Source organism: Bradyrhizobium centrolobii, from assembly GCF_001641635.1.
In the GTDB taxonomy this organism is placed as follows: domain Bacteria; phylum Pseudomonadota; class Alphaproteobacteria; order Rhizobiales; family Xanthobacteraceae; genus Bradyrhizobium; species Bradyrhizobium centrolobii.
On the sequence record NZ_LUUB01000002.1, the window covers coordinates 17,169 to 64,248 of the forward strand.

Sequence of the window (47,080 nt, forward strand, 5' to 3'; positions counted from 1 at the left end):
TCTCGAGCCGGCACACCGGCCCGTCGTGACGGCCCTGCCGCGGCGTCTCCAGCCGCGAGGTCCAGGGCGTACGGATGCGACCGATGAAGACGAGGCCGGCATCCTCCGTCGGCGGCAGCTCGATGGCCACCTCGCCCTCGCGGAGCTCATTTTCGCGAACCATTTTCAGTTCCTTGCTGTTCGCGAGCGTTTTAACCCAACCACCACTTTCCGACCAGCATGAAGACTTCGCCTGTGACGACGCCTGCAAAAATCGAGCGGCGGGTCAGCAGGAAAACGACGAGGCCGGCACCCACCGCGCCGTAACGCAAGCCGTCCGGCACGCTGGCCAGCGCCCCCGGAGGCTCGACCACGATCTGCGCGATGACGCCGGCCAAAATCGCGGTCGCGACCGCCCTCACCCAGACCAGGAGCTCGGAACCCTCGTCGATGCCACCACCGAACCACAGGCCCAGCATGCGCCATATTTGGTTGGGAATAACGCCAGCGACGAACAGCACGGCGAGTGCGTGCCAGTCGCCGATGAGCTGCGCGACACTCATGCACGCACCTCGCGCCACCAATGCACGCCATAGGCGATCGTGCCGGCGGCAACGCCGCTGACGAGGATGTCGAGACCAGAGTTCATCATCGCCGCCAAGGGATAGAGCACGATCCCAAGCGCCAGCGCGACGACATCGGCGACCTCGCGGCTGTTGCGCGCGGTCGAGAACAGGAAGGACAGCGGCGTCAGCAGCAGGATCGCACCGCCCAGCGTCTGCGTCAGATTGGCGGCGAGGAAATAGCCGACCGTGTTGGCGCAGAGGCACACCGAAACCAGGCCGAAGCCGAGCCCGTGGACGAAGGCGATCCGTCGCTCGCGCGGCACCTGCGGCAGGAAGCGGTGGCATTCGACCCACAACGTCACGGCGGTGAGATGCGCAGCGAAAATCAGCTCGCGCCGCTTCGTCTGCGGCGTGCGCATCAGCGGCAGCACCGAGACCACCATGGGAAACAGCCGGATCGCGCTGACCGTGACCGCGATGGCCGACTGGATGATGGTCGCGCCCGAGCCGAGCGTGGTGATCAGGATGATCTGCGCGGGTCCCGCCCAGACGAACAGCGTCGAGGCGAGCGCCCAGGCCAGGCTGAAATGGGTGTCATGGGCGAGCGCGCCGATGCCGAGATAGGTCACGAACAGGACGATGGTGAGGATCGTCTGCGTGATCGAGCGCAGTCCCCACGCAAAGGCGCGCCAGGGGCTTTGCCATTGAGGAGAATCGAGCGGAGGAAGCGCCACAGGAGTTTTGGCCGGGTGAGGAATCGTGCCCGCATAACGGGCAAAGCGGATGCTGACGTCAAGGAAGCGCGAGGCGGGGCTGGCATGCGCGCGGGCAAACCATCCCGTCATTCCGGAGCGCCGCGGAGCGGCGAGCCCGGAATCCATCGGGCCGCAGAGTTCGTTGAGGAATGGATTCCGGGCTCGCGCGAAGAGGCGCGTCCCGGAATGACGGCGGGGAGAGCCGCCCTACCCGCTCACGCCCCGGTTCTTCAGCACGAAACACGCGCCGCCGGCTTTGCGGATGCGATTGCAGAGATCGTCCGCCTCGCTGCGCGTATCGGCGCCGATGCGCACCTGGTAGAAGGCGTGTGTGCCGCGGCTGCGCATCACGGACGACAGCAGGCTCGGATCGCGGTCGCCGATCACGGCGCTGAGGTGCGTCACGGCGCGGGAATACATCGCCAACGCCCTGTTACGGTCGAAGCCGGCAGCGAGCTGCACGCCCCAGACTTTTGCGGCCGCAAGCTCCACATGCTGCTCGAGCTCGGCGACGAACGGGTTTGGCGCGCGCTTCAGGAGCGCCATCAGATCGCGGCAGCTTGTCGTCGGCGCATTCGGCGGCCCCTTGCCGGTCGCGCCGGCCTTGGCCCAGGCGTCGACCGTCGCGCCGGTGATGGCGTAAACGTAGTTGCGAGTCTGCTCCGGCATCGGACCAGTGCCGGCGAGCCATTCCTGCACCCGCCTCGGCCCGGCATTGTAGGCAGCAGCCGCGAGACCAAGATTGCCAAACTGGTTGCGCAGCTCGTTGAGGAATTCGGCCGATTTCGGCAGGGCCTGCACCGGATTGAAGGGATTGAGCAGCCCGCGCTCGCTGGCGGTGCCCGGCATGAACTGCGCGATTCCCTGCGCGCGCTCGCCGCTGCGCGTCACCGGCCCCACCGCATCGGCCTGGAAACGGCTCTCCTGCCAGATCACGCGGGCGAAGAATTCCAGCGGCAAATTGGCGTCGCGCGCGGCGGCCTCGATGATCAGGCAGATCGATTCCCGCGTGTCGCTCTCGCGTGCATCGGCCGGCTTATCCGGCGGCCTTGCGAGCTCCTCGACGCTTGGGACGGCGATATCGGTCCTTGCCGGTGATGCATCCCATGCCGCTGCCTGCGTTGCCGACAGGAGCAGTGCGGCGATGATGCGCAGGGGCCTGCGCGCGGCGGAGACAAGCTGCATGCGCGGTCCCGAAAGCTGCCGGCTGGAGCGAGCGACCAGGGAAGAATGCAGTCCGCCACGACGCGGCGCAAGTATTACGGTGGCATGCCCCGGCCCGGCGTGCCACAAGGTGCTGTGCCAAACTGTTGCATCGTGACATGGCTTAAAGACGTCGCCGATATGTTCCCTGGTCTGCTCCTCCCAATGCTTTTCCCCATCAAACGGATCCGCACCTTCCTCGCCCTCGCCGCCTGGGCCGCGCTCGTCCTGAGCGTCGCGCCGGCTGCCGCGCAAGTCACCTGGCGGATGACCACGGAATACCCGCAGAACAACATTTCCGGGATCGGGCTCACGACCTTCGCCAGCCGCATCGCTGAGCGCAGCCACGGTTTCGTAACCGTGACCAACGCTTTCGACAACGAGCTCAAGATCAACTCGGGCGAGATGCCCCGCGCCGCACTGGACGGCCGGATCGCAGGCGGCGATGCCTTTGCCGGCGCGCTCTCCGGGATCGACCCGGTGCTCGGACTTTCCACCCTGCCCTTCCTGGCGCAATCGGTTGACGTCGCCCGCGCCACCAACTTGCGGGCGCGCCCGCTCTATGAGAAGGCGCTCGCGGCACGCGGCCTCAAGCTGCTCTATCTGACGATCTGGCCAGCGACTGGCCTCTGGTCGGAGCGTTCGCTCGAAGGCGCCGACGACCTGCCGAAGCTGAACTTGCGCGCCTACGACGCCAACTCCAGCGAGGTCATGCGCGCGGCCGGCGCGAATGCGCAGTTCCTGCCGATGGACGCGGCGCTCGCCGGACTCAAAGAACATCGGCTGAATGCGTTCCTCACCTCCGGCGACGGCGGCGCAGGGCGCAAGCTGTGGGACTTCCTGCCCTACTTCACTGCCATCAACTACGCGATGCCGGTCTCGATCGCTTTTGTGCGCAGCGATGCGTTTGCCGAGCTTTCCGAGCCGATGCAGCGGGAGGTGCTGGCCGCAGCGGCCGAGACCGAGCAAAGCCAGTTCGCGCTACTGGCCCATCGCACATCCGAGAACTATGCGCGAATGCGCGACAATGGCGTCCGCATCGCCGAGCCGGCGTCGTCGTCCCTTGTCGCCGCGCTCCGGAAGGCGGCAACGAACGCGATCGCCGGCTGGGAAGTGCAGGCCGGCGCGGATGCCGCGGCGATCGTCGAATGGGCGCGGCAGCAATGACGCATCCGCTCTTGACTTGAAAGCCGATCCAACTAGCAACGGGTCGGTATCAACGCAGGCTCGGCCCGGATGCAAACCATCTATTTCGATCTCGACGGCACGCTGACCGATCCCAAGCCGGGGATCACCCGCTCGATCCAGTACGCGCTGGAACGGCTCGGCGCGTCTGTTCCGAGCGAGGATGAGCTGACCTGGTGCATCGGTCCGCCGCTGCATGCCAGCCTGAAGAAGCTTACCGGAACCGACGAACTCGCCGACCAGGCCCTGCTGCTCTATCGCGAGCGGTTCAGCGAAGTCGGCCTGTTCGAGAACGAGGCCTATGCCGGCATCAAGGACACGCTGGCGACGCTTGCAGCGGCACATCCGCGCATGTTCGTCGCGACCAGCAAGCCCGCGGTCTACGCCAATCGCATCATCGATCATTTCGGCTTGCGGCCCTATTTCGAGCGTGTGTTCGGCTCCGAGCTCGACGGCACGCGGGTCGACAAGCGCGACCTGCTCCGCTACGCGCTCGACGAGGCAAAGGTCGATCCTGGCAGCGCGATCATGATCGGCGACCGCAGCCACGACGTGGTCGGCGCCAGGACCAACGGCATGAGCGCGATCGGCGTGCTCTACGGTTACGGCAGCGAGGCCGAGCTCAGGGACGCCGGCGCGCATCACATCTGCGCCGCCCATCCCGAGCTGCTCGGTCACTGCGTGGCATAGAGCACTGCGGGCCGAGGAGCTTAATTCACCTCTCCCATAGGGAGAGGTCGGATCGCATCGACAGATACGATCCGGGTGAGGGGTTACTGTCTCACTGCGTGCCATGGCCCCTCACCCGGATTGCACTGGACGATGCTTCACATCGCCAGGCGCAATCTGACCTCTCCCCGCTGGGGAGAGGTAAACAGGACTCAGCAGCAGATGAGACTTGGCCTCAACTGCGCCAAGCTTCAAGCGGTGACGGTCTCGACCGCCGCCAGCATGCCCGTCTTGGGATGGCAGTTCAGGTATTCGAAGAACTGTTCATCTGCGGCCGCCACCGTGACCTCGTGATAGAGCCGCAGCTTCGCTGATGGCCCGAGTGTCGAGAGATATTTCATCGCCGCACCAAAAATCCTGACATGGGTCGGATGCGATTCCGCCCAGCGCTCCAGCGCGGCGAGGCTCCTCCACCAGCTTTGGCCGTAGGATTTTTCGCTTATGCTGCCGTCGGCGCCGAGCACGCGCATGTAGCGGTTGACATAGCAACCGATGGCGAGCCCGTCATCACGCAGGAAATCCATGCCCTCGCGCAACACCGGCTCGACGTCGTCGAGATAGAGTTTTCGCTCCGATGCCTCGGTATCGCTCCAGTCCTGCCCCGAACGGATCAGACAGAGATTGTCGTGCGCCACGACGCGCAGCCGCGCACCGTCACGGACGAGCTCGGGATTGCCGCCGGGCGCCATCGCGTCGGTTTGCGACAGCGGAATGCGGTCGCGCATGCCGCCCCAATAGGCGTGCTCCTGCACCTCGCCGCTCATACCATCGGCGATGACGGCGACACCCTCGGGCCGGCCGAGCGAGGAGAACAGCGTCTCGTGCCGCGCCACTGCTGGCCGCAGCACCTCGATGAAGGTGCCGATGCCCTCGCGCCTGGTGCCGGTCCACGCCTCGCGCGCCGGTTCAAACCAGGCGTCGAAGCGCGCAACGTCGTCCCAATAGGCGACCGAGACCTCGTTGGCATAGCCGGCCTGGTCGACATAATGCGCGCGATCCCGATGTGAGGGAGCATCGGCCGCGACCAGACGCCGGTCGATCTCGGCCAGCGCCTCGGTCGCGGCAAGCGGCACCGCGCCGCGATACTGCACGCCGAAATAGGCCATCACCACGCGATCGACGTTCGGCTTGTAGCGCGCCACGAACGACGGATATGGCGGCTGATAATCGTCCGGCACGCGCTTGTGGCGCGAGCGCGTCGTCTGAAGATGCGGAGGAATTGCGGATTCCATGCTCATGCCCTCCCCGTGGTGTCTTGCGCGCGGGCAGCGATCAGCTCGCCGCTGCGCCGATCTCCGTCGGCTCGACCGTGTCAACGGGAAGCGCGAACTGCTCGACACGGTTGTACCGTTTCGTGTTGAGCAGGAGCCGCGTCACGTCGGGCCGCGAATAATGCCCGGCGGGATCGGCGGCGTTCTTGGCAACGCCAATGGCGCCGAGATCGATCTCGGCGATCAGAAGCCCCTCCTGGTCGGGCGCGAGCTTGTCACCGATCTGGCTGCCGTCGGGGCCGTAGATCGCGGCAAAGCCGCCGCCGGCATGCAGCAGCGCATGCTTGTCGGGCCGGTCGCAAAGCTCGTCGATCATCGCCTGCGAGACGGTCGCGCAAGGCGCGAGCACGAAGCAGGAGCCCTCTACCGCATAGACGCGTGAAGCGGCATTGTTCACTTCGGCGCCGAGCGCCGGCGCGAAGGGATCGTAGAGCGAGAAGCTCGGCCACGCCGCGACATGCACCTGCTCGTTCTGGGCGTACATGGCGTATTTCGACAGCGGCTGGAGATGCTCCCAGCAGCAGAGCGCGCCCAAGCGCCCGATGTCGGGCCGGGCGTGGACCGCGAGGTCGCTGCCGTCGCCCTCGCCGTAGACGGTGCGCTCGGCATGGGTCGGCCGCAGCTTGCGGCGCTTTGCGAAGGTCTCGCCATCGGGTCCGATCAGCCATTGCGCGAGATAGAGGCTGCCGCCATCGCGCTCGGAGAGGCCGAGCACAGCCGTCACCTTGGCCTTGCGCACTGCCTCGCGCAGCCGCTCGGCCTGCGGACTGTCATAGGCGAGCGAATTGTCGAAATAGCGCTGCACGAAGCCGCGGCCGATCGCCCAGGCCGGCGAGTCCAGCCAGATGTACCAGGGGTAGCCGGGGATGAAGGCCTCCGGAAAGGCGATCAGCTTCGCGCCCTTCTCGGCCGCCTCCCGGATCAGCGCGATCGACTTGTCGATCGACGCGTCGAGATCGAGCCAGGCGGGTGCTGCCTGCACCACCGCAACCCTGTATTTCGGATGTTCGATGCCCATTCCCGCCTCCATCGTGTCCACTGGGACAGGACCGCTTTCCGGTTGATCGCGGCACAGGCCCGATGCAGTCTATTGGGCCACGGCCGGAGGGCGTCTGCTCGACCGCCACGGCACGAAAATTCGACCAAAACGGCGGTATGGAATTTGCCGCGTCCCCGGACAGGTCAGCGCCGGCATGCGGTTTTCGAGGTGTGAAAGGGAGGCCTGCTCATGCCCATCCAGTTCACGACGGACGGCAGCCCCGGCCACCGGCGCCTCGCCCTCTGGCAGGACATTGTCTGCGACGTCTTCGTCGGGCTCGACTGCAAGTCCGACCTCGGCAGCGCCTTTCACGGCTCGGTGACGCAGGCCGCGCTCGGCAAGGCCGTGTGCTCCGAGGTCTGCTCCGACCGCCAGCGCGTCTTCCGCACGCCCTCCCGCATCGCGCGCTCGGACCAGGACTTCGTCCTGATCGCGCTCGGCGATCGTGGCGCCGGCGGCGTGGTGCAGGACGGCCGCGAGACCGTGATCCATCCCGGCGAGTTCGCGCTCTACGACACCACGCGCCCCTATGAACTGAAGTTCAACGACGCGTTCAGTCAGACGATCTTCAAGGTGCCGCGGGAGATGCTGCAACGGCGGCTCGGCAGAACCGAGGCGCTGACCGCGATGTCGTTCGGCGGGAACGCGCCCCTCGAGCGGCTCGCCTACGATTTCATCTACAGACTGTGCCAGAGTGCGGACCGCATCGATCCAGGCAACGCCGCCGTCCTGTCCGAGCAGGCCGTCGACCTCCTGGCGATGGCGCTGAGCGAGCGGCTCGGCAAGACATCGCTGCCCTCCTCGACCCACCGCTCGGCCCTGCTCTACCGGTTGAAGGCGCACATCCGCTCGCGTCTCGCCGATCCCGACCTCTCGCTGTCAGAGACTGCCGCCGCGCTCGGTATCTCGCCGCGCTATGTCAACGATCTCCTCGCCGACGAGGATACCTCGTTCCAGCGCTACGTTCTGGCCGAGCGTCTCGCCCAATGCAGGCGCGACCTTGCCTCACCTGTGCTCGCTCATCGCCACGTCAGCGAGATCGCCTTCGCGTGGGGCTTCAACGACCTCTCGCATTTCGGCCGTGTCTTCCGCGAACATTTTGGCATGTCGCCGCGCGGCTTCCGGCAGAGCCAGTTGCGGCATTAGCCGCTCGTTGCGCGATCGCACTATCGCTTGGCCATCAGCGCAGGTTGGCGCGGAGCTCGCGCACGCCTCGCCCCAGGCGTTCACGCAGAAGCGTTCGCAACGTCGCTCCGTCGACGTAACCGACCTCTGCGGCGATGGCGTCGATGTCGAGGCCGCTGCCATGGAGCAGCGATTGGGCGCGTTCGACGCGAAGATCCTGGAAATAGGAAAGCGGCGATTTGCCGAGCACCGCCTCGCAGCGGCGTTGCAAGGTGCGCGCACTCGTCGCAAGCGCACTGGCAGCCTTTTGCAGCGAGAAACACATGCGCAATCGGCAAATCCGCCGACACCCACCACGAAAATCCTCGCGATCGGGACGCTGAACCCCGGTGTCGATCCCGCCGCCGCACGCGCTATTCTTCCGATCGAAGTCCGGGAGACGGTGAAGCTCTACCTGGATGGCAAGATCGACCAGTGGTACTCGCTTCAAGGACGGCCCGGCGTGGCGTTCATCTTGAACGTCACGGACGCGGCAGCCGCGCACGCAATGCTCGAAAAGCTGCCCTTGGGGCAGGCTCATCTCATGAGCTTCGAGCTAACGCCTCTCGCGCCGCTTAATCCGCTCCGGTAATTGCAGGGCATGACGCCGGGCCCACCATAGGGTGACGCGGCGCTTCGAGCATGGTCACAATCCCTAGCTATCGCGCTTAGCCTTCGTCGTGGCCGAAGGCAAGGCTCGGCAATTCCAGATTGTCTTGTTCAGGGGCGTGCCTCAAGCTGGCGCGCATGAAGACCGACTCCACGATAAGCGGATCGGAGATGCTGCTGACGGTGATCGCGATCCGACTCGCGGTGCTGGTCTTGGCAGGCTGGAGCCTGGTTCTGCTGCCGCGGCAGGCTCACGATGGCGCGCCCGCCTGCGCTCTCGCGTTGGCAACGACAATCGAGACGCAGGCTACATCGAACATCGCCAGTTTGCATGTCAGCGATCCCGCGTTCGACGACATGCTTCTGCATGACTAGGGCCATTCCCGAGCAAGCGCGAACGAGAGCAGCTTGCACGCTGCTCCCGCCGGTGAGCCTGCGAGGGCAATCCTGACCTATGCTCGCGGCGCCGGGAGGCCTGCCGCCGGGGCAGGAACTCACCGTGCCCTGCCGGGTTGCGATCGATCTGACGGTTTTCTAATCCGGGGATGAACCACGACCCAGATCAAGCTCATTCCCGCCATGTCGTCTGCCCCGATCGAGCATGCCGACGGCCTGCCGCAGCCGCAGCGCAACCAGGCGATCCTGACCATTGCGCTCGGCATCACCATGTCCGTGGTCGATGGCGCCATCGCCAATGTGGCGCTGCCGACGATCGCAGCCGACCTCAATGCGAGCCCGGCCTTCTCGATCTGGATCGTGAACGGCTACCAGCTCGCCATCACCATCTCGCTGCTGCCGCTGGCCTCCCTCGGCGAGATCGCCGGCTATCGCCGCGTCTATCTGGTCGGGCTGGCGCTGTTCACCCTCGCCTCCGCATTCTGCGCGCTGTCGCACACGCTTCCACTGCTGACGGTGGCGCGCATCGTCCAGGGCTTTGGCGCGGCCGGCATCATGAGCGTGAATGCGGCGCTGGTGCGCTTCACCTATCCGCGCAGCCTGCTCGGTCGCGGCATCGGGCTCAACGCGCTCGTGGTCGCCTTCTCCGCCGCAGCCGGGCCGACGCTCGCCGCTGGTATCCTCGCGGTGGGAAGCTGGCCCTGGCTGTTCGCCATTAACATCCCGCTCGGCGCGCTGACGCTGGCCTTGGGCCTGCGCAGCCTGCCCCATACCAGGCCGGCGAGCCGTTCCTTCGATTGGCCGAGCGCCGGGCTCAGCGCGATCACGTTCGGCGTCGGCATCGCCGCGATCGACAGCGTCGGCCATCGCGAGGCGCCCGTGATCTGGCTCATCCAGTTCGCCGTCGCCCTGGTAGCGGGCGCGCTGCTCGTCTACCGCGAGACCCATATGACCTCGCCGCTGCTGCCGGTCGATCTCTTGCGCATCCCGGTCTTCGCGCTGTCGATTGCGACCTCAATCGCCTCCTTCTGCGGACAGATGCTGGCCTTCGTCGCGATCCCCTTCTACCTCCAGAGCCGCTTCGGCTATTCAGCCGTGCATATCGGCCTGCTCATCACGCCCTGGCCGATCGCGGTGGCCTTTGCCGCGCCGCTCGCCGGCCGCCTCGTCGAGCACTACCCGGCCGGCCTGCTCGGCGGCATCGGGCTTGCGCTGTTCGCCTGCGGCCTCGGCGCGCTCGCCTTCTTGCCCGCTGCGCCTCCGCAGCTCGACGTGATCTGGCGGATGGCGCTCGCAGGCCTCGGCTTCGGCTTGTTCCAGACGCCCAACAACCGCACCATGATCGCAGCCGCTCCGCGCGAACGTTCGGGCGGCGCCAGCGGCATGCTCGGGACCGCGCGCCTCCTCGGCCAGACCACGGGCGCGGCTCTGGTCGCGCTGTTCCTCGGCCGCTACCCGCAGGAAGGCACGCGCATCGCGCTGCTCACCGCGGTCGGCTTCGCCCTCTGCGGCGCGCTGCTCAGCATGCTGAGGCTGTCGCCCGCCGGCGCCCGAGGCGCGGAGCACGTGCGGGTGCAGGACGGGCAACGGATGAAGGGCGATTAGCGTGTGCACTGATTGACGCGCGGCCACGGCCGTATTGATTTGGCCCGCTGCACTATCGTCATTGAAATCGAGACGCCGCGAGATCTAACCCAGAGAAGATGTCAGAGCCCTGAGAACGAAAATGCTGCAAGCCTGCCTGAACGGTGGATTGTTAAAGTCTGCGCATCGCGGAGTACCTACGTCGGAGATGGCGGCAGCGTTTGGCCTTGCGTTCGCGAGGCTTGGCGCCTCAATCTTTCGACCAGAATTGGCTTCGAGGACGGAATTCACCTGCCGAACGATACTGTAGCCCCAGACAATGCCGAGCTGGTCCGTGCGGCAATTCAGCTTCGCGGATGACCCGCCACTCGGCGTGGAAGCCGGGGCAGCCGCCGGCGCCCGGCGCGGGCATACAAGGCTCGACGGCTACCTAGATGCCGCAACGAAAAGGCCGGCTTCTTAGGCCGGCCTTTTCAATTCATGTGGCTTTCGGTCAGACCTTGACCAGCGGCCCCTTGGAGGTCGGCCCCTTGGAGCCGCCGGGGCCGCCCGGCTTGGACTTGCCTGGCGGACGCTTGCGGGTGCCGGGCAGCTTCTCCTGCTTCGGCGTGACCGGGCCCTCGACGAATTCGAAGCCGATCTTGTCCTTGGTCTCGTCGGCCTCGTCCTTGACGAGGACGACGCGGACGTGGCCACCGCCCTTCAGCTTGCCGAACAGCACCTCGTCGGCCAGCGGCTTCTTGATGTGCTCCTGGATCACGCGGGCCATCGGCCGCGCGCCCATCTGCTCGTCATACCCGTGCTTGATCAGCCAGGCCTTGGCCTCCTCGGACAGCTCGATCGTGACATCGCGGTCGCCGAGCTGCGCTTCGAGCTGGAGCACGAACTTCTCCACGACCATGCCGATCACCTCGACCGGGAGATGGCCGAAGGAGATGATCGCATCCAGGCGGTTGCGGAATTCCGGCGCGAACTGCCGGTTGATCGCCTCGTGGTCGTCGCCTTCCCGCTTGGAGCGGGTGAAGCCGAACGCCTGCTTGGCGAGATCTGACGCACCCGCATTCGTGGTCATGATCAGGATCACGTTGCGGAAGTTGACCTGCTTGCCGTTGTGATCGGTGAGCCGGCCGTGGTCCATGATCTGGAGCAGCACGTTGTAGAGATCGGGATGCGCTTTCTCGATTTCGTCGAGCAGCACCACGCAATGCGGGTGCTGGTCGACGCCGTCGGTCAGCAGGCCGCCCTGGTCGAAGCCGACATAGCCGGGAGGCGCGCCGATCAGGCGCGACACGGTGTGTCGCTCCATGTATTCGGACATGTCGAAGCGCAGGAGCTCAACGCCGAGGCTGGAGGCAAGCTGCTTTGCCACCTCGGTCTTGCCGACACCGGTCGGACCCGAGAACAGGTAGCAGCCGATCGGCTTCTCCGGCTCGCGCAGGCCGGCACGCGCCAGCTTGATCGAAGCGGAGAGCGACTCGATCGCCTTGTCCTGGCCGAACACCACGCGCTTCAGGGTCTGCTCGAGATGCTTGAGCACCTCGGCGTCGTCCTTCGACACGCTCTTCGGCGGGATCCGCGCCATCGAGGCGATCGTGGTCTCAATCTCCTTGATGCCGATGGTCTTCTTGCGCTTGTTCTCGGCGACCAGCATCTGCGCCGCGCCGGATTCGTCGATCACGTCGATCGCCTTGTCCGGCAACTTGCGGTCGTGGATGTAGCGTGAAGAGAGCTGAACGGCGGCCTCGATCGCCTCATTGGTGTACTTCAGCCGGTGGTAATCCTCGAAATAGGGCTTGAGACCCTTGAGGATCGCGATCGCGTCCTCGACCGTCGGCTCGTTGATGTCGATCTTCTGGAAGCGCCGCACCAGCGCGCGGTCCTTCTCGAAGTGCTGGCGGTATTCCTTGTAGGTCGTCGAGCCCATGCAGCGGATGGTGCCCGAGGCAAGCGCAGGCTTGAGCAGGTTCGACGCGTCCATCGCGCCGCCCGACGTCGCACCCGCACCGATCACCGTGTGGATCTCGTCGATGAACAGGATGGCGTTGGGATGCGCCTCGAGCTCCTTGAGCACCTGCTTCAGGCGCTCTTCGAAGTCGCCGCGATAGCGCGTGCCCGCGAGCAGCGTACCCATGTCGAGCGAAAACACGGTGGCGGCCGCCAGGACTTCCGGCACCTCGCTGTCGACGATGCGCTTGGCGAGACCTTCCGCGATCGCGGTCTTGCCGACACCGGCCTCGCCGACGAACAGCGGGTTGTTCTTCTGCCGGCGGCACAGCACCTGGATCGCGCGGTTGATCTCGGAATTGCGTCCGATCACCGGATCGATCTTGCCGTCACGCGCCTTCTTGTTGAGGTTGACGCAATAGGTCTCGAGCGCCTCGCCCTTCTTCTTGGAGTCCTCGTTGCCCTTGGTCTCGGTCTCCTCGTCGACGCCGCGAACGGGGCGCGCCTCCGAGACGCCCGGCCGCTTGGCGATGCCGTGGCTGATGTAATTGACCGCGTCGTAGCGCGTCATGTCCTGCTCCTGCAGGAAATACGCAGCATGGCTCTCGCGCTCGGCGAAGATCGCGATCAGCACGTTGGCGCCGGTCACCTCTTCACGGCCGGAGGATTGAACATGGATCACCGCACGCTGAATCACGCGCTGGAAACCGGCGGTCGGCTTGGCGTCGTCGGCACCATCCGTCACCAGGTTTTCGAATTCGGTCTCAAGATAATTGACGAGGCTCGTGCGCAGCTTGTCGAGGTCGACGCTGCACGCGCGCATAACGGCAGCCGCATCCGAGTCATCGATCAGCGACAGCAGCAGATGTTCGAGCGTCGCGTATTGGTGATGACGTTCGTTTGCGATCGCCAGTGCACGATGCAGGGATTGTTCAAGGCTTTGGGAAAAAGTCGGCATTCGCGTCCTCTATGGCCCCCACCATCATGATCGCCATCGCCCGCTCAGGCAACAACAACCTTTGTCACATATAGTTATACAAGATCGCGGCAAAAGACCGGTTCCGCGGCTCTGGGCTCATGCACCCACGGCATTCTCGATGCAAAACCCGTTCCGATTTGGGCGGGATTGGTACCGACGTATGTTTCCGTAGTTTCGCCGGCCAGGAGCAAGACGCGCGCACAGCGACCACACCGCCGCGGAAGAAGAACCCGGCTTCGAGCGCGCGATTACTTCTTTTCCATCACGCATTGCAGCGGATGCTGGTGCTTGCGGGCGAAATCCATCACCTGCGTGACCTTGGTCTCGGCAATCTCGTAGGTGAACACGCCACACTCCCCGATCCCGTGATGGTGGACGTGCAGCATGATCTTCGTCGCGGCCTCGACGTCCTTGTTGAAGAACTTCTCCAGCACATGGACGACGAATTCCATCGGCGTGTAGTCGTCGTTCAGGATCAGCACACGGTACAGGTTCGGCCGTTTGGTCTTGGGCTTGACCTTGGTGATGACGGAGGTGCTCGGGCCGGACTGACCGCCGGAGCGGTTCTCGTCATTGCCCATGCGGGGAGCGTGGACGGTGGCTGGCGCGGACAGGTCGAGTCTGGAAGCTAGTTGCGGCATGGCACAGGCGTTCAAATTCCCCACGGAAGCGGATGACGGTCCGCCGCGAACCCCGCCCTTCGGAGCCTCGCACAGGCGCGCCGCCCTTTGGATCGCCGCTCCCGACCGGTCCGATCCAGGCCGGATCAGTCACGACGGAATATGGGCCTACCCCCGGCCTGCCGCAAGCGTGCAAGGCCGGCCAATGCGGCCGCGACGGTCCCGATTCCCGGTCCGGCGATCCCGACCAAGGTTAATCAATCCCGATCGATTTGACAAAAATTTCCGGCAAGCCCGTTCAGAACGTGTTGACCAGGAACACTGACGCGTGTGCCCTGCGACAGTTTCGCGCGGTGATATCTCCGGCTTTCTACGGTCCTATTTACCTGCCGTTCAATGGGCTGGCGCGAAATCGGGCAAAACCACAGATTTCAGGGATCATCATGTTTCGCCTGCCCGTTGTGAGCCGTATTGGTCGGCAGCTCGCCCGTTTCGCGGTTGCCGAGCAAGGCAATATCGCAGTGATCTTCGCCATCGCACTGCTCCCCGTCCTGAGCTTCGTAGGCGCCGCGGTGGATTACAGCCGTGCGGTCCAGGCCCGCTCATCGATGCAGGCCGCGCTCGACTCCACCGCCCTGATGCTGTCCAAGGACCTGTCGGCCGGCACGATCACGACGGCGGACATCAACACCAAGGCGCAGTCCTATTTCAACGCGCTGTTCACCGATACCAACACCCTGCCGAAGGTTACCGTCGCCGCCAACTATACCGCGAGTTCGTCCATGGGCTCGACCATCCAGGTCACGGGAAGCGGCACGTACACGACGACCTTCATGAAGGTCGCCGGCTTCCCGACGCTCGACATAGGGACCAGCTCGACGAGCGCCTGGGGCATGACGCGCATGCGCGTCGCCATGGTGCTCGACAACACCGGATCAATGGCCGACAACGGCAAGATGGCGGCCATGCAGACGGCGGCCAAGAACCTGATCGATCAGCTCAGCGCGCTCGCCAAAAATACTGGCGACGTCTACATCTCGATCATTCCGTTCGCCAAGGACGTCAATGTTGGCGCCAGCAATTACAGCAAGTACTGGATCGACTTCACCGATTGGGGAGCTGCGAACGGGACCTGCAGCAACTCCAGGTATACGTCCCAGTCGCAGTGCGTGAACGCCGGCAAGACCTGGACGGCGGCAAACCACAATACCTGGACCGGTTGCGTGGTCGACCGCGACCAGGATTATGACATCAAGAACACCACGCCGACGAGCGGCAATACGTCGACGCTCTTCCCGGCCGACCAGTACTCCTACTGTCGGTCGGGCAGCTCGGCCTATCTGCAGCCGATCATGCCCCTGAGCTACGACTGGTCCTCACTCAAGACCGTGATCGACAACATGAAGCCGACCGGTAACACGAACCAGGGCATCGGTCTCGCCTGGGGCTGGCTGACGCTGTCGACCGGCGATCCCATGAACGCGCCGGCCAAGGACACGAACTACACCTACAAGGACGCGATCGTTCTGCTCTCCGACGGTCTCAACACGCAGAACCGCTGGTACACCAATGCGTCGCAGATCGACGACCGGCAGAAGAAGCTGTGCGGCAACGCCAAGGCCTCGCCCTATAACATCACCATCTATACGGTGCAGGTGAACACCAGCGGTGATCCGACCTCGGGCGTGCTGCAATATTGCGCGAGCAGCGCCGACAAGTTCTATCTGGTGAAGTCGGCAACCGACACCATCTCGGTGTTCAAGGACATCGGCACCTCGCTGTCGAAGCTGCGCGTGGCGCGCTGAGGCGGATCGCTCACCTCAAACGAAAAAGCCCGGCTGGTTCAGCCGGGCTTTTTGATTCCAGGAACTTGTTAAGCGCGTCAGTTCGCAGCCGGGGTGAACTTCGAAACGATCGTCTCGACCGGTTTGAACGCCTGCTTGGCGAGATCGCTGTAGAGGCCGGCGATCTTCTGCGATTCCGCGACGAAGGTCTCGTAGCTGGACCGGGCGAAATCGGTCTGCGCTTCGAGGGCCTTGTCCAGCGACTTCACGCCGGAAAGCTTCTCAACGAAGGACTTGGTATCCTCGAACGACTTCTTGGTGTAGTCGCCGTAAGCGCTGGCGATCGCCTGGAGGCCGTGCTGCACCGAGGTCGCGGAGGCGACGCACTGCTCGAACTGCTCTTTCCCGTAGTTCTGAAAGTCTTCAACCTTGAACATCTCGGAATCCTTTTTCCCTGGCATTTGTCGGGAAGCCCCGGCTCCCTGACTCTGCCCACAATTAGTGCAATGCACAAAAAAGTCAAGAATCTTGTGCGACGCACAAAAATATATAGAAATTGAGATGATTCCCGGAGTTTCCCGCAAGGGTTCCTTAAGCTTTTGGAAACCGTGCGCCCCTACCCTGATTCCCTGGACGTGTTCACCTTCCGCAAGCGGTCAAAAGCCGTTTGAGAACATCACCTTAAGCCAGAACAGCGGCTCAGGCCCGCCGCCCTCGCATCGAGCACCAGCGAAGGGACGGCTTGAGCAGGTCATGATCCGGGTCCGCAGGGCACAATTTTGCCTCACGAGCCGGTGATCAAGTCAGAAACGGGGACGGGGTCTCATGCTTCGTAAAAGCTTGTCTTCCTCGCGCTTGGCGCGGGTTGGGGTTTTCGGGCTTCTTACAGTCACCACAGCGGTCATCGTCACCACCGATGCGGCCGAGGCGCGGCGCTATCGGCATCACGCGCACCACCGGGTGCAGCGCGATGCGTCCGAGAGCTCCAGCTCGCGGTTCGCATCGATCATCGTCGACGGCAATTCCGGCGCGGTACTCCAGTCGACGAGCCCCGACGGGCTTCGCCATCCCGCCTCGCTGACCAAGATCATGACGCTCTACCTGCTGTTCGAGCGTCTTGAGTCCGGCAAGATGAAGCTCGACACCGAAATGCCGGTGTCGCAGCACGCCGCCGACCAAGATCCGACCAAGCTCAACCTGCGTCCGGGCCAGACCATCCGCGTCGAGGATGCGATCAAAGGTCTCGTCACACGTTCCGCCAACGACGCGGCCGTGGTGATCGCCGAAGCGATCGGCGGCGACGAAGACGATTTCGCCCAGATGATGACGCGCAAGGCGCGTGCACTCGGCATGTCCAGGACGGTCTACCGCAACGCCTCGGGCCTGCCGAACGATGAGCAGGTCACGACGGCCCGCGACCAGGCCACGCTCGGCCGCGCCATCCAGGACCGCTTCCCCCGCTACTATCGCTACTTCTCGACCGCCTCGTTCAATTTCCGGGGACAGTCGATCCGCAACCACAATCACCTGCTCGGCAGTGTCGAGGGCATCGACGGCATCAAGACCGGCTACACCCGCGCCTCCGGCTTCAACCTCGTGAGCTCACTGCACCGCGGCAACCGCTTCCTGGTTGGCGTGGTCCTGGGCGGCCGCAGCGGCGGCTCGCGCGACGCCATCATGCGTAACCTGCTCGCGGAGAACCTCGAGAAGGGCGCAAGCACCCGCACCGTCGCCGCCATCAGCGAGCGCAACGGCTCCGAGGCCAACACCGACGTCGCCGACGCCTCCGAGACCCCGGCCCGTCCCGCTCCGCAGGTGCAGGCCGCCGCGGCTCCCGAAACACCGGCGGCGCGCCCGGCCTCGCGCCTCTCGGCGCTTGCCGCCGCCACCGCCGCGATGCCGCCGGCCCAGCCCAAGTCGGAAGCCAAGCCGGCCGAAGCCAAGATCGAGCCCGCGCCGCTCACCAATGGCGTGATCGCGAGCCAGCCGCTTTCGATCATCCCGGGATCGTCCGAGCCGATGAAACCGGTTCGCGTGAAGACCGTTCAGGTCAAGGCCGGTCCGGTGAAGGTCGCTTCCGCTGCCCCGGCGCAGGCCGCGCCGCCTGTCACCAGCACCATTCCGCCGCGCGCAGACCTCGCCGAAACCTCCGGCGCGGTCGTCGCCCGCGCCGACCTCGTCAACAAGCCTGGGATCATCAACAAGCCGGAGGCCCCGAGGGCCGAGGCCGCCCGCACCGAGCTGCCGGCGCAGCCGCCGGGCTTCGGAACGGGCAACGGCATCCTCGGCGTGCTGCCGGCGACAACCGCCGCCGCGCCCGCGCCGGCCGCCAAGCTCGCTTCCGTCGATCCGGCGCCGCAGTCGATCCAGATGAGCACCACCAAGCCGGTCGTCACCCATAGCGGCTGGATCGTCCAGGTCGGCGCGCTCGAGAGCGAGAGCGAGGCCCAGCAGCGCATCGAGGCCGCGCGCAGCTCGGCCCGCGGCCTGCTCAGCAGGGCCGATCCGTTCACCGAGGTCGTCGCCAAGGACAATCGCAAGCTCTACCGCGCCCGCTTCGCCGGGCTCGAGCGGGACCAGGCCGAAGCCGTCTGCCGCACCCTGAAGCGCGCCGACATTTCCTGCATCACCGTCCGCAACTGATCGTCCGCTTCGCTCCGATCCGAATGCCCGCGCTCCCGACGCGGGCATTTTCGTTTGGGGGATGCGGTGATGCGAAAGCTGTTCCGCGACAACTTCTCGTCAAGAATTTACGGTTAAAATTTAGCTCAAGGGATCGACCACGCCGACAATGGCGGGCATCTGGGCGACGGCAAACAGAGCAAGCGGAGCTGACGCGGTACGGGCGTTTGTGGCGTGTTGCCGGAGTTAGCCGTTATGCGTGCGAAGCAGAGTATCCTTGGCCTCGTTTACACGGGCAGCGAGATACGTCGAGCCCCCCTGGTCGGGATGCAGTTTCTTCATCAGGGACTTGTGGGCTCGGCTGATGTCGTCACGCCCCGCCCCCGGCTGCAAGCCAAGGATCTGATAGGCTTCCTCCGCCGTCATTTTGCCGCCCGCCGCCGTGCGGCGCTGCCCCCCTGCCGCATCGCCCTGCGCGTTCTGACGCCAAGCGGGAAACCGGCGGTCCAGATAGCTTTCAAGTAAGGCCACGCTCTCGGCATCGAAAGCCGGAGCCATCGCGAGCAGCGCAGCGAGATCGAACTCGTCGAGATTGCGTCCGGCGTACGGCCCGGCGACGATCTGGCCTCCGAGCCGGCCGCTGTCGTGATCGAGCTGCATGTCCAGGAATTGCGAGCGCACGCGCGAGCTCTGCCCGGTCGCCTTGGCCGCGCCGCCGCCGAACAGCCCGCCGACATTGCCGAAGGTGGAGTTCGCAAGCGGCGTCCAGCCAAGCAGGCCTGCGCCGAAGATCCCGAGCGGGATCGCCACTGCCAGTTCGCCTCGCAGGCCGGTGAAGGCCGCAACCGCCAGCGCCACCACGCCGCCGCCCACCTTGATGGCACGCGCAAGCACCGCCGGATTGGCGGCACGGAACATCTGGAGCAGCAGATAAAGAGTGACAACGGCGACAACGCCGGCGATCAGGGTCGGCATGACCGGAATATAATCGTCCCGCCAGAAAAATGCATGGCGGTCTTTCGATGCGCCGGCAACGGCGATGATACAAGAAGTTCGTTTGCCGGAACGTCCGCACCGCCCGATAGTCCAGCCCGACACGGCCAGGAACGGAGCTGGGATATGAGTGCAGATGGATTGGTGACGCATGCGAGCCCGTACGGCCCTCGCGAGACCATGGACCGGCTGGAAGCCGAGGTGACGGCGAAGGGCCTGCAGGTCTTCGCTCGCATCGACCATGCCGCCGGCGCGGCCGAGGTCGGCCTGTCGCTGCGGCCGACCGAAGTCCTGATCTTCGGCAGTGCTAAGGCCGGAACGCCGCTGATGCAGTCCGTCCAGTTCATCGGGATCGACCTGCCGCTGAGGGCCCTGGTCTGGCAGGATGCGTCCGGCGCCGCCTGGCTGTCGTACAACGATCCGGCATGGCTCGCGGCACGCCATGGCGTGCCGGGTGACATGGCCGTGCTTGGCAACATGTCGGCGCTGCCGGCGGCGGTGACGAAGGCCGCGACGGCGCCGTCGTCCTAACCAGCGGGCGCGAAGATTTGGGGGCGACAATGAGCAAGGGTTTCGAGCCGCCGATCGTGCCGGCTGCATTCTTCGGCATCGTGCTTGGACTTGCAGGTCTCGGCAATGCCTGGCGCGCTGCGCCCGAGGCTCGGCATCCAGCTCGCACCACCGGCAGTCGGCGCGGTTGCGTATCTCGCGATCAATGGCGGCATGCCTGATATGGTCGCGCATATCCTCGTCGGAAACGGGCTGATGATGGCGCTGTTGCTGCTTCGCCTCCTTCCATGGATCATGGAGCAGCCCTTCTCGGTGTCCTATTGGGGCTTCACCTTCGGAGCGACCGCATTTGCCATCGCGCCGATCCGCATGACCGGACATGGCGATACCGGGGCGATCGCGCTGCTCGCGCCCTGGCCGTTCGCGGCGACCAACCTCGTGGTCGGATTGATCGCGCTCGGCACGCTGCGCCTGATCCTGCAAGGGCGCCTGCTGCCGCCACCAGTGGCGGCAGCGTCGTCGCAGGCCGCACCGGCCTGACCGACTACTTCATCTGGCCGATCAGCATGGCCGCGCCGCTCGTGGTCTTCGACAATCTCAACAGCGCGTCGCGGCCGCCGGCGGCATAGGCTGCGGCGGCGCGCAGCAGGTCGCGCAACTGCGCCGCCGCGCCCGGATCGAACCGGCACCAGGCGCCGCCGGTCAGGCGCGCGATCTCGCGGAACGCCTGCTCGGCCACGGCGTCATGGCCCTCCTGAAACAGGAAGACAGGTACCTTCAGCATTCCGAGTTCGCCCGCCTTGGCGCAGAGTTCGTCGACCTTCTCCTCCATGGCGTCGCCGACGAAGACCACGGCGCGCACACCGGAGGCCACCGCCTCGCGCCGGGCTTCGCTCAGCACCTTGCCGATCTGGGTGTCGCCGCCGCGGCAATCGATCTTGCTCATCAGCGTCGCAAGCTTGGTGCTGTCGGAGATCCAGCCCGTCGCGCGGCATTCGTTGAAGCCCCGATAGTAGACGAGCCGGATGTCGAGGCTGCCCAGCGCCGCTGCCTCGCGGAACATGTCCGCCTGAAGCGCACAGGCCATATCCCAGGTTGGCTGGCGGCTCATCGTCGCGTCCAGCGCGAAGATCAGCCGGCCCTTCGCGCCGGGCGCATGCGGTGACGTGGCGCGGGCCTTGGAGACGAAGGCCGCGATGTCCTCCGAGGTCGACGTTTTCGCCTGCGGCAGCGCGCCGTCTCCTTGCGCCGAGACGGCATCGCGGCTGCGCGGTTTGCTCGGTTCGCCGGACATTCCTGCTCGCATCTTGTGTGAGAGCCTAATGTGGAGAGCGCTCCCTGCCCGGTCAATGCGCAAAGCCTCCGCAGGCGGTCGCCGGCAGAGGCTTTGAAAGTCGGTTGGCTAAATGAGAGACGCAATCAGCTTTTGGCGGGCGCCATCAAGGCAACCGGACCAGGCTCGAGGATCTTGGGCGGCGCCGAGCGGGTATCGACGGGCGCGATGTCGCTGTCGGTGGCGCTCAGGAACTTGTCGAGCATGCCCTGGATCGAGTTCTTCGCGTCGTCCGGTCCGGTGTCGCGCATGTCGTTGTGCTGGAATTCGGTCTTCACGACCTGGATCCCCGCCTTCTCGCATTCCTCGTCGGTGGGGATCACGCCCGGATCGGTCTTGAACTGCGGATCCTTGGAGCGGAACGACAGGATCTTGAACTTGCCGGCGGTGACGAAGGGCACGCGCAGATTGTCCAGCGTGACGACCTTCTTGACCTCGTCCGGATACTGCTTGGCGAAATACATCGTGATGTCGCCGCCCATGGAGTGGCCCACCATCGTCACCTTGGCGTAGTCGGCGTTGGGCTGCACCTTCTTCATTTCCTGCATCGCCAGATGGATGTTGGCGACACCGCGCAGGATCTGCGGCAGCCGGCCGACATAGAGCTCGCCGGGCTTGGTCACCATCGGAGGATCGGTCGGCAGATCATGCTGCGGACTGACGACGAGATAGCCGCGCGCCGCGAAGATGTTGGCGAGGAAGCCGTACTCGGTGTTCTTGACCGTATTGCCGTGATTGATCACGGCGACCGGCAGCGTGATCATGCCGGCGTTGGCCTGCAATTCCTTGTCGCGACGGATCGCGACGTCGACGGGCACCGGACGGTTGTCGCGTGAAGCGTCGTAGAAGGTGATGGTCTCGTGCTTGATAGCCCACTTGCTCGCCGTGAAATAGGCGACGCCGCAGAGGGCACCGACGGAAACTAGAACGGCAATTCCACGCTTCATTTTCGTCCTCAGCCCCAGACCTTCTGGCCTGATCCCTGTTGAAAATCGTTGGTAGAGGGCTCTCGTCGGCCCCTTGTCGCCTATTCCCTAATATATGTCACAGCCACGTGACAGGAAGGCCAAATATTGTGATCCGGCAGCCCTTTCATTGTGCGCCGCACACGTTTCTTGGGCACCTTATTCCAGCACCACTACGTGAGGGTGTAGGTGCAGTTCGGACGCAACCTCACTCTATCAACTTCAATTTCAGGGCAAATGCGACATGAAAACGGCGTTGCTCCCGCTCGGTTCCCTGGGAACCGCCGGTTCCAGCCTGGAAATCCCTCTATCGGAAGTAGCGCCGTACCGCCCAATTCAGGCGCCGAGGATGTCGTGAACCTCGAGCGGCTTGTCGACCTGGCTGAACCACTCGGCGCGATTGGCGGCGCGGCGGCGGCCGCGCTCGTCGAGCGGCAGCTTGAGCTGGCGGAGCAGGCTCGTCACCTCTTCCCGCGCGGTGAGATGGCCGAGATTGGGCCGCATGCCGAGCGTTGCTTCATCGATCTCGTCGAGGGCGGTCAGGCCGCGCGGAAAGAACTCGCGGTAGACGACGCGCTCGGCAAAGCCATCCACGTAGCGGAAGCCGAGCCGCAGCGACAATTCCTTCAAGCCGTCGGCGACGAGCTGCTTGTTGCGGGAGCCCAGCATGGACAGGCGGTTGCGCACGACGATCCAATCCGTGGTCGAGCCGTCGAGCTGGCGGCGCTTGCGCCTCGTGTCCCGCACCATCTCTGCATAGTGACTCTCGCCGGTCACCGCATAGTTGGTGGGGTCGACGGTGCCGAGCACATCGAAATCGAGGAAGCTGTCGTTGATCGGCGTCACCAGCGTGTCGGCCATCGAATGGGCGAGCCGCATCAGATAGCTGTCGGTGCCGGGCGTATCGATGACGATGAAGTCAAAATTGCTCTCGACCGCCGAGACCGCCTCCATGAATTGCAGGAACTCGGAATTCTCGTTGTCGGCGATCTGCATGGTCTCGCCGAGCTTGATGCAACGATGCACCGGCAACTCGAGGTCGAGCTTGGTACGGCGCGCCCAGGCGGAACGGTTGTTGATGTAGCGGGTGAAGCTCTGCTGACGGCAGTCGAGGTCGATGGTGGCGACGCGCTGGCCGGCCTTGAGAAGCGCGACGGCGATGTGCAGGGCGGTCGTCGACTTGCCGGAGCCGCCTTTCTCGTTGCCCAGCACGACGACATGCGCCGAGCCGGATTGGCTTTGGCTAGCCTGCACAAGCATAACGAACCTCGAACCCCCTGCTGAATATCTTCGAGTTGGCCGCGTCTGCGGTCAAGTGAAATGCGTGACAGGATATCGAAATAGCACTGCATCGCTCTTCATCGTGAACCGCAGCGCAGTCTTGCGTCTGTGTTCCCGTCCACAATGCAGCGACATCCATTGCGGCGCTGCGCGGGATGCTCTGCCGCATGCGACTGCATGGCGTCCACGACCGCCGCTTGTTAAGGTTAGCCGGTCGCGCGGCAGACCGTGCGGCCCACCCGAGTCACAACCATCCCAGAGTCCTGATGTCACCCAGCCCCTTGATCGTCCGCACGGTCCCCACCCTGCGGCGCGCCGTCGACAATCTTCGCAAGCGAAAAGCCACGGTCGCGCTGGTACCGACCATGGGGGCACTCCATGACGGGCATGTGTCGCTGGTGCGCTTGGCCAAGAGACGCGCGAGCCGAGTCGTGGTCTCGATCTTCGTGAACCCGACCCAGTTCGCCCCGACCGAGGATTTCGGCGCCTATCCGCGAACCTGGAAGGCCGATATCGCCAAGCTTGCTGCCGAAGACGTCGACATCGTCTGGCACCCTGGCGTCGAGGCCATGTATCCGGAGGGCTTCGCCACCCGCATCGTGCCGGAGGGGCCGGCGCTGGCCGGACTCGAGGACCGCTTCCGGCCGCACTTCTTCGGCGGCGTCGCCACCGTGGTCGGCAAGCTGTTCACGCAATGCCGGCCGGACGTCGCAATCTTCGGCGAGAAGGACTTTCAACAGTTGCGAGTGGTGACGCGGATGGCACGGGATCTCGATCTCGGCATCAAGATCATCGGCTCCCGTACCGTGCGCGAGCGCGACGGGCTCGCGATGTCCTCGCGCAACGTCTACCTCTCGCCGGAGGAGCGGCAGATCGCGACCACCCTTTACCGTGCGATGAAGGAGAGCGCGGGCCGTATCCGCGCTGGCGAGGCGATCGCACCCGCCATGGCTGGGGGCGCCGAGATGATCAAGGCGGCCGGCTTTGCGCTCGACTATTTCGAGGTCCGTCACGCTGAGACGCTTGCGCCGGCCAACTCGCGCAAGGACGGACCCTTGCGGATCCTGGTCGCAGCCAAGCTCGGCTCGACCCGGCTGATCGACAACATCGCGGTCTAAAGCGCGATGAGACCCGGATCTAACGCGGCCCTTCGGGTCCGGATCATGCTCAGAGCAGCCCGAGGTCGCGCAGCTCGCGACGCATCGGCTCGGGCATCGCAGCGATGGTCCCCGCGGCGGCCTTGCCGAGATCGGGTGGCACGGCGTCTTCGGTGAGATAGCGCCAGCCCTGGAACGGGCGCATCGGCCGCGGCGAGACCGAGATCACCTTGGGCTGCATCACGATCCGGCAGCGCCCGATGCCGTCCTTGTCGCGGAACGGCTCGATGCCGATGATTTTCTCGCGCGCGGCAATCTCGCCCTTGATCACCCAGTAGAGTGACCCGCCCGAGAGAATCTCATCTCCGCGCTTGGGCACCATGCGGGTGATGTGGACGTGGTGTTGCGGCAGCCCCTTCTTCTTGGCGGCCTGCATCCGTTCGGCGACCCACTCCTTCAATTCCTTGACGGAGTCGCAGCCGACGGCGAGCTTGATCAGATGTAGTGGCATGCCCAAACATTTAGCGGGCCGGCCGCGGATTTGAAATGCCGATCTAGTCTTTATCCGCAGCCGCGGGGGCTGGCGCGGCGGGCGGCGGCGCGAGCGGAACCGGCGCGGCGGCCGGAGCGCGCGCGGCCTTCGGCGCCGGCGGCTTCTTCGCAGCCGGTGCGGGTGCCGAAGCCTGTGCCGAGGCCGGGGCACGTGGAGCAGGCGGCGGCGCGGCGTTCGCGGCAGGCGCCTGGCGGGCCCCGCCCGTCGACGGCTCCGGCGCCATGATGCTCACCGCCGGCGTTGACGAGGCGCTCGGGAACTCCGCATTGGTCGGCTTGCCCGTCGGCACCGACGGTGGCAGCGCGGCGAGCGCGGCTGAGGCCGGCATCCCCGGCGCCGCGGGCGTGTTCCAGGTCGGCGCATAGCGCGCGACCAGCGTATCGTAGAGATGGGAATCCATGTTCGCGGCGATCTGCTGCTGATCGGTCAGAGAGCGGAAGGCCGCGCAATCGAACTGCGTGCATCCATTGCGCGCGACCAGCACATGCGCGACGACCCCGTAGCGGTCATGCTCCAGCGCTTTGCGCAGCGCCTTCAGTTCCAGCGTCATGCTGCTTTCGGCAGTCGCGGCATCGCCGAGCGCCGTCAGCCGATCGATCCGCGCTGCGGTGTAGGAGACGGCCGCGGCGGCCGCGTCGGGCGAGCCGAACAGCGCCTTCTCGCAACCCGTAAGCACGGCGTCGCCGGCAAGATCGTCGAGACAGGACAGCGCGGGCAGGCTCGCGGTCACCATGGCCGGCGCGCCGGCTGCGCTCGCACCGCCTCGTCCCGCCGGTTCATAGACGCGCATCGTGGCGGCCGCCGCGATGCCGATGGCAAGCAGCGTGATCACCGTCAACGCGCCGTTGGCGACCGACTTTTCGGCGCGCACGAGCGTGAACAGGAGGATCAAGCCGAAAAAAGCGGCGGCGGCCAGCGTCAGCCACATCGGGAAGGCCGGTGAGCGCCAGCTTTGGTCGAGCGAAGTGGCCCATGCCCAGTTCATGCGCGATGTCCCCTCACGCGAGCAAAGAGCGAATTGTCAAGGCAAGCACCGCGAGTCGGCAACCGCCCCCGCCTCCTTTTCGAGCTGAAGCGGGCCTTTTTGACGGCGGCACGAAACAAACTCGCCGCCAGAGCCGATACGCTGTGCCATCAGCCCAGTGCGAGCTGGCTTTCCTTGGCGACGCGCTCGAAGGCTTCGGTCGAGCTTTTGATCCGGTACTGGCAGTCGTCACCATCCGTCGGCAGCAGGCGGATAACTTCATAGGTGCCGCTGGCAGCCGGGCGCGCGATATTGCTGGCTGTGAAGAATACGCGCGTGCCCACGGGGAATTTGTGCTTCAACACCCTCTCCTACTCAAACAGCGCCTGCCTCGCCCATGGTCCCACTGCGATGGCCGGCCGGAAACCCGGTCCGCTCTATAGCATGCGGCCGGCCTTTTTGGCCAGCGGCGTACCCGCATGGCAAACGTATCATTTTTGCAATGTTTTCAGAGCGATACCGGAAAAGCCGGCTCGCCGATAATACCGGGGAAGCCAGGGCCTCAGGCGGTGTGGGGCAACCTGCCGTCGGGGCTCGCATGATCCACGGCCTTGGGCAGCTCCTGGGCCAGTATCTGGCTGAGCTGGTCGACCGGGATGTTGTAGCGCGCGGCAAGCTGGCGGACGGCGTCGCTGCCGAGCACGGCGCGGAGCTGGTCGGCGCTGATCGGCAGGTTCTGGCCGTTGCCGAGCCAGGACTTCACTTGGTTGCCGAAGCCGGCCTGCTCGAGCTTTGCAACGATCGCGCTGAGGCGGCCCTGGTTGTTGTTGCCAAACACCTCGCCCAGCACGGCCGGCAGCACCGCCGCGCCGAGCTGGCTCAGCGCGCTGCGGAATGCGGGGTTGTTTTCCAGCGAGTCCAGGATTCCCATGGCCGTCCCCTTTCCTTCGACGATCGTCACTCTGCGATTGAGCGCCGCTGGCCGGCAGGCCGTCAAGCGGCACCCAAATCACAATCTTGATTAGTCAGTCTCGAACTTTTCGATGACGAGCGTTTCGGTGAGGCCGTCGCGGGTCCATTCCTGGAACGCCGGCAGCGCCATCATCGTCTCCATGTAGGCTTTCGTGTCCGGCGCGACGTCGATGGCGTAGGTGCGGAAGCGGTGCACGACCGGGGCATACATCGCATCCGCTGCGCCGAAGCGGCCGAACAGGAACGGTCCCTTGGCGCCGTAGCGGTTGCGGCATTCGCGCCAGATCTCCTGGATGCGCGCGATGTTGGCCTTTGCATCCGCCGACAGTGTCACGGGGCGCACCGGCCGATGCAGGTTCATGCCGCATTCGCTGCGCAAGGGCACGAAGCCCGAATGCATCTCGGCGCACACCGAACGGGCATGCGCGCGGGCCGCGACGTCGTCGGGCCACAGCTTCACTTCCGGGTAGCGCTCGGCGATGTATTCGATGATCGCGAGCGAATCCCCCACCGTGATGTCGCCGTCGACCAGCACCGGCACCTTGCCGGCGCGGCTGAAGGAAAGGATGCGCTCCTTGTCCGCGGGATTATCGGTGTAGAGGGGGATGACGGTCTCCACGAACGGGATGTCGTTGGCGCGCAACGCGAGCCAGGGCCGCATCGACCATGACGAGTAGTTCTTGTTGCCGATCGCAAGTTTCAGCGCAGCCATGTGACCAGTCCTTACCTAGAGGCTTCATCGTGCGGGCTGCTTGTAGCGCTTTCGCCTACCGCCAATCAATCGTTGCCGCTTGCGAACATGCATGGCAATCCTCAGGCAAAGAGGGGATCACGATGCACGGATACTGGGTCGACATCACGGCCGTCGGCTTCTTCATCATTGAATGGCTAACATACGCCCTCACGCTGGAGCATTCGGCCTACGGCCGCAACAGCCTGTCGGCGCGCATGAATCGCTACCGCGAGGTCTGGGTCCGCCGCCTGCTCGACCGTGAGACGCGGATGGTCGACATGCAGATCATGGCCTCGCTCCAGAACGGCACCGCCTTCTTCGCCTCCACCAGCCTGTTCGCGCTCGGCGGCGCGCTGGCGCTGCTGCACGCCACCAGCGATGCGATCACCATTTTGAGCAAGCTGCCGATCGACCTCAGCCCCTCGCCCGCGCTGTGGGAATTGAAGTGCGTCGGCCTCGTGCTGATCTGCGTCTACGCCTTCTTCAAGTTCGCCTGGGCCTATCGCCTGTTCAACTATGTCGCGATCCTGTTCGGCGGCATGCCGCCGTCCTCCCAGCGCGACACGGCGGAGGCCGAAGCCCACGTCATCCGCACCTCGCGCGTGTTCGAATCCGCCGGCCGCCACTTCAACCGCGGCCAACGCGCCTTCTTCTTCGCGCTCGGCTATCTCGGCTGGTTCGTCAGCCCCTGGGTGCTGTTCGTGAGCACGGCGGCGGTGGTCATCGTGACATGGCGAAGACAGTTCGCCTCGAGCGCCTGGGCGGCGATGGCGCCGGAGGCGTTGGCGGTGGATGATGAGGCACGGTCTCGAGCATTGATCTAAACTCTCGTGTCCCGGACGCGCTGCAATGCCATCAGCGTTAGGGCGGAGAGCCCGAACCCATTCCGAAAATTTTAAGCAGCTTCAACTCAACGATGAAACCGTGCATTGTATGTTTCTGTTTATGCACCTAGATGCGACTGACGTTCAAAGCTCGTCAAGTCGATCGGCCAGTCAATGTCTGCACTCGTTGATCTCTCGCAATCCCTGTATTCTCTGTTTCCCGATATCGTTCCAGCGGAGCTGCGACCGCCAGGCCAGTCGTAGCTCGTAGGATGGGTAGAGCGGAGCGAAACCCATCGAAATTCTGTCCGACGATGAAGCATGATGGGTTTCGCTCCGCTCTACCCATCCTACGCACTATTCCACGCCAGTGTATTAGAAGGAATCTGATGAAGGACTTCAGTAATTTCCTGACCAGGCTTGGCAACCTCCACGATTGCACAATCACTCTTTTTGAGTGGCGACCAGAGCAGAATTCGATCAGCTTTGAAATTGAAGACCTTTACTTCAATTTTGAGGGCCTGCCCGAATATCCGGGGGCTCAATCGGGGCGGCTTGTGTTGGAAGAGGTCCAACTCGTCAGCATCGATGTGCGCGATCTAGAGCGACCGCTACGAATTGATGATTTCACTGTCGAGGCGAACACGCCATCTGCGGCGGCCGTGTCCGTAACCCTACAGCCAAGAGGAAGGATAAGTATCCGCTGTCAGCGCGCGACCTTCCCCGACGTCGGCTTGCCATAATTCTGCTTCGTTCCACAGCAACGGCATTTTTGGAAGATCATAGGCACTTTCCATTGCAACCTAAGACGACTGGATGGCAGGAGCAGTTATGGAAAGAGACATCGCGATTTGAATCGACGGAATGCTGATCGGTGTGCAAGGCAACCTAGATGGCATTGCTCACTACATGAAAAACAACTTGTCGGACGAGGGGTATTCAAAGCTCGTCAAGTCAATCGGGCAGTCAATATCCGCACTCGTCGATCTCTCGGCGCGCCTGCATTCTTTGTTTCCCGATATCTTCCCAGCGGAGCTGCGACCGCCCGGCCAGCCGTAGAGGCGGAGTTTGATCTTCGTCAGGGCGGCCGCGTCGCGGAGCCGCAGGCTACGACCCGCCAAAATCCCGCGGCGTGAACGGAAGGTCCATCACCTTCCACTCCTGGTACTTGTCGGCCGGCAGCATCTTGTAGGGCTGGCAGGCCTGGAGCGCGCTCATCGCGGACTTCACCAGCAGCGGTCCCTTCGCGGATGGCGGGGCCTCGATCAGGATCGGCGCCCGCGCCAGCGTGCCGTCGGTGGCCATCACCGTGCGCAGCTTGATGCGCACGCTGTCGGTCGGTGCCACCCCGGCCGGCAGCTTGGCGCAGCTCCGCAAGTGCCGGCGAAACTCCGCGATGACTTCAGGTGCAAGCTTGGCCGAATCTGAATCCTTGGCATCGCCGCCGTCGTCCTTGGGGGCGTCCTTCGGCGGCGGCAATTCGGGAGGCAGACCCAGCATGACGCCGTATTTGACGGTGACGTCGGGCTCCGGAGGCAGATAGGCCGGCGTCTCGGCTTGCGGCTGCGGCGGCACGGGTGGCGGTTGCTGCGCCGGTTGGGGTTGCTGTGTCGCTTGCGGTTGCGGCGTCGCCTGCGGTTGCGGCTGCGCGTTGGTCTCGCGCTGCTTCGGCTCCGATGAGGGCTGCGCCTGCGATTGTTGCTGCTGCGGGGGCTGTTGCGGCTCGGGCGAGGCCTGCTGCGCGGGTGACGCTGCCGGCGCCGCCGGCTTGGCCGGTGGCGCGGCCGCCTCGACCTTGTCCTTGAAATCCAGCTTGGGCAGTTGCAGCTCGGGAAGCGGCTCCGGCGTCTTGTCCTTCGCCTCCTCCTTCGCTTCCTGCTCCTTCACCTGCTCCGGTGTGACGATGTCGACGGAGACCGTCTCGGGCGGCGCGGCATGGAACGGATGGACTTCGCTGATCAGGATGATCAGCCCCACCAGCGTCAGATGCGCGATCGCCGACGCTGCAATGTCCGTCCGTATGATCCGCCGCAGTTCCATCGCCCGATCTTGGGTTGCCGCGTTGGTCCTAGCATAACGGAAGCCCCCCTCAATCCCATTTCGGCGCGAAGCCGAAATCGGTCAGGCGGCCCCTGGGATGGGCGAGCCCGGCGATCCGGCTCATCTCGTCGTCCGACAACTCGAAATCGAAGATCTCGATGTTCTCCGACAGGCGCTCGACGCGCGATGTGCGCGGGATCGCAGCGACATTCTGCTGCACCAGCCAGCGCAGGCACACCTGCGCCGGGCTCTTGCGGTGCGCGCGCCCGATCGCGGCGAGCGTCTGGTCCGTCTTGATGCGGCCCTTGGCGATCGGGCTGTAGGCAACGAGCGCAAGGGAGTGCCGGTCGCAGGCCGCCCTCACCTTGGTCTGGTCCAGATAAGGGTGATATTCGACCTGGTTGCACGCGAGCGGCTCGGGCGAGAGCGCAACCGCCTGCTCGACCAGGGCCACCGTGAAGTTGGAGACGCCGATATGCCGCGTCAGGCCCATTTGCTTGGCATGCGACAGCGCCCCCAGCGTCTCCGCCAGCGGCACGTGCGAATTGGGCCAGTGCAGCAGCACGAGGTCCACGGAGGGAAGCCTTAAGCGCGCCAGGCTCTCCTTGACCGAGCGCTCGAGGTCATGGGGCGCGAAATGGTTGGTCCAGACCTTCGTGGTCACGAACACGTCGTCGCGGCGCACGCCGGAGGCGCGTAAGCCATCGCCGACCTCGCGCTCATTCTCGTAGACCTGCGCCGTGTCGATGTGGCGATAGCCGAGCCGCAGCGCCTGCTCGACCACGCGCGCGCAGGTGCGGCCGCTCAACTCCCAGGTCCCGAGCCCGAGCGCCGGGATCTTTGCGCCATTGGCCTCGACGAACAGCATGAGGAATCCTCTCTCACGTTCGCGCCGGCCGCCATTATGGACCCCACCCATGGCACTGCCAACCGACGCGGCGGCAGGCGGACGGGATATCCAGATCAGACTTGATGAGGTCTTGCCGTCAGACCTTGGCAAGCGCCTGGAACACCATGTCCGGCGCATGCGCGATCACCGCAAGCAGTGCCCGGGCAGGTCCGCGCGGGGCGCGCTTGCCCTGCTCCCAGTTGCGGATGGTCTCGACGGGAACGCCGAGCTTGGCGGCGAACTCCATCTGGGTGAGACAGGCGCGGCGGCGCAGGTCACGCACCGCGAGCGGGCCGGCCTCACCCTGCGCAGCCTGGACCGCGGGCTGCACCGGAAACTCCTGCCCGTCCCGCAACTCGACGATCCGTCCGTCCGCCTTCAGCCGCAACCGCATGTTTATCCCCTTAGCGGGGGCATGATGCGCGAGGCCGCTTAAGTTCGGATTAACGATAGCGGCGCGTTTGGCTATTTCAGGCCGAACCAAAGCGTCGCGATGCCGAGGAAGGAGAAGAAGCCGACGACGTCGGTCACGGTTGTGACGAACGTGCCGGACGCCACCGCCGGGTCGGCCCGCACCCGTTCGAGCCCCATAGGGATCAAGATGCCGCCGAGCGCACCGGCGACGAGGTTGCAGATGATCGCAAGCCCGATCACCATGCCGAGGCCCGGGATCTTGAACCAGGCCACCGCCGCGATGCCCGTGATCACGGCGAAGGCGAGACCGTTGACGAGGCCGACCAGACTCTCGCGCATCACCACGCGCCAGGCGTTGGAGGAGCCGAGTTCGCGGGTGGCGAGCGCCCGCACCGCCACCGTCATGGTCTGGGTCGCGGCGTTGCCGCCCTGGCTCGCGACGATCGGCGCGAGCACGGCGAGCGCCACCATCTTCTCGAGCTGGCCCTCGAACAGGCCGAGCACGGAGGATGCAAGGAACGCGGTGGCAAGATTGACCAGGAGCCAGTTGAAGCGGCCGCGCGCGATCGTCAGCACGCTGTCGGACAATTCCTCATCGCTGGTCACGCCGCCGAGCGCCTTGAGGTCCTCGTCCGCCTCCTCCTCGATGACGTCGACGACGTCGTCGACGGTGATGACGCCGACCAGGCGATCCTGGGTGTCGAGCACGGGGGCTGCGACGAGATTGTACTTGCCGAATATGCGCGCCACCTCCTCCTGGTCCTCCAGGACGGAGACGCGGCGGCGATCCTCGTCACAAAGGTCGGCGAGCGGAACGGGGCGGCGCGAGCGCAGCAGCACGTCGAGCGGCACCGCGCCCTGCCAGTGCTGCTCCTTGTCGACCACGTAGATCTCGTAGAAGCGACCGGGCAGATCCGGCGTCTCGCGCATGTAGTCGATCGCCTGTCCGACGGTGAAATCCTGGGGCACGGCGATGAACTCGGTCTGCATCCGCCGTCCGGCGGAATTTTCCGGATAAAGCAGGCTGCGCTCGAGCGCGACGCGCTCGGGCAGTGGCAGCTTCTCCAGGATCTCCTCCTGGTCCGCCTGATCGAGGGTTTCCAGAAGCTCGACCGCGTCGTCGGATTCGAGCTCTCGGACACCCTCGGCGACCGTCTCCGGCGGCAGCTCCTCGAGGATCTCCTCGCGCACGGTCTCGTCGACTTCGTTCAGCGCCGAGAAATCGAAATCGCGCCCCGTGAGTTCGACCAGGCGGACGCGGTTGTCGGGCTCGAGCGCTCCGATCAAATCGCCGAGATCGGCCTCGTGCAGCTCGCCGACGATGGCCCTGAGCAGCGTGCTGTCAGCAGCTTCGATCGCGCGCGCAATCTCCTCGACGAATTCGTGCCGAATTTCGCCGTCTTCATTGCGCATCGGCACGTGGTCGAGTACCGAGGCCGCGGCGGATGGGGCAACGTCCATTTGTTCATCCATGGCGCGCCTCGCCGTTTGACAGGTTGGATCAGCTGGTTTGAGCTATCGGCTCAGGCAATACCCAAAACGCAACTGCAAGCGCAATGACAAAGATGCATCGGCCGAAATGGATCCTGATGTCGGTGGGCGCGATCCTCGCCGCCCTCGTCGGCACCGCCTCGGCCGAGGCCGCCGACTGTCCGCGCAAGGATACGCTCGGCACCTCGCGCGTGCTGAGCGTCGATGCCAGGACCACCCCGCGCGTGGGGCTGAAGAGCTTTCCGCAGACGCTTGCCCTCGCCGATCATGAGGTCGTGCTGACCTTCGATGACGGTCCATATCCGCCGACAACGTCGAAGGTGCTGGCGGCGCTGGCGCAGGAATGCGTGCGCGCCACCTTCTTCCTCATCGGCCTGCACGCCTCCGAACATCCCGAGATGGTGAAGCGGATCGCACGCGAGGGCCACACCATCGGCCACCACACCTGGTCGCATCCGTTCGTGGCGCGGATCCCGTTCGAGAAGGCCAAGTCCGAGATCGACCGCGGGATCGCGGCCGATGAGATGGCGCTGCACCGCACCTCGACGACAACGCCCTCGACGCCGTTCTTCCGCTTCCCCTATTTCGAGTCGACGCCAGCGACGCTCGACCTGCTCCAGGCCCGCGGCATCGTCGTGTTCGGGGCCGATCTCTGGGCCAGCGACTGGAACAAGATAACCCCGGAGCAGGAGCTGAAGCTCGTGACCGAGCGGCTTGCCGCCGCCGGCAAGGGTATCATCCTCTTCCACGACCCGAAGGCGCGCACCGCCGCCATCATGCCGGCCTTCCTGGCGTATCTGCGGGAGAACGGCTACCGTGTCGTTCACGTGGTCCCGGCCAATCCCGCGCAGAAGAGCGCCGATGCGCATTGATGCCGGAATGTCACGCCGGCGCAAAATGGGGTGATGCCGGGCTTATTAAGTCCCTGTTCATGCTAGGCCATGCAATGATGACAGGGGACCCGCGCCTGAACCCTTTCGGGCCGTCTCCGACCAACGTTGGACATGGCGCTCAGGAATTTGGCCGCCAACGGATATGAGGACAGACGGGATTGATGATCGGCAGTAGCGTTGCGTTTCGGACGCGATCGTGGATCGTCCTGTTCTTCGGCGTGCTGACCTGCGCATCGCCGGCGGCCTTCGCGGCCGACTGCCCCGGCCATCCGGACGCGCTCGGCACCTCCCGCACCCTCGTCGTCGATCCGCGCGAGCATCCGCGCATCGGCACCATGCAGTATCGCGAGACGCTGCCCCTGAAGGATCACGAGGTTGTCCTGACCTTCGACGACGGTCCGGTGCCGAAATACTCGAACCAGGTGCTCCAGATCCTGGCCGATGAATGCATCAAGGCAACGTTCTTCACCATCGGCAGCCAGGCCAAGGCAAATCCCGACGGCGTCCGCAAGCTGGTGGCAGCCGGGCACACCGTCGGCACCCACAGCATGAACCATCCGCTGACTTTCGAGAAAATGCCGATCGAGAAGGCCGAGGCCGAGATCAATGGCGGCATCGAGTGGACCTCGGCCGCGATGACCGATCCGACCGTGCTCGCGCCGTTCTTCCGCATTCCCGGCCTGCTGCGCGCCGAGGGCGTCGAGAACTATCTCATCTCCCGCGGCATCCAGGTCTGGAGCGCCGATTTCCCGGCCGACGACTGGCGGCACGTGTCGCCCGATCGCGTCTATCAGCTTGCGATCCAGCGGCTGGAGGCCAAGGGCAAGGGCATCCTGCTCCTGCACGATATCCAGGCCCGCACCGTCGCGGCGCTGCCCAAGATCATCCGCGACCTGAAGGCGCGCGGCTATCGCATAGTGCATGTGGTGCCGGCGACCGCCGACCGGCCGGCAACGCCGACCGAGCCGGTGGAATGGCTGCTGCATCCACCGACCGAGACGACGCCGATCGCGCGCTGGCCGGGCGTTCCGAACTTCGTTTACACGCAGACCCAAACACTGCCGGCACCAAACCTCGCCGATCTCAACGCGCAGGCTGGGCACCAGCCGCTATTGCCGGGCCGGACCAAGGCGCAGGCGAGTGTCGCCGCCACCCTGCCCGTGCCCGGCCGCGATCTGTTCGCAATCCCGGAAGGTTCGCTCGAAGTCTTGCTGTCGACGACGCTGTCCCGGCGCGCTGCAACGCGGATGGCTGCGGCCGAGGCCATCGGGGGCCACAAGGGCAAGACCGCCACAGCATCGTACAAGCGTCAGACCGCGCATGCCGCGCCCGCCACGAAGCGCGCGCCGCAAGCCGCCAAGGGCGCCGCGCCGCATCCGACGCGCCTCGCCAGTCTGAAGAAGCGGCCGCAGTAGACCTACTGCCGAACGATGTTGGCGACGCAGAGCAGCACGATCAGCGCCAGGAAGAACAGGTCCATATAGGACTTCAGCTCGCCATCGCGGCGCAGCCGCGCAACGTCAGCCACGATCTGCTTGCGCGCCGTCGTTCCGCCCGAGCCGTCATTGATCGGCGCTTGCAGGCGCTTGGTCTCGGCCTCCAGCTTCTCGATCTTCTGGAAGAAGTAGAAGGCGCGCAGCGTCGAGGCCGCCCGCATGGCGGTATAGACCAGCACCAGGATCGCCAGGATCGCCCGGTTCGGATACTTCTCCATGAAGTTCAGGCTGAAATAGACCACTGCCAGGAACGCGAAGTTGGTGACGAAGCGGTAGACGAAGCTGAGAAAGACCATGTGGCTCCGGCCTTGAGACGGCGCAAACGGGAAGATTGCGGATTGCGGGATTGCGGTCGCAAGCCGGAACGCCCGGCCTGAATGTTGCCCCGCTGCTTTACGCCAACTTTGTTGCAGGAAGGATAAGATTGCCTGCCCGCAAGTACCCCTTGTCGGAACCAAACGGGCGACGCACGCGAGCCGTGCGCCTTTTGGCCACGCGCGTCATAATGCAAGTGATCGCGGGCCGGCGTTTTGCGCTGCGGGCACGCAACGGCTCAATGGAGATTCGCCGCAAGCCACGATAGACTGCCGCCGCCACCGCACGTGGGGTCTGCCGATGCCGAAGAAGGGAATCACGGGCCACGACGAATGGGTCCTCACCGAGGCGCTCGCGACCGCGCTGGTCGCGCTGGAGCAGCTCGCCCCCAAGCACCAGCCGCGCGCGCATATGGAAGACATCCGGAAAATGCTTTCGAATGGCAAGGAGCCGGCCACGGTGAGCCTGCACCTCGCCCAGGCCAAGTGCCGCCTGTTCCCCGACCTCGATCCGCTGGAGATCTACCGGGAATACGGCATCGGCGAGGAATACGGCTAAGCGCGCCGCCACCCCCGGCGAGCTCCCCCTGCAAACTCCGGCATGTCGTCAGCTCCTGACCAACGCGTCGGGAGCCGACGTCAACCATCTGAAATTTCGACCAAACTCTAAGTGGGACGCAAAGCGCCTTGACAGATGGGCCCCGCAAAGAATGTAATGTTATAACATTACATCTCGGTCCACGTGCCCAATCCCCCGCGTCGCCACCCTATCCCCTTGAAAAGGCTCTTCGATCTTCATGCCAAAACTCCCCGTCACCGTCTTGTCCGGCTTCCTCGGGGCTGGAAAGACCACTTTGCTGAACCACGTCCTGAACAACCGGCACGGCCTGAAGGTGGCGGTGATCGTCAACGACATGAGCGAGGTGAATATCGATGCGGATCTCGTCCGCGATGGCGGCGCGAACCTGTCCCGGACTGATGAGAAGCTCGTCGAAATGACCAACGGCTGCATCTGCTGCACGCTGCGCGACGATCTGTTGAAGGAGGTGCGTGCCCTCGCCGAGAATGGCCGCTTCGAATACCTGCTGATCGAATCCACCGGCATCTCCGAGCCGCTGCCGGTCGCAGCGACCTTCGATTTCCGCTCTGAAGATGGCCATAGCCTGTCCGACGTGGCACGCCTCGACACCATGGTCACCGTGGTCGACGCAGTGAATCTGCTCAAGGACTACTCGTCGACCGATTTTCTGGAGCAACGCGGCGAAGCGCTGGAGAACGACCACCGCACGCTGGTCGACCTGATCGTCGAGCAGATCGAGTTCGCCGATGTGATTGTCCTCAACAAGGTCGACGACGCCTCGCCGGAGCAGCGAGAGGCGGCGCGAAAGATCGTGCGCGCGCTCAACCCGGAAGCGGATCTGATCGAAGCCAACCACAGCCGCGTCGATTTCGATCGCATTCTCGACACCGGCCGCTTCGACTTCGAAAAGGCCCAGCAGCATCCGCTCTGGTACAAGGAGCTTTACGGCTTTGCGGATCATGTGCCGGAAACCGAAGAATATGGCGTGACGAATTTCGTCTATCGCGCGCGCCGGCCGTTCGATCCGGCCAGGTTCGACAAGTTCATCAAGAAGTCCTGGCCCGGCGTCATTCGCGCCAAGGGACATTTCTGGCTGGCGACTGCCCGCAATGGCTCGGCGAGATCAGCCAGGCGGGCTCAATCACGCGCACCCAGGCCCTCGGTTTGTGGTGGGCGAGCGTGCCGGCGGAGCGATGGCCGGACGATCCGTCATGGCGGAAGCGGCTGCGCGCGAGCTGGAACGATATCTATGGCGATCGCCGCCAGGAAATCGTGTTCATCGGCACCGGCATGGATGAGGCTTCGATCCGCGCCCGCCTGGATGCATGCCTCGTCCCGGGAAAACCCGCCATGAATGTCGCGGAATGGGCGAAGCTCGCAGACCCGTTCCCGATCTGGCGGCGCGCGGATGAAGCGACCTAGCGGAGAGCGCGCATGACCAACATCATTCAATTCGTGCCGAAATCAGAGCTCGAGCGCGAGCGCCTGATCCGCGAGGCGCGCGCGATCTACGACAGCATTTTCCCTCCGGTGACCGTGGGCGGCGGGCAAGCGGACGGTGGTCCCGAACAAAGGACGCCGCGCACGGCGGTCACAGAAATCCAGCCAAAACAACAATAGGGCACGTTCGACGTGATGTATCTCTGGGCTTACCCCACTGCCCTCTCGTGGCCAAACAACAGTTTTCCTTGGCGACGAGAGCAACGCTTGGACACGCGATCAAACATGCAGATTAGCGGAACGGCATTCGCTGCGGGTAACAATGCGGGGACAGGAATCGCGATAACAAACGGCAACGCGCACCGACACAGAGGGTCTCAAAAACGGTAAACTCTATATTCGACCATTCCGGCACCAACCCGCCCCTCCGCTGCAAATAGTGTTTGATTCAGCCATGCATAACGCTGGTCGCCAGTCTCGAAGCGTGGCGTGACCCGAAAATATTGATCGCCGTAATCCGTCTGCCCGCCGCTGGCCAAAGCTTGACCGACTTTCTGGTTCAATTCGAGTAGGCCAGGATAGTAGGCGTAGATCGCAGCACCATCCTCGGTCAGAAACTGAACGCGAACGTCGAGCCGCGCAAATCCGTCCCCTCCGACAAGTAGCCAGTCTCCTCCGCCGGTCAGCACTTTGCCCTTAATCCTCTTGCCCTCAATGCTTCCCCCGGCGACCTCGTAGTACCTTCGGACGCCAAATGGTCCCGCTCCAATGTCCAACGGTGCCTTGAGGTTGCCAACGACTGCAAATTCATATTCGAAATGCATTGTAATTTCTCCCTCGCGCAAATCGTCAGAGCCCTCTTGCCATGAGACCGCAGAAAAAAGCTTGCAGGTGACGCTCGCTTATCGACCGCGGCATCACTCCGAGACTTACAACCGCTTTGTTGCAAACGTGTTTCGGCCTCAACGTAATTGGTTACAAATGGAAAAAGCTCGCAATCTAACGCTTGCGACAATGCATTTCCTGATTCCGCAAGGAGCGCGAAATGTCCAATAGCGTAAGCAAAGCCGGTGCCACAACGCGCGGCGAACGGCGGATGTGGCCGACGGCTAGGCTCCGCGTCTGCCCGCTATTGTCCACGCGGCTGCGGTGCGGATGACAGTTCATCGAGCAGGGCTTTCGCGTCGGCCAAGTCCGCCGCATCACACCCTGAGTCAAAGAACCGATAGATGTTCAGCAGGCGGTCATGTGCCTCCGCGTGCCCTCCCTGCTCGGACAAGACACGAGCTAGGCTTGTTGTCGCGCGCAGTTCGAACGATCGCGACCCCTGCTCGCGGGCGACGGCGATCGCCTGCTCGTAATTGGCGACGCCCTCGGCACTTGGTCCGCCGCGGGTAAGGAGATCACCGAACAGCCGATGGATTTCAGGTTCAGCCCATCGCTCACCGGTTTCGCGCGCAATCCGAAGCGCCTCCTCGAACGTGCGATGGGCTAGGTCCGGCTTGTCGTCGGCCGCATAGGCATCGGCGAGGAACGCCAGGCAAATCGGACGGAATATCCGTGAGCCCGTTTGCGCCCAAAGCCGCAGCCCCTCTTGCAGCAGCCCGACCGCATCTGCCGCTCGGCCTGCGCGCGCGGCGCACCAGCCACACAAAAAGTCACCGAGTGCCTGCCAATACGGAAGCTGGCGATCATTGGCGAACTCCGTCAGCTTACCTCCGATCTCTGCCACCTTGTCCACATTGCCCAGCAGCACGTAGGTCATCCCGGCATGCCACAGTGCATAGAGCCTCGACTGATCGTCGTGTTCCAATGCGTGACCTCGTTTCAGCTCACTTTCAGCAGCCTTCTCTGCATCCGCAGGCTGGCCGGACAGCCACAGCGCCCATGATCGATAGGAGTACATCGTCACGCCCACGTCATGGCCGAAGCGCGCGCGCAGGCTCCGCCCGACCGGCGAGGCGGCGCCGTGCTCGTCGGGATCGTAGCGCACAAGCGCCTGATGCAGTGCGTCGCTTGCGTCTGCGATGTACCCGTTGATCAGACGCGACGTTCCGACCAGGCGATACCCGACCATGATCGGGCCCGCTTCGTCTTCGCGCTGGGCAAGCGCCAGGAATTCGTTGGCCTGCTCAAGCATCGCGGCGGGTTGGCCACTGAGGTAGTTATACGCCCACAGCCCATAGAGCGCCGCGAGATGCATCGCCGCATCGCCCACGCGTTTCGAGAACTCGCGCGCCTTGGCGTAGGCCTCACCTACCTGCTGGTCCCCGTAGCCCTTCTGTTCTTGCAGCGTTCGGGCGAGCGCAGTCTGCAGCTTCAGCTCCTCGCGCCGTCGGATGTCATCGTCGGGCAATGCGGAAATCAGCTGCAAAGCCTGGGTGATATGCTCGTACGCCTCCTTCAGCGCGGAGTGCGACAGCGCGCGGTCTCCGGCGGCGGACAAATAGGCGACCGCCTTTGCGACATCGTCCGCCTCGCGGTAATGACGCGCAATCAGCTCGGGCTGGTTCTCGGAGATATCGGCGAAATGACTTTCGAGGGTCTCTGCGATCCTGGCATGAAGCGCACGTCTCGGCTCGCGCAGCAGCGTGCTGTAAGCCGCGTCCCGTACCAGCACATGCTTGAAACAGTAGGTCGGGTACGGCGCGCCACCGCGCTGGAGTAGCAAACCAGCCGAAATGAGACGGTCAAGCGCCGCTTGCAGTTCCGCCTCCGGCTTGCGCACGACTGCCGCCAGCAGGGGATGAGAGAACTCGCGTCCGATCGCCGCCCCGATTTGCGCCAACTCCTTAGCGGGGCCGAGCCGGTCGAGGCGCGCCATCAAGGATGCGTGCAGGCTTGCGGGCACCGCCAGCGCCGGCGAAGGAACCAAGGCGGCGGCCCGCCGTGCTTCGCTTTCGCTCTCTGCCTCCAACACCGCCTTCGTCATCTCTTCCACGAACAGGGGAATGCCGTCCGTACGCTCGATGATATCCTGCCGTATGTCCGCCGGCATCGGCTTGTTTTCAACGATGTGGTCGATGATGGCGCCGACCTCGCGGCGCGCCAGCCGATTGAGACTGAGGGAGGTCACGTGCGGCTTACCTACCCAGCCCGGCTCGAATTCCGGCCGGAAGGTTACGATCAGCAACACGGCTAGTGTTCGAATCCGGTCTACCACCCGCCCCAGCAGTTCCAGGCTGGTGGGGTCGGACCAATGCGCATCCTCGAAGACCATCAGCACCGGACAGGAGCGGGCCAGAGCCTCGATCTGGAGCACAATTGCTTGCAGCGTTCTTTGCCGGCGCTGCTGCGGAGTAAGCTCGGCCTCAGGATAGCGGCGGTCGTTCGGCAGCGACAGCATCGCGGCAAAGAGCGCGGCGTCCTGCGCAGATGTCGAGGTCTGTTGGAGCAACGCATCGAGTTTGTCGAGTTTCGCGCGCGGCGTGTCCTCGCGCGCCAGTCCGGCCGCACGTTCGATCTGGTCGATGATCGGGTAAAGCGCGCTGTCAACGTGTTGTGGGGAACAGGAGTAGCGCAAGCGTATGTGGGGCTCGCCAACAAGAAGTCCCACGAACGCGCTCGTGAGCCGTGATTTCCCAATACCGGCCTCGCCGGAAAGCAGGACGACTTGGCCTTCACCGTCCGCTGCCCTGAAATGGCACCGTCGCAGGAATTCAATTTCTTGTTCGCGCCCGACAAGGGCGGTCAAGCCGGTCGCATGCAGGGCCTCGAAGCGGCTTGCCACGGAACTTGCCCGCAGCACCGCCCACGCCCGCACCGGTCCGGCGATACCCTTGAGGCTCCTCATCCCGAGGTCATCGAACTGGAAGAAACTGCCAAGAAGCCTTCGCGTGCTTTCGGCGATGACGACCGTGTTCGGTTCGGCGATGCTTTGCAGGCGCGCCGCAAGATTCGGCGTCTCGCCTACCATGCCCCGCTCCTCCGACTCACCCGATGGGATCAGGTGCCCGACAACGACCACTCCGGTCGCAATGCCGACCCGGACCTGCTGACGCGCAGGCGTCCTCAACCCAGCAACGACCGTAACCAGATCAAGCCCAGCCCGCACGGCTCGCTCGGCGTCGTCCTCATGGGCGTGCGGATAACCAAAGTACACGAGGACACCATCCCCCACACATCGGGCGACGAACCCGCCGAAGTGGTGCACGGTATCGGCGACGCATTTCTGGTAGGCCGAGATCACCTCTCGCAAGTCCTCCGGGTCCATGCCGGTGGAGAGCGCCGTAGAACCGACGAGATCGGCGAACATCACCGTGACTTGGCGGCGCTCGGCTTCGTCGCGCGGGCTCGGTTCCGACCCAGGCGCAAGCTTTGGCTTGGTGGAGGCGGCTCCGGCAAGGTCGGCAATCGCCCGGAGCAATTTCCGACGATCTCCAACAGGCACGATGCCAAGCTCCTCCTTGAGATCCTTGTCCGTGAGGTCGGGGAGGATCGAAAATTCGATACGGTGTTCGGCAAAGCGGTCCGCATACTCGGACAGTCCGTGCGAAGCCAGCCACTCTTTGACCGACGGCATTGTGCTACGCGTCCCGCTGCGCGAGGTCGTCGATGCAAGCGCGCGTGCATCCAACATCGGGACTTGCAGGCACGCCCGCGAATCCTGAGCGGGCGAATTCGCGCGCCGCGGCCTCAGCAAATCCGGCGGTGCGGGGCTGCCCCAGTGGTTGCAACAGAGGCTTAGGCATCACCACGTCAACCATGCCTGTTACAGGCTCAGTCTCCAAGGCATACAAGACGGCCACCTCCTGATCAGCAGTCATCACACGCCATTCTGGCTCCCCGTCGCCTTGACCCAAATCAATGGGACGCGGACCGCCTTGGAAGAAACAAGGGCGGTATTAGGACGCAGCAAAAGAGAAAATCTTGTGATTGCGAGCCAATGATTTTGGCCATTGGCGCCGTAAGCCAGATGTGGACCATTGGCAAACATGCGCTCAGCCAGGCCCAGAAGTTTCCGTACCATACCGAGCGCCACCGGAGGGATTGCTCGTCTCGCGTGCACCCAACTACGCAAGTTAGGAAAAGACCTGCGGCCTGTTGTGTTGCGGGCCGGGCTGACCGCACAAGAGTTGGACAATCCGACCACGCGCCTTGAGGTGCGCACCCAGATCAAAGTCCTGGAATCGGCAGCGGAAGAACTTCGGGATGACTTTCTCGGGTTTCACTTGGCCTGCGGCTTCGACCTGCGCGAAATTGGTCTGGTCTACTATGTGATGGCATCCTCAGCGCAACTTGCGGACGCTCTGCAAAACTGCGAGCGCTACAGCCGGATTAATAATGAAGGGGTCCGCTTGCATTTCAGCCTGGATCGAGCGGCAACGATCGGTCTCGACTACATAAACGTTGACCGATGGTCGGACCGGCATCACTTGGAGTTTTGGCTGGTTACGCTGGTGCGCCTCTGTCGACAGGTGACCGACCACCGACTTGAGCCGCACAAATTGAAAGTCAGGCATTTTCGCGCTGATCCGCCGGCGGAATTCAAAACCTTTTTCGGCGTTGATGTTGAATTCGGCGCCGATGCCGACGAGATCGTTTTTTCGGCGTCAGTCGCTTCACTTCCGATTGTAGGACGCGACAGCTATCTGAACAAGTTGCTGCGACGATATGCGGAAGAAGCGCTTGCTTCCCGGCCGAAAGAGCGCGCCAGTATGCGTTCGAACGTGGAGCGACTCGTGCCGCAGCTACTTCCACACGGCAGAGCCAGCGCGCCGGAAATCGCGCGCCAGCTTGGGATGAGTTCTCGAACGCTGTCGCGGAAGCTTCGTGATGAGGGGGTTACCTTCGCAGATATGCTGGACGAACTGAGGGCCGCTCTCGCCAAACGCTATCTCAGCGATCGCGCGTTGCCGGTTTCCGAAATTGCGTGGCTGCTGGGCTATCGGGAAATCAGCTCTTTGACAAATGCCTTCAGGCGGTGGACTGGAATGACCCCAAGGCAATTCCGGTCATCCGAGTGCCGTCCCAGCAAAGAGAGCAGACAGCGCGCGAGTTTCAAAAAGGCTGGTCGGCAACGAACAGAATGGTAATCGGCGACGCTGCAAACAGGCAGATCACAACTGCTCTCTAACGGGGCATCAGCGCGAGCGCAGTCTTTGGCGTTTGATTCCGAAATGACCTCACAGCAGGGCGAATTCGGAAGTGCGCACAGACAGCACGGAACGGATACGTTCCGTGCCAAAAATTCGAAATTTTCTTGAGATTTCAAAGCCTAAAGTTGATTTGGTGCGCTCGGAGGGCGGTCGCATTTCTTGCGATTTCAAGGGCTTGTTCGAGCGCCCGATCCGATGTCGAAGTCTTTCCGAACGACGCGCGACGCGAAGCTGGATATCAATTGTTTCAGGTTCAGATCGGCGAAAATCCTTCCGACTGGAAACCCATGCCGTCGGTTGGCCCCGGCGTTCGCGAGATCAGGATACGTCAGGCGTCCGGCGCCTAGCCGAGTACGAGGATATGTCTTTGGCGCGATTACGCGATACGATGGCGCAGGCTCGCCGCGTCGGGCACGTGGCGATGGATGTCGTGAGAGTAGCGGGAGTACGCGCGGTCGGCGTTGCGGTAGCCACGGCAAGCGGTCGGCCGGTTGCAGCCATAAGCATCGCCGCCATCGCCTCCCGTATGACGCCCGATCGCGAAAAGGGACTTGTAAAAATACTCGCCCGGGAGGCGCAAGCGATTGGTGCAGAGCTGAGCCAGCGATAGATCGCAGGCTCATCAACGACTGTCTGGGGGCGGGTCAGCAATTCGCGCATCGCCTGTCGCCAGCGAGGTCAAGAGAAGACCGATTTTTCAGCAAGCACGCCCTCGCCCGCTCTGCCCGCACGCCCCCGATCAGAGTAGAGGTCTGAATCGCGGCAAGCACAGGCCAACCTAAAACGCCCCTGCCCTATTTCAGAACGCCTACTCACGCTGGCCGTCGCAGGATTTTTCTTGATCTCCCGGTGCACACGCGGCCTTCTAATGCATTGAAAAACTTGAACTCTCGCTCCAGTCCATCATGGGCGAGTTTGAGCTAACTACAGCCAAGAAGATCGAGGCCAATCGAGTTTAGTCCGCTTTGCGCCATGAACTGCCCTTCGCAAGATCGAGGCGGTCTCGTTGCTGGGCTATGCTGACGACCGAAGCCAACGCGGTGGTTGAGCCAACCCATCCCAAAGCGATGCCGGTGATCCTGACGACAGCGCGCCGTGGGATGAGGCGAAGGCGCTGCAACGACCGTTGCCGGATGAGGTGCTCAAGATTGTGATGCGCGGCGAGGACAAGGAAGATCGGGCAGCGGCATAGCTGAAAGCAAGGAACAACTCTCCTCAGCCCGAATTGGCTCTTTGGGCCACAAGTAAAATTGGCCCGACGGCCCCGCCCGTCTGTGCCTCGCCAAGGCGGGGATCTGCGCTCTGCGAGAATTCATCATGGCTCGCCCAATAGAAGAGCAGATACGGAAACGCGCGTTCGAACTGTGGGAGCAGGCGGGCAAACCCGAAGGACGCGAAGACGAGTTCTGGCACCAAGCGCAGAGGGAATTGCAGGGCGCAGAGGAGCGCGGTGACCTAAACAAGGGTGCCGACATTTAACTCCGCGTTACGTCAGTGCACCACAGCCTGGCCGGGATAAAAACTTCCGAACTATCGCCTTACTGCGAGCTAGGAACGCGTTCAGATGAGGTTGCCCCGTGCAGCGCCCTGGGATGAGGCGAAGGCGTTGCCGCGGCCGTTGGCGGATGATGTGCTCAAGATCGTGAGCGCGGCACCGACAAGAAGTGTCTTTCAAGAGACCGGCGTGAACGCCGCTGCTCCGCGAATGGCGGACGACGTAGGCCACAGAATGCGCGCGCGGGGCATCGCCAGCCGCTCACCGGATGATCTGATGAGATCATATCCTGCGCGCGTTCACCGCTTCGGGTTCAATGGAAAGATACGGGTGTAGCCGTTTAGCAGCAGCGCGATCTGCCCTAAGCTCTCATGAGTCTTCAAGCGCTCAGAACCAGTGGGATTACGGTGCGGCACTTTCCGGCGGAAGATGGAACTGGCGGTTCGGCGGCCAACTCAACAGACACGTGACCAAGCCCATACTCATTCAACAGCTTGGTCAGTTCGGAATGCACCGCCCGCCAAACCCGGCTTGGGTCAGCGTCGGCTGCGGGATGTAGGCGAACGCGCAATTGTGTTGGCGCAGTCTGCACTATCTGAAACAACTCCACACCGGGTACATGATCGATCTCAAGCGCGAGCGATGGCACTGCGACTTCCTCTCCGCGTTCGGTTGGAAACGTGAGGATGTCGGCAGCTCGGCCCCGTACGCGGATCGCCGGAAGTGGGTTGCCGCAAGGACAAGGATCAGGTCGTTGCAGGATGCGGTCGCCTAGATCGTAGCGGAGGATCGGCTGCACGCGATTGGCGAGGTTGCTCACGAGGACCGTATGCGACTCCTCGCCGGGCGGAACCGGCCGATAGCTCGCGTCGACGGGTTCGAGAATCACCCAATCGCTGTTGACATGATACCAACCGTGTTCACAGCCGATGGCCATGAACAGGCATTCAGTCGCGACGTAAACGGTCCGGACCTTGGCGTGGAATGCCCTTGCGATCCGGTCGTATCCGTCCTGCGAAAGCCCTTCCGAAGTCGGAAGAACCAGCACCGGCTGAATATGTAGGCGACCGGCATCCTGCTCGGCGGCCAATAGTGCCATGACGCTGGCGTATCCGATGAGCAGAGCCGGGCGGTACCGATTGAGTTCGGCGACCAGATTGCGCAACGGCGCCTGCGCCGGAAGGGCCCGTAATCGTCGGGCCGATCGCTTTGTACGGATTGCAGCAAAGCTGGTTGCGCCGATGTAATGGCCGCCCATCGCCAGGACCGACGCCGC

48 protein-coding genes and 4 pseudogenes are annotated in these 47,080 nt (G+C 64.0%); 25 read left to right on the forward strand and 27 right to left on the reverse strand.

What is annotated here, in order from left to right; genetic code table 11:
• The 4 genes and pseudogenes from AYJ54_RS51770 to AYJ54_RS00120 form a co-directional block, all read right to left on the reverse strand.
• A pseudogene (locus AYJ54_RS51770) lies at nt 1–163 on the reverse strand (tRNA (N6-threonylcarbamoyladenosine(37)-N6)-methyltransferase TrmO); the annotation flags it as partial.
• A 28-nt stretch (nt 164–191) separates the two neighbouring features.
• Complete coding sequence (locus tag AYJ54_RS00110) at nt 192–542, reverse strand: AzlD domain-containing protein (RefSeq protein WP_063695878.1); 351 nt, start codon at nt 540–542, stop codon at nt 192–194.
• Nucleotides 539–1,279, reverse strand: coding sequence for an AzlC family ABC transporter permease (locus tag AYJ54_RS00115; protein ID WP_063695921.1), 741 nt, complete (start codon nt 1,277–1,279; stop codon nt 539–541). Before AYJ54_RS00115 ends, AYJ54_RS00110 begins: the two co-directional genes overlap by 4 nt.
• A 228-nt stretch (nt 1,280–1,507) precedes the next feature.
• The gene (locus tag AYJ54_RS00120; protein ID WP_063695879.1) at nt 1,508–2,485 is read right to left on the reverse strand and encodes a lytic transglycosylase domain-containing protein; all 978 of its coding nucleotides are present in this window, start codon (nt 2,483–2,485) and stop codon (nt 1,508–1,510) included.
• 159 nt (nt 2,486–2,644) lie between these two features.
• Here AYJ54_RS00120 and AYJ54_RS00125 point away from each other — a divergent pair, with 159 nt between their 5' ends.
• Together AYJ54_RS00125 and AYJ54_RS00130 are read left to right on the forward strand one after the other, a co-directional pair.
• Nucleotides 2,645–3,670, forward strand: a complete 1,026-nt coding sequence (locus tag AYJ54_RS00125) for a TRAP transporter substrate-binding protein (protein ID WP_063695880.1) — start codon at nt 2,645–2,647, stop codon at nt 3,668–3,670.
• Nucleotides 3,671–3,739: 69 nt separating this feature from the next.
• The gene (locus AYJ54_RS00130; protein ID WP_063695881.1) at nt 3,740–4,378 is read left to right on the forward strand and encodes an HAD family hydrolase; all 639 of its coding nucleotides are present in this window, start codon (nt 3,740–3,742) and stop codon (nt 4,376–4,378) included.
• A 230-nt stretch (nt 4,379–4,608) separates the two neighbouring features.
• On the opposite strand, the gene AYJ54_RS00135 is transcribed toward AYJ54_RS00130, so the two are convergent.
• Nucleotides 4,609–5,649, reverse strand: coding sequence for a phenylacetaldoxime dehydratase family protein (locus tag AYJ54_RS00135; protein WP_063695922.1), 1,041 nt, complete (start codon nt 5,647–5,649; stop codon nt 4,609–4,611).
• A gap of 40 nt (nt 5,650–5,689) precedes the next feature.
• Complete coding sequence (locus tag AYJ54_RS00140; RefSeq protein WP_063695923.1) at nt 5,690–6,706, reverse strand: carbon-nitrogen hydrolase family protein; 1,017 nt, start codon at nt 6,704–6,706, stop codon at nt 5,690–5,692.
• Nucleotides 6,707–6,916: 210 nt separating this feature from the next.
• On the opposite strand from AYJ54_RS00140, the gene AYJ54_RS00145 reads away from it, so the two are divergent.
• Entirely contained in the window at nt 6,917–7,873 is a 957-nt protein-coding gene (locus tag AYJ54_RS00145; protein WP_063695882.1) for an AraC-like ligand-binding domain-containing protein, read from the forward strand.
• Between the two features lie 34 nt (nt 7,874–7,907).
• Here the strand turns inward: AYJ54_RS00145 and AYJ54_RS00150 are convergent, their stop codons facing one another.
• On the reverse strand, nt 7,908–8,102 hold the full coding sequence (locus AYJ54_RS00150) for a helix-turn-helix domain-containing protein (protein WP_245328822.1): 195 nt from the start codon (nt 8,100–8,102) through the stop codon (nt 7,908–7,910).
• On the opposite strand from AYJ54_RS00150, the gene AYJ54_RS00155 reads away from it, so the two are divergent.
• The 4 genes from AYJ54_RS00155 to AYJ54_RS48680 all read left to right on the forward strand — a co-directional run bounded on the left by AYJ54_RS00155 (nt 8,034) and on the right by AYJ54_RS48680 (nt 10,840).
• Complete coding sequence (locus AYJ54_RS00155) at nt 8,034–8,483, forward strand: hypothetical protein (RefSeq protein ID WP_245328823.1); 450 nt, start codon at nt 8,034–8,036, stop codon at nt 8,481–8,483. The genes AYJ54_RS00150 and AYJ54_RS00155 overlap by 69 nt on opposite strands.
• A 188-nt stretch (nt 8,484–8,671) precedes the next feature.
• A complete protein-coding gene (locus tag AYJ54_RS00160) occupies nt 8,672–8,875 on the forward strand; it encodes a hypothetical protein (protein WP_245328824.1) in 204 nt (67 codons plus the stop codon).
• A 204-nt stretch (nt 8,876–9,079) separates the two neighbouring features.
• Complete coding sequence (locus tag AYJ54_RS00165; RefSeq protein ID WP_063695885.1) at nt 9,080–10,501, forward strand: MFS transporter; 1,422 nt, start codon at nt 9,080–9,082, stop codon at nt 10,499–10,501.
• A gap of 39 nt (nt 10,502–10,540) precedes the next feature.
• On the forward strand, nt 10,541–10,840 hold the full coding sequence (locus AYJ54_RS48680; RefSeq protein WP_245328826.1) for a 3-keto-5-aminohexanoate cleavage protein: 300 nt from the start codon (nt 10,541–10,543) through the stop codon (nt 10,838–10,840).
• Nucleotides 10,841–10,973: 133 nt separating this feature from the next.
• Here the strand turns inward: AYJ54_RS48680 and clpA are convergent, their stop codons facing one another.
• Both clpA and clpS read right to left on the reverse strand, forming a co-directional pair.
• Nucleotides 10,974–13,382 carry an ATP-dependent Clp protease ATP-binding subunit ClpA gene (gene clpA, locus AYJ54_RS00170; RefSeq protein ID WP_063695886.1) on the reverse strand — a complete coding sequence of 803 codons (2,409 nt, stop codon included), beginning with the start codon at nt 13,380–13,382 and terminating at the stop codon, nt 10,974–10,976.
• 269 nt (nt 13,383–13,651) lie between these two features.
• Entirely contained in the window at nt 13,652–13,984 is a 333-nt protein-coding gene (gene clpS / locus AYJ54_RS00175; protein WP_063695887.1) for an ATP-dependent Clp protease adapter ClpS, read from the reverse strand.
• A gap of 482 nt (nt 13,985–14,466) precedes the next feature.
• Here clpS and AYJ54_RS00180 point away from each other — a divergent pair, with 482 nt between their 5' ends.
• Nucleotides 14,467–15,828, forward strand: a complete 1,362-nt coding sequence (locus tag AYJ54_RS00180; protein WP_063695888.1) for a TadE/TadG family type IV pilus assembly protein — start codon at nt 14,467–14,469, stop codon at nt 15,826–15,828.
• A gap of 77 nt (nt 15,829–15,905) precedes the next feature.
• On the opposite strand, the gene AYJ54_RS00185 is transcribed toward AYJ54_RS00180, so the two are convergent.
• Nucleotides 15,906–16,244: a phasin family protein gene (locus AYJ54_RS00185; protein WP_063695925.1), complete on the reverse strand. Its 339-nt coding sequence runs from the start codon at nt 16,242–16,244 to the stop codon at nt 15,906–15,908.
• A gap of 388 nt (nt 16,245–16,632) precedes the next feature.
• On the opposite strand from AYJ54_RS00185, the gene AYJ54_RS00190 reads away from it, so the two are divergent.
• Nucleotides 16,633–18,450 (forward strand): D-alanyl-D-alanine carboxypeptidase, encoded by a 1,818-nt coding sequence (locus AYJ54_RS00190; RefSeq protein ID WP_063695889.1) that lies wholly within the window; start codon nt 16,633–16,635, stop codon nt 18,448–18,450.
• Nucleotides 18,451–18,675: 225 nt separating this feature from the next.
• Here the strand turns inward: AYJ54_RS00190 and AYJ54_RS00195 are convergent, their stop codons facing one another.
• Nucleotides 18,676–19,404: a DnaJ domain-containing protein gene (locus AYJ54_RS00195; protein WP_063695890.1), complete on the reverse strand. Its 729-nt coding sequence runs from the start codon at nt 19,402–19,404 to the stop codon at nt 18,676–18,678.
• A 144-nt stretch (nt 19,405–19,548) separates the two neighbouring features.
• On the opposite strand from AYJ54_RS00195, the gene AYJ54_RS00200 reads away from it, so the two are divergent.
• Together AYJ54_RS00200 and AYJ54_RS00205 are read left to right on the forward strand one after the other, a co-directional pair.
• Entirely contained in the window at nt 19,549–19,953 is a 405-nt protein-coding gene (locus AYJ54_RS00200; protein WP_063695891.1) for a DUF302 domain-containing protein, read from the forward strand.
• 105 nt (nt 19,954–20,058) lie between these two features.
• The gene (locus AYJ54_RS00205) at nt 20,059–20,472 is read left to right on the forward strand and encodes an SLAC1 family transporter (protein WP_245328825.1); all 414 of its coding nucleotides are present in this window, start codon (nt 20,059–20,061) and stop codon (nt 20,470–20,472) included.
• Nucleotides 20,473–20,476: 4 nt separating this feature from the next.
• Here AYJ54_RS00205 and AYJ54_RS00210 read toward each other — a convergent pair whose 3' ends face one another.
• The 3 genes from AYJ54_RS00210 to AYJ54_RS00220 form a co-directional block, all read right to left on the reverse strand.
• Entirely contained in the window at nt 20,477–21,226 is a 750-nt protein-coding gene (locus AYJ54_RS00210) for a hypothetical protein (protein ID WP_063695892.1), read from the reverse strand.
• 125 nt (nt 21,227–21,351) lie between these two features.
• Entirely contained in the window at nt 21,352–22,212 is an 861-nt protein-coding gene (locus AYJ54_RS00215) for an alpha/beta fold hydrolase (RefSeq protein ID WP_063695893.1), read from the reverse strand.
• 354 nt (nt 22,213–22,566) lie between these two features.
• A complete protein-coding gene (locus AYJ54_RS00220; protein WP_063695894.1) occupies nt 22,567–23,490 on the reverse strand; it encodes a division plane positioning ATPase MipZ in 924 nt (307 codons plus the stop codon).
• 287 nt (nt 23,491–23,777) lie between these two features.
• Between AYJ54_RS00220 and panC the strand changes: the two genes are divergently transcribed.
• Nucleotides 23,778–24,629: a pantoate--beta-alanine ligase gene (gene panC, locus AYJ54_RS00225; RefSeq protein WP_063695895.1), complete on the forward strand. Its 852-nt coding sequence runs from the start codon at nt 23,778–23,780 to the stop codon at nt 24,627–24,629.
• 49 nt (nt 24,630–24,678) lie between these two features.
• Here panC and AYJ54_RS00230 read toward each other — a convergent pair whose 3' ends face one another.
• The 5 genes from AYJ54_RS00230 to AYJ54_RS00250 all read right to left on the reverse strand — a co-directional run bounded on the left by AYJ54_RS00230 (nt 24,679) and on the right by AYJ54_RS00250 (nt 27,809).
• The gene (locus AYJ54_RS00230) at nt 24,679–25,119 is read right to left on the reverse strand and encodes a DUF1489 family protein (RefSeq protein ID WP_063695896.1); all 441 of its coding nucleotides are present in this window, start codon (nt 25,117–25,119) and stop codon (nt 24,679–24,681) included.
• 43 nt (nt 25,120–25,162) lie between these two features.
• The gene (locus AYJ54_RS00235) at nt 25,163–26,146 is read right to left on the reverse strand and encodes a hypothetical protein (RefSeq protein WP_063695897.1); all 984 of its coding nucleotides are present in this window, start codon (nt 26,144–26,146) and stop codon (nt 25,163–25,165) included.
• 149 nt (nt 26,147–26,295) lie between these two features.
• Nucleotides 26,296–26,487: a hypothetical protein gene (locus tag AYJ54_RS00240; RefSeq protein ID WP_063695898.1), complete on the reverse strand. Its 192-nt coding sequence runs from the start codon at nt 26,485–26,487 to the stop codon at nt 26,296–26,298.
• A gap of 200 nt (nt 26,488–26,687) precedes the next feature.
• Nucleotides 26,688–27,056: a YidB family protein gene (locus AYJ54_RS00245; RefSeq protein ID WP_063695926.1), complete on the reverse strand. Its 369-nt coding sequence runs from the start codon at nt 27,054–27,056 to the stop codon at nt 26,688–26,690.
• A 90-nt stretch (nt 27,057–27,146) separates the two neighbouring features.
• The gene (locus AYJ54_RS00250) at nt 27,147–27,809 is read right to left on the reverse strand and encodes a glutathione S-transferase family protein (RefSeq protein ID WP_063695899.1); all 663 of its coding nucleotides are present in this window, start codon (nt 27,807–27,809) and stop codon (nt 27,147–27,149) included.
• A 122-nt stretch (nt 27,810–27,931) separates the two neighbouring features.
• Between AYJ54_RS00250 and AYJ54_RS00255 the strand changes: the two genes are divergently transcribed.
• The 3 genes from AYJ54_RS00255 to AYJ54_RS00265 all read left to right on the forward strand — a co-directional run bounded on the left by AYJ54_RS00255 (nt 27,932) and on the right by AYJ54_RS00265 (nt 29,713).
• On the forward strand, nt 27,932–28,654 hold the full coding sequence (locus tag AYJ54_RS00255) for a DUF599 domain-containing protein (protein ID WP_063695900.1): 723 nt from the start codon (nt 27,932–27,934) through the stop codon (nt 28,652–28,654).
• A gap of 389 nt (nt 28,655–29,043) precedes the next feature.
• Nucleotides 29,044–29,397 carry a hypothetical protein gene (locus AYJ54_RS00260; RefSeq protein WP_063695901.1) on the forward strand — a complete coding sequence of 118 codons (354 nt, stop codon included), beginning with the start codon at nt 29,044–29,046 and terminating at the stop codon, nt 29,395–29,397.
• 121 nt (nt 29,398–29,518) lie between these two features.
• Nucleotides 29,519–29,713: a hypothetical protein gene (locus AYJ54_RS00265; RefSeq protein WP_063695902.1), complete on the forward strand. Its 195-nt coding sequence runs from the start codon at nt 29,519–29,521 to the stop codon at nt 29,711–29,713.
• Between the two features lie 48 nt (nt 29,714–29,761).
• Here the strand turns inward: AYJ54_RS00265 and AYJ54_RS00270 are convergent, their stop codons facing one another.
• From AYJ54_RS00270 to mgtE, 4 genes are all read right to left on the reverse strand, one after another.
• Nucleotides 29,762–30,694 carry a hypothetical protein gene (locus tag AYJ54_RS00270; protein WP_063695903.1) on the reverse strand — a complete coding sequence of 311 codons (933 nt, stop codon included), beginning with the start codon at nt 30,692–30,694 and terminating at the stop codon, nt 29,762–29,764.
• Nucleotides 30,695–30,743: 49 nt separating this feature from the next.
• On the reverse strand, nt 30,744–31,562 hold the full coding sequence (locus AYJ54_RS00275; protein WP_063695904.1) for an aldo/keto reductase: 819 nt from the start codon (nt 31,560–31,562) through the stop codon (nt 30,744–30,746).
• A gap of 118 nt (nt 31,563–31,680) precedes the next feature.
• Complete coding sequence (locus AYJ54_RS00280; protein ID WP_063695905.1) at nt 31,681–31,977, reverse strand: helix-turn-helix domain-containing protein; 297 nt, start codon at nt 31,975–31,977, stop codon at nt 31,681–31,683.
• A 71-nt stretch (nt 31,978–32,048) separates the two neighbouring features.
• Entirely contained in the window at nt 32,049–33,470 is a 1,422-nt protein-coding gene (gene mgtE, locus AYJ54_RS00285) for a magnesium transporter (RefSeq protein ID WP_063695906.1), read from the reverse strand.
• Between the two features lie 116 nt (nt 33,471–33,586).
• Between mgtE and AYJ54_RS00290 the strand changes: the two genes are divergently transcribed.
• Nucleotides 33,587–34,360: a polysaccharide deacetylase family protein gene (locus tag AYJ54_RS00290; protein ID WP_063695927.1), complete on the forward strand. Its 774-nt coding sequence runs from the start codon at nt 33,587–33,589 to the stop codon at nt 34,358–34,360.
• A gap of 182 nt (nt 34,361–34,542) precedes the next feature.
• Nucleotides 34,543–35,796: a polysaccharide deacetylase family protein gene (locus AYJ54_RS00295; protein WP_063695907.1), complete on the forward strand. Its 1,254-nt coding sequence runs from the start codon at nt 34,543–34,545 to the stop codon at nt 35,794–35,796.
• Nucleotides 35,797–35,798: 2 nt separating this feature from the next.
• Here the strand turns inward: AYJ54_RS00295 and AYJ54_RS00300 are convergent, their stop codons facing one another.
• Nucleotides 35,799–36,173: a hypothetical protein gene (locus AYJ54_RS00300; protein ID WP_063695908.1), complete on the reverse strand. Its 375-nt coding sequence runs from the start codon at nt 36,171–36,173 to the stop codon at nt 35,799–35,801.
• A gap of 319 nt (nt 36,174–36,492) precedes the next feature.
• On the opposite strand from AYJ54_RS00300, the gene AYJ54_RS51035 reads away from it, so the two are divergent.
• The 3 genes and pseudogenes from AYJ54_RS51035 (at nt 36,493) to AYJ54_RS00315 (ending at nt 38,391) form a co-directional block, all read left to right on the forward strand.
• A complete protein-coding gene (locus tag AYJ54_RS51035; protein WP_063695909.1) occupies nt 36,493–36,750 on the forward strand; it encodes a hypothetical protein in 258 nt (85 codons plus the stop codon).
• Between the two features lie 238 nt (nt 36,751–36,988).
• Nucleotides 36,989–38,193 (forward strand): annotated as a pseudogene (gene zigA, locus AYJ54_RS00310) (zinc metallochaperone GTPase ZigA).
• Between the two features lie 12 nt (nt 38,194–38,205).
• The gene (locus tag AYJ54_RS00315; RefSeq protein WP_063695910.1) at nt 38,206–38,391 is read left to right on the forward strand and encodes a hypothetical protein; all 186 of its coding nucleotides are present in this window, start codon (nt 38,206–38,208) and stop codon (nt 38,389–38,391) included.
• A 197-nt stretch (nt 38,392–38,588) separates the two neighbouring features.
• Here the strand turns inward: AYJ54_RS00315 and AYJ54_RS00320 are convergent, their stop codons facing one another.
• Both AYJ54_RS00320 and AYJ54_RS00325 read right to left on the reverse strand, forming a co-directional pair.
• On the reverse strand, nt 38,589–39,035 hold the full coding sequence (locus AYJ54_RS00320) for a DUF3237 domain-containing protein (RefSeq protein WP_063695911.1): 447 nt from the start codon (nt 39,033–39,035) through the stop codon (nt 38,589–38,591).
• A gap of 305 nt (nt 39,036–39,340) precedes the next feature.
• Nucleotides 39,341–42,733, reverse strand: coding sequence for an AAA family ATPase (locus AYJ54_RS00325; RefSeq protein ID WP_063695912.1), 3,393 nt, complete (start codon nt 42,731–42,733; stop codon nt 39,341–39,343).
• Between the two features lie 412 nt (nt 42,734–43,145).
• On the opposite strand from AYJ54_RS00325, the gene AYJ54_RS00335 reads away from it, so the two are divergent.
• From AYJ54_RS00335 to AYJ54_RS46425, 5 genes and pseudogenes are all read left to right on the forward strand, one after another.
• Complete coding sequence (locus AYJ54_RS00335; protein WP_063695914.1) at nt 43,146–44,246, forward strand: AraC family transcriptional regulator; 1,101 nt, start codon at nt 43,146–43,148, stop codon at nt 44,244–44,246.
• Nucleotides 44,247–44,551: 305 nt separating this feature from the next.
• Nucleotides 44,552–44,656: a hypothetical protein gene (locus tag AYJ54_RS53810; RefSeq protein WP_430641377.1), complete on the forward strand. Its 105-nt coding sequence runs from the start codon at nt 44,552–44,554 to the stop codon at nt 44,654–44,656.
• A gap of 14 nt (nt 44,657–44,670) precedes the next feature.
• The gene (locus AYJ54_RS51780; protein ID WP_082905376.1) at nt 44,671–44,919 is read left to right on the forward strand and encodes an IclR family transcriptional regulator domain-containing protein; all 249 of its coding nucleotides are present in this window, start codon (nt 44,671–44,673) and stop codon (nt 44,917–44,919) included.
• A gap of 400 nt (nt 44,920–45,319) precedes the next feature.
• A pseudogene (locus AYJ54_RS51785) lies at nt 45,320–45,501 on the forward strand (SOS response-associated peptidase); the annotation flags it as partial.
• Between the two features lie 125 nt (nt 45,502–45,626).
• The gene (locus AYJ54_RS46425; RefSeq protein WP_082905377.1) at nt 45,627–45,788 is read left to right on the forward strand and encodes a DUF2934 domain-containing protein; all 162 of its coding nucleotides are present in this window, start codon (nt 45,627–45,629) and stop codon (nt 45,786–45,788) included.
• A 395-nt stretch (nt 45,789–46,183) separates the two neighbouring features.
• On the opposite strand, the pseudogene AYJ54_RS50455 reads toward AYJ54_RS46425, so the two are convergent.
• A pseudogene (locus AYJ54_RS50455) lies at nt 46,184–47,080 on the reverse strand (phenylacetate--CoA ligase family protein); the annotation flags it as partial.

What these genes read in the sequence shown, in the direction of transcription:
- AYJ54_RS00110 (WP_063695878.1), bottom strand. Translation starts at nt 542, where the DNA reads ATGAGTGTCGCGCAGCTCATCGGCGACTGGCACGCACTCGCCGTGCTG.
- AYJ54_RS00165 (WP_063695885.1), top strand. Translation starts at nt 9,080, where the DNA reads ATGTCGTCTGCCCCGATCGAGCATGCCGACGGCCTGCCGCAGCCGCAG.
- panC (WP_063695895.1), top strand. Translation starts at nt 23,778, where the DNA reads ATGTCACCCAGCCCCTTGATCGTCCGCACGGTCCCCACCCTGCGGCGC.
- AYJ54_RS00210 (WP_063695892.1), bottom strand. Translation starts at nt 21,226, where the DNA reads ATGTCCGGCGAACCGAGCAAACCGCGCAGCCGCGATGCCGTCTCGGCG.
- AYJ54_RS00265 (WP_063695902.1), top strand. Translation starts at nt 29,519, where the DNA reads ATGCTGATCGGTGTGCAAGGCAACCTAGATGGCATTGCTCACTACATG.
- AYJ54_RS00155 (WP_245328823.1), top strand. Translation starts at nt 8,034, where the DNA reads ATGGAGCAGCGATTGGGCGCGTTCGACGCGAAGATCCTGGAAATAGGA.
- AYJ54_RS00235 (WP_063695897.1), bottom strand. Translation starts at nt 26,146, where the DNA reads ATGAACTGGGCATGGGCCACTTCGCTCGACCAAAGCTGGCGCTCACCG.
- AYJ54_RS00185 (WP_063695925.1), bottom strand. Translation starts at nt 16,244, where the DNA reads ATGTTCAAGGTTGAAGACTTTCAGAACTACGGGAAAGAGCAGTTCGAG.
- AYJ54_RS00260 (WP_063695901.1), top strand. Translation starts at nt 29,044, where the DNA reads ATGAAGGACTTCAGTAATTTCCTGACCAGGCTTGGCAACCTCCACGAT.
- AYJ54_RS00270 (WP_063695903.1), bottom strand. Translation starts at nt 30,694, where the DNA reads ATGGAACTGCGGCGGATCATACGGACGGACATTGCAGCGTCGGCGATC.
- AYJ54_RS00160 (WP_245328824.1), top strand. Translation starts at nt 8,672, where the DNA reads ATGCTGCTGACGGTGATCGCGATCCGACTCGCGGTGCTGGTCTTGGCA.
- clpS (WP_063695887.1), bottom strand. Translation starts at nt 13,984, where the DNA reads ATGGGCAATGACGAGAACCGCTCCGGCGGTCAGTCCGGCCCGAGCACC.
- AYJ54_RS00315 (WP_063695910.1), top strand. Translation starts at nt 38,206, where the DNA reads ATGACCAACATCATTCAATTCGTGCCGAAATCAGAGCTCGAGCGCGAG.
- AYJ54_RS00215 (WP_063695893.1), bottom strand. Translation starts at nt 22,212, where the DNA reads ATGAAGCGTGGAATTGCCGTTCTAGTTTCCGTCGGTGCCCTCTGCGGC.
- mgtE (WP_063695906.1), bottom strand. Translation starts at nt 33,470, where the DNA reads ATGGATGAACAAATGGACGTTGCCCCATCCGCCGCGGCCTCGGTACTC.
- AYJ54_RS00180 (WP_063695888.1), top strand. Translation starts at nt 14,467, where the DNA reads ATGTTTCGCCTGCCCGTTGTGAGCCGTATTGGTCGGCAGCTCGCCCGT.
- AYJ54_RS00220 (WP_063695894.1), bottom strand. Translation starts at nt 23,490, where the DNA reads ATGCTTGTGCAGGCTAGCCAAAGCCAATCCGGCTCGGCGCATGTCGTC.
- AYJ54_RS00145 (WP_063695882.1), top strand. Translation starts at nt 6,917, where the DNA reads ATGCCCATCCAGTTCACGACGGACGGCAGCCCCGGCCACCGGCGCCTC.
- AYJ54_RS00120 (WP_063695879.1), bottom strand. Translation starts at nt 2,485, where the DNA reads ATGCAGCTTGTCTCCGCCGCGCGCAGGCCCCTGCGCATCATCGCCGCA.
- clpA (WP_063695886.1), bottom strand. Translation starts at nt 13,382, where the DNA reads ATGCCGACTTTTTCCCAAAGCCTTGAACAATCCCTGCATCGTGCACTG.
- AYJ54_RS00230 (WP_063695896.1), bottom strand. Translation starts at nt 25,119, where the DNA reads ATGCCACTACATCTGATCAAGCTCGCCGTCGGCTGCGACTCCGTCAAG.
- AYJ54_RS00320 (WP_063695911.1), bottom strand. Translation starts at nt 39,035, where the DNA reads ATGCATTTCGAATATGAATTTGCAGTCGTTGGCAACCTCAAGGCACCG.
- AYJ54_RS00275 (WP_063695904.1), bottom strand. Translation starts at nt 31,562, where the DNA reads ATGCTGTTCGTCGAGGCCAATGGCGCAAAGATCCCGGCGCTCGGGCTC.
- AYJ54_RS00130 (WP_063695881.1), top strand. Translation starts at nt 3,740, where the DNA reads ATGCAAACCATCTATTTCGATCTCGACGGCACGCTGACCGATCCCAAG.
- AYJ54_RS00200 (WP_063695891.1), top strand. Translation starts at nt 19,549, where the DNA reads ATGAGTGCAGATGGATTGGTGACGCATGCGAGCCCGTACGGCCCTCGC.
- AYJ54_RS00325 (WP_063695912.1), bottom strand. Translation starts at nt 42,733, where the DNA reads ATGCCGTCGGTCAAAGAGTGGCTGGCTTCGCACGGACTGTCCGAGTAT.
- AYJ54_RS00190 (WP_063695889.1), top strand. Translation starts at nt 16,633, where the DNA reads ATGCTTCGTAAAAGCTTGTCTTCCTCGCGCTTGGCGCGGGTTGGGGTT.
- AYJ54_RS00245 (WP_063695926.1), bottom strand. Translation starts at nt 27,056, where the DNA reads ATGGGAATCCTGGACTCGCTGGAAAACAACCCCGCATTCCGCAGCGCG.
- AYJ54_RS51780 (WP_082905376.1), top strand. Translation starts at nt 44,671, where the DNA reads ATGTCTTTGGCGCGATTACGCGATACGATGGCGCAGGCTCGCCGCGTC.
- AYJ54_RS00135 (WP_063695922.1), bottom strand. Translation starts at nt 5,649, where the DNA reads ATGGAATCCGCAATTCCTCCGCATCTTCAGACGACGCGCTCGCGCCAC.
- AYJ54_RS00125 (WP_063695880.1), top strand. Translation starts at nt 2,645, where the DNA reads ATGTTCCCTGGTCTGCTCCTCCCAATGCTTTTCCCCATCAAACGGATC.
- AYJ54_RS00280 (WP_063695905.1), bottom strand. Translation starts at nt 31,977, where the DNA reads ATGCGGTTGCGGCTGAAGGCGGACGGACGGATCGTCGAGTTGCGGGAC.
- AYJ54_RS00140 (WP_063695923.1), bottom strand. Translation starts at nt 6,706, where the DNA reads ATGGGCATCGAACATCCGAAATACAGGGTTGCGGTGGTGCAGGCAGCA.
- AYJ54_RS00195 (WP_063695890.1), bottom strand. Translation starts at nt 19,404, where the DNA reads ATGCCGACCCTGATCGCCGGCGTTGTCGCCGTTGTCACTCTTTATCTG.
- AYJ54_RS00335 (WP_063695914.1), top strand. Translation starts at nt 43,146, where the DNA reads ATGCGCTCAGCCAGGCCCAGAAGTTTCCGTACCATACCGAGCGCCACC.
- AYJ54_RS46425 (WP_082905377.1), top strand. Translation starts at nt 45,627, where the DNA reads ATGGCTCGCCCAATAGAAGAGCAGATACGGAAACGCGCGTTCGAACTG.
- AYJ54_RS00295 (WP_063695907.1), top strand. Translation starts at nt 34,543, where the DNA reads ATGATCGGCAGTAGCGTTGCGTTTCGGACGCGATCGTGGATCGTCCTG.
- AYJ54_RS00250 (WP_063695899.1), bottom strand. Translation starts at nt 27,809, where the DNA reads ATGGCTGCGCTGAAACTTGCGATCGGCAACAAGAACTACTCGTCATGG.
- AYJ54_RS00300 (WP_063695908.1), bottom strand. Translation starts at nt 36,173, where the DNA reads ATGGTCTTTCTCAGCTTCGTCTACCGCTTCGTCACCAACTTCGCGTTC.
- AYJ54_RS51035 (WP_063695909.1), top strand. Translation starts at nt 36,493, where the DNA reads ATGCCGAAGAAGGGAATCACGGGCCACGACGAATGGGTCCTCACCGAG.
- AYJ54_RS00255 (WP_063695900.1), top strand. Translation starts at nt 27,932, where the DNA reads ATGCACGGATACTGGGTCGACATCACGGCCGTCGGCTTCTTCATCATT.
- AYJ54_RS00205 (WP_245328825.1), top strand. Translation starts at nt 20,059, where the DNA reads ATGCCTGGCGCGCTGCGCCCGAGGCTCGGCATCCAGCTCGCACCACCG.
- AYJ54_RS00290 (WP_063695927.1), top strand. Translation starts at nt 33,587, where the DNA reads ATGTCGGTGGGCGCGATCCTCGCCGCCCTCGTCGGCACCGCCTCGGCC.